This is a genomic window from Gammaproteobacteria bacterium (genome assembly GCA_021647245.1).
Classification (GTDB): Bacteria; Pseudomonadota; Gammaproteobacteria; order RBG-16-57-12; family RBG-16-57-12; genus JAFLJP01.
Genome location: JAKIVC010000008.1, coordinates 1 through 57,671, shown reverse-complemented (window position 1 = coordinate 57,671; position 57,671 = coordinate 1). Strand labels below are relative to the sequence as shown.

At 50.1% G+C, this 57,671-nt stretch carries 49 protein-coding genes, 1 tRNA gene and 1 pseudogene (1 of these 51 running past the window's edge); 15 read left to right on the top strand and 36 right to left on the bottom strand.

Features of this window, described 5'->3' with window-relative positions; translation table 11 throughout:
* The 13 genes from tsf to L3J94_03725 all read right to left on the bottom strand — a co-directional run.
* Positions 1–48: the start of a translation elongation factor Ts gene (tsf, locus tag L3J94_03785; GenBank protein ID MCF6217875.1), read on the bottom strand. It extends 825 nt beyond the left edge of the window; only the first 48 of its 873 coding nucleotides appear in the window; its start codon is at positions 46–48; the stop codon falls past the left edge of the window.
* A gap of 110 nt (positions 49–158) precedes the next feature.
* Positions 159–956, bottom strand: coding sequence for a 30S ribosomal protein S2 (gene rpsB / locus L3J94_03780; GenBank protein ID MCF6217874.1), 798 nt, complete (start codon positions 954–956; stop codon positions 159–161).
* Between the two features lie 435 nt (positions 957–1,391).
* Positions 1,392–2,174, bottom strand: coding sequence for a response regulator (locus L3J94_03775; GenBank protein ID MCF6217873.1), 783 nt, complete (start codon positions 2,172–2,174; stop codon positions 1,392–1,394).
* A 61-nt stretch (positions 2,175–2,235) separates the two neighbouring features.
* The gene (locus L3J94_03770) at positions 2,236–3,060 is read right to left on the bottom strand and encodes a hypothetical protein (protein ID MCF6217872.1); all 825 of its coding nucleotides are present in this window, start codon (positions 3,058–3,060) and stop codon (positions 2,236–2,238) included.
* Positions 3,061–3,154: 94 nt separating this feature from the next.
* Entirely contained in the window at positions 3,155–3,463 is a 309-nt protein-coding gene (locus tag L3J94_03765; protein ID MCF6217871.1) for a pyrimidine/purine nucleoside phosphorylase, read from the bottom strand.
* A 17-nt stretch (positions 3,464–3,480) separates the two neighbouring features.
* Complete coding sequence (locus L3J94_03760; GenBank protein ID MCF6217870.1) at positions 3,481–4,158, bottom strand: FKBP-type peptidyl-prolyl cis-trans isomerase; 678 nt, start codon at positions 4,156–4,158, stop codon at positions 3,481–3,483.
* A 112-nt stretch (positions 4,159–4,270) separates the two neighbouring features.
* Positions 4,271–8,431 carry a hypothetical protein gene (locus tag L3J94_03755; protein MCF6217869.1) on the bottom strand — a complete coding sequence of 1,387 codons (4,161 nt, stop codon included), beginning with the start codon at positions 8,429–8,431 and terminating at the stop codon, positions 4,271–4,273.
* Positions 8,428–13,467: a hypothetical protein gene (locus L3J94_03750; protein MCF6217868.1), complete on the bottom strand. Its 5,040-nt coding sequence runs from the start codon at positions 13,465–13,467 to the stop codon at positions 8,428–8,430. The genes L3J94_03755 and L3J94_03750 overlap by 4 nt, the downstream gene beginning before the upstream one ends.
* Positions 13,464–14,330, bottom strand: a complete 867-nt coding sequence (locus L3J94_03745; protein ID MCF6217867.1) for a hypothetical protein — start codon at positions 14,328–14,330, stop codon at positions 13,464–13,466. Before L3J94_03745 ends, L3J94_03750 begins: the two co-directional genes overlap by 4 nt.
* A complete protein-coding gene (locus L3J94_03740; protein ID MCF6217866.1) occupies positions 14,323–16,779 on the bottom strand; it encodes a hypothetical protein in 2,457 nt (818 codons plus the stop codon). Before L3J94_03740 ends, L3J94_03745 begins: the two co-directional genes overlap by 8 nt.
* Positions 16,776–20,015: a poly-gamma-glutamate biosynthesis protein PgsC/CapC gene (locus tag L3J94_03735; protein ID MCF6217865.1), complete on the bottom strand. Its 3,240-nt coding sequence runs from the start codon at positions 20,013–20,015 to the stop codon at positions 16,776–16,778. Before L3J94_03735 ends, L3J94_03740 begins: the two co-directional genes overlap by 4 nt.
* A gap of 54 nt (positions 20,016–20,069) precedes the next feature.
* Positions 20,070–22,109, bottom strand: coding sequence for a CHASE2 domain-containing protein (locus L3J94_03730; protein MCF6217864.1), 2,040 nt, complete (start codon positions 22,107–22,109; stop codon positions 20,070–20,072).
* Positions 22,110–22,287: 178 nt separating this feature from the next.
* A tRNA-Gly gene (locus L3J94_03725) sits at positions 22,288–22,362 on the bottom strand.
* Between the two features lie 145 nt (positions 22,363–22,507).
* On the opposite strand from L3J94_03725, the gene thiS reads away from it, so the two are divergent.
* From thiS to L3J94_03685, 8 genes are all read left to right on the top strand, one after another.
* Positions 22,508–22,708, top strand: coding sequence for a sulfur carrier protein ThiS (gene thiS / locus L3J94_03720; GenBank protein ID MCF6217863.1), 201 nt, complete (start codon positions 22,508–22,510; stop codon positions 22,706–22,708).
* Positions 22,689–23,300, top strand: coding sequence for a transglutaminase family protein (locus tag L3J94_03715; GenBank protein MCF6217862.1), 612 nt, complete (start codon positions 22,689–22,691; stop codon positions 23,298–23,300). The genes thiS and L3J94_03715 overlap by 20 nt, the downstream gene beginning before the upstream one ends.
* Before the next feature lie 30 nt (positions 23,301–23,330).
* On the top strand, positions 23,331–23,636 hold the full coding sequence (locus L3J94_03710) for an antibiotic biosynthesis monooxygenase (GenBank protein MCF6217861.1): 306 nt from the start codon (positions 23,331–23,333) through the stop codon (positions 23,634–23,636).
* Positions 23,637–23,713: 77 nt separating this feature from the next.
* Positions 23,714–24,106, top strand: a complete 393-nt coding sequence (locus tag L3J94_03705) for a VOC family protein (GenBank protein MCF6217860.1) — start codon at positions 23,714–23,716, stop codon at positions 24,104–24,106.
* Positions 24,107–24,111: 5 nt separating this feature from the next.
* Positions 24,112–24,798 carry a DUF2461 domain-containing protein gene (locus L3J94_03700; protein MCF6217859.1) on the top strand — a complete coding sequence of 229 codons (687 nt, stop codon included), beginning with the start codon at positions 24,112–24,114 and terminating at the stop codon, positions 24,796–24,798.
* A complete protein-coding gene (locus L3J94_03695) occupies positions 24,799–25,017 on the top strand; it encodes an HTH domain-containing protein (protein MCF6217858.1) in 219 nt (72 codons plus the stop codon).
* An 8-nt stretch (positions 25,018–25,025) separates the two neighbouring features.
* On the top strand, positions 25,026–25,478 hold the full coding sequence (locus tag L3J94_03690; protein ID MCF6217857.1) for a WYL domain-containing protein: 453 nt from the start codon (positions 25,026–25,028) through the stop codon (positions 25,476–25,478).
* A 927-nt stretch (positions 25,479–26,405) separates the two neighbouring features.
* The gene (locus L3J94_03685) at positions 26,406–26,708 is read left to right on the top strand and encodes a hypothetical protein (protein ID MCF6217856.1); all 303 of its coding nucleotides are present in this window, start codon (positions 26,406–26,408) and stop codon (positions 26,706–26,708) included.
* A 275-nt stretch (positions 26,709–26,983) separates the two neighbouring features.
* On the opposite strand, the gene L3J94_03680 is transcribed toward L3J94_03685, so the two are convergent.
* From L3J94_03680 to L3J94_03605, 16 genes are all read right to left on the bottom strand, one after another.
* Entirely contained in the window at positions 26,984–28,228 is a 1,245-nt protein-coding gene (locus tag L3J94_03680) for a ChaN family lipoprotein (protein ID MCF6217855.1), read from the bottom strand.
* A gap of 277 nt (positions 28,229–28,505) precedes the next feature.
* Entirely contained in the window at positions 28,506–29,303 is a 798-nt protein-coding gene (locus tag L3J94_03675; protein ID MCF6217854.1) for a TatD family hydrolase, read from the bottom strand.
* 104 nt (positions 29,304–29,407) lie between these two features.
* Complete coding sequence (locus L3J94_03670; protein MCF6217853.1) at positions 29,408–29,746, bottom strand: PilZ domain-containing protein; 339 nt, start codon at positions 29,744–29,746, stop codon at positions 29,408–29,410.
* A 28-nt stretch (positions 29,747–29,774) separates the two neighbouring features.
* The gene (locus L3J94_03665; GenBank protein MCF6217852.1) at positions 29,775–30,773 is read right to left on the bottom strand and encodes a DNA polymerase III subunit delta'; all 999 of its coding nucleotides are present in this window, start codon (positions 30,771–30,773) and stop codon (positions 29,775–29,777) included.
* Complete coding sequence (gene tmk / locus L3J94_03660) at positions 30,770–31,399, bottom strand: dTMP kinase (protein MCF6217851.1); 630 nt, start codon at positions 31,397–31,399, stop codon at positions 30,770–30,772. The genes L3J94_03665 and tmk overlap by 4 nt, the downstream gene beginning before the upstream one ends.
* A gap of 9 nt (positions 31,400–31,408) precedes the next feature.
* Entirely contained in the window at positions 31,409–32,440 is a 1,032-nt protein-coding gene (gene mltG / locus L3J94_03655; protein ID MCF6217850.1) for an endolytic transglycosylase MltG, read from the bottom strand.
* Positions 32,437–33,258, bottom strand: coding sequence for an aminodeoxychorismate lyase (pabC, locus tag L3J94_03650; protein ID MCF6217849.1), 822 nt, complete (start codon positions 33,256–33,258; stop codon positions 32,437–32,439). Before pabC ends, mltG begins: the two co-directional genes overlap by 4 nt.
* The gene (locus L3J94_03645; GenBank protein ID MCF6217848.1) at positions 33,255–34,622 is read right to left on the bottom strand and encodes an aminodeoxychorismate synthase component I; all 1,368 of its coding nucleotides are present in this window, start codon (positions 34,620–34,622) and stop codon (positions 33,255–33,257) included. Before L3J94_03645 ends, pabC begins: the two co-directional genes overlap by 4 nt.
* Before the next feature lie 49 nt (positions 34,623–34,671).
* A complete protein-coding gene (fabF, locus tag L3J94_03640) occupies positions 34,672–35,913 on the bottom strand; it encodes a beta-ketoacyl-ACP synthase II (protein ID MCF6217847.1) in 1,242 nt (413 codons plus the stop codon).
* Between the two features lie 88 nt (positions 35,914–36,001).
* Positions 36,002–36,235 carry an acyl carrier protein gene (gene acpP / locus L3J94_03635; protein ID MCF6217846.1) on the bottom strand — a complete coding sequence of 78 codons (234 nt, stop codon included), beginning with the start codon at positions 36,233–36,235 and terminating at the stop codon, positions 36,002–36,004.
* A gap of 105 nt (positions 36,236–36,340) precedes the next feature.
* Entirely contained in the window at positions 36,341–37,084 is a 744-nt protein-coding gene (gene fabG / locus L3J94_03630) for a 3-oxoacyl-ACP reductase FabG (GenBank protein MCF6217845.1), read from the bottom strand.
* 11 nt (positions 37,085–37,095) lie between these two features.
* Positions 37,096–38,025: an ACP S-malonyltransferase gene (gene fabD, locus L3J94_03625; GenBank protein MCF6217844.1), complete on the bottom strand. Its 930-nt coding sequence runs from the start codon at positions 38,023–38,025 to the stop codon at positions 37,096–37,098.
* 29 nt (positions 38,026–38,054) lie between these two features.
* Positions 38,055–39,023: a ketoacyl-ACP synthase III gene (locus L3J94_03620; protein ID MCF6217843.1), complete on the bottom strand. Its 969-nt coding sequence runs from the start codon at positions 39,021–39,023 to the stop codon at positions 38,055–38,057.
* A complete protein-coding gene (gene plsX / locus L3J94_03615; protein MCF6217842.1) occupies positions 39,020–40,051 on the bottom strand; it encodes a phosphate acyltransferase PlsX in 1,032 nt (343 codons plus the stop codon). Before plsX ends, L3J94_03620 begins: the two co-directional genes overlap by 4 nt.
* 115 nt (positions 40,052–40,166) lie before the next feature.
* Positions 40,167–40,346, bottom strand: a complete 180-nt coding sequence (gene rpmF / locus L3J94_03610) for a 50S ribosomal protein L32 (GenBank protein ID MCF6217841.1) — start codon at positions 40,344–40,346, stop codon at positions 40,167–40,169.
* Between the two features lie 18 nt (positions 40,347–40,364).
* Positions 40,365–40,826 carry a YceD family protein gene (locus tag L3J94_03605; GenBank protein ID MCF6217840.1) on the bottom strand — a complete coding sequence of 154 codons (462 nt, stop codon included), beginning with the start codon at positions 40,824–40,826 and terminating at the stop codon, positions 40,365–40,367.
* A gap of 242 nt (positions 40,827–41,068) precedes the next feature.
* Here L3J94_03605 and L3J94_03600 point away from each other — a divergent pair, with 242 nt between their 5' ends.
* From L3J94_03600 to L3J94_03575, 6 genes and pseudogenes are all read left to right on the top strand, one after another.
* Positions 41,069–42,487, top strand: coding sequence for an acetyl-CoA carboxylase biotin carboxylase subunit (locus L3J94_03600; protein ID MCF6217839.1), 1,419 nt, complete (start codon positions 41,069–41,071; stop codon positions 42,485–42,487).
* Between the two features lie 180 nt (positions 42,488–42,667).
* Complete coding sequence (gene oadA / locus L3J94_03595; GenBank protein MCF6217838.1) at positions 42,668–44,494, top strand: sodium-extruding oxaloacetate decarboxylase subunit alpha; 1,827 nt, start codon at positions 42,668–42,670, stop codon at positions 44,492–44,494.
* A gap of 1 nt (position 44,495) precedes the next feature.
* Positions 44,496–45,074, top strand: coding sequence for a Maf-like protein (locus L3J94_03590; protein ID MCF6217837.1), 579 nt, complete (start codon positions 44,496–44,498; stop codon positions 45,072–45,074).
* A 291-nt stretch (positions 45,075–45,365) separates the two neighbouring features.
* Positions 45,366–45,590: an Arm DNA-binding domain-containing protein gene (locus tag L3J94_03585; protein MCF6217836.1), complete on the top strand. Its 225-nt coding sequence runs from the start codon at positions 45,366–45,368 to the stop codon at positions 45,588–45,590.
* Positions 45,591–45,684: 94 nt separating this feature from the next.
* Positions 45,685–45,810, top strand: a complete 126-nt coding sequence (locus L3J94_03580) for a HigA protein (antitoxin to HigB) (GenBank protein MCF6217835.1) — start codon at positions 45,685–45,687, stop codon at positions 45,808–45,810.
* Between the two features lie 511 nt (positions 45,811–46,321).
* Positions 46,322–47,502, top strand: a pseudogene (locus tag L3J94_03575) (IS3 family transposase).
* Between the two features lie 158 nt (positions 47,503–47,660).
* On the opposite strand, the gene L3J94_03570 reads toward L3J94_03575, so the two are convergent.
* The 5 genes from L3J94_03570 to L3J94_03550 form a co-directional block, all read right to left on the bottom strand.
* On the bottom strand, positions 47,661–49,484 hold the full coding sequence (locus tag L3J94_03570; GenBank protein ID MCF6217834.1) for an asparagine synthetase B family protein: 1,824 nt from the start codon (positions 49,482–49,484) through the stop codon (positions 47,661–47,663).
* Positions 49,485–50,218: 734 nt separating this feature from the next.
* Entirely contained in the window at positions 50,219–51,340 is a 1,122-nt protein-coding gene (locus L3J94_03565; GenBank protein ID MCF6217833.1) for a glycosyltransferase, read from the bottom strand.
* 241 nt (positions 51,341–51,581) lie between these two features.
* Positions 51,582–51,803, bottom strand: a complete 222-nt coding sequence (locus L3J94_03560) for a hypothetical protein (GenBank protein MCF6217832.1) — start codon at positions 51,801–51,803, stop codon at positions 51,582–51,584.
* Positions 51,804–52,247: 444 nt separating this feature from the next.
* Positions 52,248–53,840 (bottom strand): polysaccharide deacetylase family protein, encoded by a 1,593-nt coding sequence (locus L3J94_03555; GenBank protein ID MCF6217831.1) that lies wholly within the window; start codon positions 53,838–53,840, stop codon positions 52,248–52,250.
* 172 nt (positions 53,841–54,012) lie between these two features.
* Positions 54,013–54,198 carry a hypothetical protein gene (locus tag L3J94_03550; GenBank protein MCF6217830.1) on the bottom strand — a complete coding sequence of 62 codons (186 nt, stop codon included), beginning with the start codon at positions 54,196–54,198 and terminating at the stop codon, positions 54,013–54,015.
* 170 nt (positions 54,199–54,368) lie between these two features.
* Between L3J94_03550 and L3J94_03545 the strand changes: the two genes are divergently transcribed.
* A complete protein-coding gene (locus L3J94_03545) occupies positions 54,369–55,694 on the top strand; it encodes an IS1380 family transposase (GenBank protein ID MCF6217829.1) in 1,326 nt (441 codons plus the stop codon).
* Positions 55,695–55,884: 190 nt separating this feature from the next.
* On the opposite strand, the gene L3J94_03540 is transcribed toward L3J94_03545, so the two are convergent.
* Entirely contained in the window at positions 55,885–57,189 is a 1,305-nt protein-coding gene (locus L3J94_03540) for a glycoside hydrolase family 76 protein (protein ID MCF6217828.1), read from the bottom strand.
* Between the two features lie 119 nt (positions 57,190–57,308).
* Positions 57,309–57,671, bottom strand: a 363-nt coding sequence (locus L3J94_03535; GenBank protein MCF6217827.1) for a transposase, incomplete at its 5' end; no start/stop codon positions are given.

The window sequence follows — 57,671 nt, the reverse complement described above, 5'->3', positions numbered from 1 at the left end:
GCCAGTGCGCTCACGCAGCTCTTTAACCATTGACGCAGTAATGCTCATTTGAAAACCCTCTATAATAGATATTACGCATACCCGCTGCTGCAGGTGTGGAAAAAATTTCAAAAAAAGGGGGCTACGCCCCCTTCTATCGACAAATAGTCGTCGTTCGCCTAAGCTGACTTGGCCTCTTCAGTCTTAGCTTCAGTCTTAACTTTGACTTCAACTTTCGCTTCAGTCTTCGCTTCAACCTCTATAAACTCATCCGATGCGACACCTGCAACGGTTGATGCAGTGCGCGCATTAGAGACGGCCTCAGCAACACCCTCAACATACAGCTTGATAGCACGCATCGCGTCATCATTACCCGGAATGATATAATCAATGCCTCTAGGGTCGGTATTGGTATCAACGATACTGACCACGGGAATGCCCAGCTTCTTAGCCTCACAGATAGCAATTTTCTCATGACCTGCATCAACCACAAAGATAGCTGCCGGCAAACCGCCCATATCCTTAATACCACCCAGGCTACGATCCAGCTTCTCAAGCTCACGGGTACGCATCAACGCCTCTTTTTTGGTCAAGCGTTCAAAGGTTCCATCCTGACGCTGCGCTTCCAGCTCTTTCAAGCGTTTGATTGACTGCTTAACCGTCTGGAAGTTAGTCAGCATACCGCCTAACCAGCGTTGGTTAACGTATGGCATACCACAAGCCTCAGCTTGCTCCTTGATCACATCACGGGCTGCACGCTTGGTGCCTACCAACAGAACCTTGCCACCTTTAGCCGCAATACCGCCAATGTAGCTCATTGCATCTTTATAGAGGGGCAGTGTTTTTTCCAGATTGATGATATGGATCTTGTTACGCGCACCAAAGATGAACTCATCCATCTTTGGATTCCAGTAACGGGTTTGATGACCGAAGTGAACACCGGCCTCCAGCATTTGACGCATTGTAGTATTGCTCACGAAAATCTCCTAAATTATGGGTTAGACCTCCATAAACCCCATCTCCCAACCTCAATATCAAAAGGCACCCAAGAAAATGTGACGGTTTATGTGAGTATTTTTAAGTAAATTTCTGGTGAATCATCCACCAAAAACATATTGCGCTATTAGCGGCGCTCTTTATACCACAAACAACCACGAACAACAACGAATGCAACCACCCTACCCCCCGGATCATCACTACACCACACGTAGCGTTTTTGTGCTTTGCTATACGGTGGGGTGACTTTAAGCGGCTTGCAACGGCCTCATAAAACCGTACATTGACTGAGGAGGTAATGAGTGAGAAGAGATGCAAAATACACCTTAGGTCTTTTGCAAGTGGTTAGCACCTTGCCCATTGGTTAGGCGCTAAAGCATTTGACGAGAGAGTGGCGGGATAGATATTTTTAAAAATTACTCAATAAGACTGCGCAGCAGTGCGGAGAATGAGGCGGGCTGGAAGGGTTTATCACAGACGGCGGAGATGCCTTCTTGGTGTACGGCGGCTAGGCGCTGTTCGTCATGTTCGCCGGTGACCATTAACACCGGGATGCTGCTCAGGGTATCGGATGAACGCACGTAACGTACCAGCGCCTGTCCATCCATCTCGGGCATGTTGAAGTCGGTAATCACCAAGTCAAAATAACCGCTTTCCAGTGCGGTGACGGCTTCTGAGCCATTGGTTGCTTCTACAATACTTTCAATACCCAAGCTATTCAGAATACGCCGCAGCATGCTGCGAGAGATATTGCTGTCATCCACCAGCAGTACGCGCAGGTCTTCAAAGAACTCATCATTGACTTGAGACGCTGGCTCTACAAAATCCATTGTGGCGGCCAGGGCGCGGTGCAGGTCTTTTGATTCGAATGGTTTGGGCAGAATGGCCACGACACCCGCCTGACGAATGGGATCGAGTGCCTGTTCATCTGTCTCGCTGGAGATCAGCATGAACATGATCTGTTCAAAGCGTTCGTTTTTGCGAATGGCATGGACCAGTTCAACTCCGGTCATGTCGGGGAGGTAGAGGGCACTTACGACCAGGTCGGGCAGTAACCGGGGCAGCGCGGATAATGCGGCTTCACCACTGGAGAACCATTTGTAATGGGCGACCCCTTCGTCTAAAAGGTTTTTTCCTATGATGCGCCCCTGGGTGCGTGAAGGCTCAACGACGACTATTGAAAGATCCGAAAAATCCACGACCACCTCCTGAGACGGTTAACAACTCAACGACTCGCCAAAACAGATTTTCATCCTGTTATTATGCGGCGGATGGTTTTTCCACCTTGCCGACTGCCTTTAGGAGTTGCTCTCTTTGCGCGGCAGCAACCGTTGTGAAGTGCTCAACCGCTGCGCCTAAAAACCACTGTACCACGGTGCTGCGGTAAACTCGAAGTGAGAGTTGCAGCTCTTCGGCACTCATATCGCCTAGTGCTGAGCGATAGATCATCTCTGTGGTGTATCGGCCACTTTCAAGGTAATCAGTATAGAGCTGTTGCAGTAGAAGCTCTTCTGAAAACTGTGCGGGCACGCCTTGCTGTACCTCTTGCAGTCGCAACATGGTTAATGTGGCCAGTGCCTGTACACCGGCATAGAGCTCATTTCCGGCACTGGCGCGGTCCAGCCCATCAATAATGTAGGTTTTTTGTCGGCTCAAGGGTGCTGATGGATACTCTTTAGCGTAGGCACGCAATGCCGCCATATTTTCGGCAGCAGCAACCTGTTCAACCTGCGTACGCACTCTCTGAATCTGCTCTGAGCGCAGGCTCGAAATCAGCAGTTCAAAACGGTTTGCATCGTAGCTATCAACCAGCTGTGTCGCGAGTTTTCGGGTCAGCAGCTGCGGGGCAAAGTAGCGATCAATAAAACCCTCCAACTCGTCATAGTCGTGTGCGCCGGAAGCGACCCCTTCAAGGCGGCGTTGATTCAAGCCGCGCACCATGGTGCTGTGCAGTTCACTGAAGTGGTTATCGATACCCAGTAATTGCAGCGCCTCAAGAATCTTTCTCTCTTTCATTTCACTGGCAATCACCTGCGTAAAACAGAGCGAGAGTAGCGCCACAGCAAACAATATTCGTACAGCCAAAACAGTTCTCCACTTAGCCGTTAACACGGCAGCCAGACTTCAATTCCAAACGATCCATCGGTAAAAAATATCGGTTTATTAGGGTGCCCAATGATCAAACGTAGTGACAGATGTAATCGAGCAACTCGGTTATTTCTATGTCAAATGATGAGTTAGCGGCCACATCAAAACGCTGACCGGCTTTATAGGTCACCCACTCCTCACTGTCCGCCAGCTTGACGCGGCAAGCGCCCTGCAACAGCTCCATCACCTCTGCCGCTTCAGTGGCAAAGTGATAGCCGCCAAGCTGCATAATGCCCAGTGTAACCACCTCACCATCTGATGTAACCACTCGGCGACTGGTCACTCTTCCGCCATCATAAATATTGGCTTTTTTAGTGATTTCTGAATTTTGGTAACTCATTTCATACTCCTGATATGCTATTTTTCAATATTCAGCAATTCTATATCAAAAACCAGCACCGCATTTGGTCCAATCATCGGTGGCGCGCCGCGTTCACCGTATGCCAATTCAGAAGGGATGGTGACCTGATAGTGCGAGCCCACTGGCATCATTTGCAGTATAGCGGTCCAACCTGGAATCACGCGATTAACCGGAAATGTGGCCGGCTCATTTCGGCTATATGAGCTATCGAACTCAAGCCCATTAATCAACACACCTCGATAGTGTACTTTCACGGTGTCCGTTGCACTGGGTTTTCCCCCCTCACCCTGGGTGATTATTTTATATTGCAGACCACTATCCAGCACGGTAACGTCTGGCTTTTTGCTGTTCTCTTCTAGGTAGGCCATCCCTTGGGCGAGATTGTTTTCACTCGAAGCTTTGCGTCGCTCTTCGCCACGCTGTTGAAAGCGCTCCATCACTTGCCGGTTCTCTTGGGGTGAGAGCCGGGATTCAGCACCTTGCAGCCCTTCTCGAAGTGCAGCGCTATAGAGGTCGGCATTGATTTCAACCCCTTCAGCGGCCAGCCTCTGCCCTAGCTGGTAACCCAGGGTATAGCTGAGTTGATCCTCTTCACTTTGCAGTGGTTGAGGGGTTTCTGCTACCGCAGTGCTGCTGATGAGTACCGCAACGGCACTGGCTATCGCTATTCGCATTTTATTCTCCTGAGTTTCATTTACCCATCATCTTTGGGCTTTATTGTACAGATGACCGCGCCATTTTGGAGTGAAAATTCAGTCAAAAAGTTCAACCCAACCCGCTTTCCGACTAAAAGCTACCGCCTCGTGCCAGCCAGCCTCCTTTTTGCCGGCTGTTCAACGCCTTTAGCAGGCGTGCTGCCTTGCCGCTGCTGATCTGCTCATTCACCAGGTCTTTGTATATTTGATTGGCGCGTTTGCGGCGGCGAACCGCATCTCCGGCATCGGCAAATGATTCGACCGCATCAACCACCTTCTCAAACAAGCTATTAATCGGCCCTTGCTGCAACTCTTTTTGTAGCGTTTTCATCGCTTCGTGGTGACGGCTGGCGATCACTTCCAACTCCGCATGTACCGATTCGGTCTGTGCCAGCGGCGAGCCACGCAGTACCTCTAATGTTTGGTTGAGGTGCTGTTCGCTCAGTTGTCCAAATTCGTGAAAGTCTGCCAAAGCGGCTAAGCCACTGCGAAGCTGCTCGACCTCAGTGGAACGAGCCTTTTCACAGCTGCGATAACACGCCTCCCACGCCTGTAATCGATAGACAAAATCGAGGCCGGTACCTTTGATATTCTGCAAGCCCATCACCCGGGCTAACAGGCCGGGCGGGGTGCTATCGATAATCCGCCTGATCACCTGTTCACCACTGGCACGGGCATCCTCAATCACTACAAATTTACCCTTAAACCACTCACCCAGCAGCTGTTTGGCTTGCTGATCAAGGTGGTGACGCTGACTGGCATCGGTAGCTTTCGGCAGCGCCGCAGAAAAGTCACAAAATGCTTGGTACTTCCTAAGCAGTTGCTCGGCACTCTCGACTAACGCCTGACGGCAGGGGAGCTCTGTGGGTAGTATCTCCAGCCATTTCGTGGGTTGCTCCCAGCAGGCTTTCAGACGCTCTGCATAGGGCAGCAGTTGCAGATCAGCTAACTGCGCCTGCAAGCGCCCATCCAGCTGACTGCGCGAGGTCGGAATACGCAGCCGTTCAGCCCACTGCTGCCAACTCACCATTGCTGCCTCGGGTGTATGAGTACCCCCCCAAAGCGTAAAGTCTCTGAGCAGCTTATGCCATGCCAGCTGAATATAGCTCTGTAAACCATCCAGATTGGTGCCGATCAGATAGCAACAATCCTGCTGTAAATCGTTAACGATTATTTCGGCAAAGACCTGAGAGCGAACCACTCGATCAGCGCGGTTATTAACCACCGTTGCAATCCAACCCTCATCACTCCACTCTCGCGATTGCGCCTGCAGGCCCACACGCTGCCAGTTATCCAGTGTGCCAAAGCGTTCATTGGCAGACATGCCGTTAATAAATTCCAAGCGTCGTCCGTCGACTTGAGCCGGGGGGTAACATTTCAAAACCCCTAAATCTTCCACTACCCGGTCGGCCATCTCTTTCAGCGCAAAGTCATGATCTACCCCCAACTCGTCGCATAACGCCAGAATCAGTGCAATGTTATAAGGGTGCTCCTGATACGGAAACCGCTGCATAACATCGGGGGTGAGTTGTGCAGCCTCCAGCCACCCGACATGACGTAGCCGGCTCTGCTGTGCGCTGGCCTCATCACGCAGCAGAGGCAACATACTCTCCTCACTGGTTACCAGGCAGCTGTTACGGGGAATAAAACGCTGCATCACTTGTGGAATGTTGATCCCTGCTGGCCCCTGCAAATTTTCGTGATCTGGATAGCAATTGGTAATCGTGGCAATATCATCATTCATCCACTGGCGCTGAAGAATAGTGACAAAATCGGGATTTAGCGCCATGCACTCCCATAAAAACACTTCGGCACCCAGCCCCGTTGATATTTGCAACAGCTGCTCCTGCTCCCAGATGGTGGCTTTATCGTAGGGGCGAAACAGAAACATTTCGCGCAATTCAGAGAAGCCTCTGGCGTAGACAAACATCGCCTCACAGCCAGTGGTTTTAGAGACCACGTTATAGCCCAGCGCATTAAATAGTGCAGCTTTAAGGCGCTCGGTACCGGACTTACCCCGGGTTCCCCAGCCACCGATCACCAAGGGGAGTTTTTTACGTGCTGTACGAATTCGCCTTGTCAGGTAGACATGACGGGCAAAAAAACCGGCACAGCCAACCGCCAGCACGATGGCGAGATGTTGTAGGCTGTTCTCATAAATAGAAAAGAAATAACCGCTGATACGATCACTCCAGTCGTAACCAGAAAAGGGGATTGCCACCGGGAAGAAGCGGCTCACCGCCGGATCGGCCCGCCACTGCTGATTATCGTATTGGTGCGGTATGAAACGGACCTTAAAGCCCAGTGCCCGGATAGCATTCACATACGCTTCACACGCCGCTCCATCACCCGGTTGCCAGTTACGCAGTGCCGCATATTGACTAAAACGCCGTGTTAACTGCTGCATCACCCAGAGGCGTTTAAGTAGGCTGCGCGGTGGGGTGATTTCGGTAATACCGGCACTGCTGACGCGACGGATTACCGTTACTTTATCCTGATCACAGGCGGAGAGAAGCTCATCCACCAGCGGCAGATAGTTGCGCCAGCCACCCTCCTCCGCCATGTGCAGCGGCTCCCCCGGCACGGTGGTTTGCGCTTGCTCTGCCAACACCCCGGAAGGGGCGTAAAGGGTGCCGTGGTAATGACGGCCAATGGTGTGGGGAAACCCTTGGCGCTTATCTGTGGATGGGTGGAAAAACTCGTGAAGAATACGCCACAATCGACGGGCAAAGTGTTCGCCCCGGGTGATTAACAGGTAACGGCGTGTAAAGCTGATATCAAAGCCGTGTTCATGCTGCGCGATCAACGCCAGAATACGCCCCAGTTCCAAGGCATCAAGTGCAGGCAACTTGCTGCGTTTAATCCGCACGCGTCGCCCCACAGGCAGGCTCGACAACTCTGTTTGCAGCAAGCTCAATGCAGCCATGCGCTCTACTGAAACTTGACACCACAAATGCTCTCGGCACTGCGCGGTATAGGTTCTAATCGCCAGTGAGGGGGCTGAAAAGTGAAGATTCTCCAGTGCCAGCAGTAACGGAGTGAGCCATGTTTTAGCCTGTTGCGGCCCGTGGTTAAGCAGCTGCTGGTGACACGCCGGCAACACCTTGAGTGCCGCACGCAGCACCTGCGGCTGTGGCTCATTTTGCAGCACAAAGCTCAGCCAGCACGCCGCCTGTTGCTGCCACATCGGCTCACTCAGTAACTCCGCCAGATGGCAGAGTGCCGCCACCCGCACCGATGGCTCGGGGTCATGTTGCAACAAGGCGGCATAATGTTCTGCGGAATCGATATGGCCATGTTGTACAATGCGCTGCAACAAGGCTTGGCGCACATAGGGGCTGCTATCTTGCACCGCCCACTGTTCGTGTGACCGGTAGTGCACTGCCACACCCGCTTCGCACGGCAGTAACTGGACGACACAGCGGCGCACAAACAAGTCATCATCCGGTGAGGGGTTCTCCAGCCGTTCAGCCGCCAGTTCAGAAAACAGCGTCTCAGAGAGTTGCTTAATCGAGCGCAGTGCCTCGCACTGCACCCACACGGTTGCTGAGCGATCTTCTGCAATCTGCACCAAGCGCTTGATGAAATTTTGTTCGATAACCTCATGACGATCAGCGGCGGGAATCGCCTCGATCACCTGCCAGATACTTTTTAGCAGCGACTGTTTAATCCGCGCATCCCGGCTATAACCCAACAGTGAGTCACATTGGGCTGGCAGTGCCAACACTTGCCAGCGCTGGCGGATAGCTGTCAGCTGATCCGTACTTCCCAGCCACGCCACCGCAATGCGCCCTCGCGCTTCAATCAACAGCAGCAAATAACGCTCTGCGGCAATCAGACGGTTAAAGTAACGCTCACGCACCGTATCTTCACCAAACCAGCGTTCGAAGGCTTTGCGGTCTTGCTCCAGTTTTTTTGCATCACGCCCCAAGGTGCTGGCAAATTCCAGAATGTGGTGGCGACGCTCTTCATCTGTGGCCGCATGGCGAAAGCGGCTTTGGAAAAGAGTGGCCTGTTGCTCACGCTGTTTCAGCTCGGCCTCAGTTTTTTTCAGTTCTGAAAGCAAAAAGTCACTAAAACGGCGCAGCAACCAATCCTGATAGGATTCATCATCATGACCTTTTTCCGACTGTTTTTTCAGCCAGCGAAAAAAAGCATCCAATAATTTCTGTAGCTTAGGCTCATCAATCTGCAACAACAGCACGTTTCTATCTGCCAACAAAATGGCTTTAATGTCGTCAGCTGAGTTCATTGCTCACCCTCGCTATAACCAACACTTGGCAAACGCCACTGACGCAGTGGCTTAAAGAAAACCTCACCCGGCAGGGCATCACGATAGCCTCGCCCTTGCAGACCCTGCCAGCTCAGCTGCAACATAAAACTGAAATCCCCTTTTTGCAGCTGGTAATTAATCCCCCCTTGCAACTGCCAGAGATTCCAGCCATCACTCCACTGCCCCCACTCACTCTGTAGCGAAAGCGTGGTACTGGAGAAGCGGGTTCTGCGCTCATCATCAGAGAAAAAATAGCGTTGAGATAGTGTCACTGCCAACTCACCCTCGCCGAGCATCTGTCGCCAGCGAGCAGAGATACCCACCACATCCAGCAGGCGATCCTGCAAGCTGTCATTACTTCTCAGCCAGCCGCGAAGTGTCCACGCCGTATCCAGCCAGGGTTGGTAGGTATAACTATCCGCAAACTGCCAGCCATAGCGGTGCTGCGCCTTGTATTCGGTAAAAATATCCTGATCCAAACGACCCCGTTGATAGGGGTTAGCACCCAGGCTCATATGGCGTGCAAACAGTGTGAATCGCGGTATATGGTAGCTTTTTGGCGTTAAACGGTACACACGATACACTGTCGCATCCAGATAGTTGGCCCACTCCAGTTGGCCATTTTGTGAGTCCGGTTTTTGCCAGTAACTTTTTAGCTGTGCACTCCCACGCCACTGGCTCTGTTGTGGCACCCACTCCACACGCCCCTCAAGTGCCAGACTGGGGTTACCAAGCTCCCTAAAGCGCAGCTCTGCAGAGAGACGATGATAGAGCTGCAAGGCCGAATGGTGCTGACGGTGCTGCCCGCCAATGGCAAGAAAACGCTCCTGCTCCGAAAACTCATCGCTGAATCGGCGCTGCCTGAACAGTGCATAATAGTGTTCACTACCCTCCTCATAACCACCCGGTTCAAACGGTGACAGGTATTCAAAAGGCTCCACCAATAGCTCATCTGGCAACGGCTCAAACCGTGCGGGTGCTTCAACCACCCGAGGTTGATAACGACGCTTAAGCGCTTGCCACTTATTATCAACTTGCAGCGAAAACACCCGTAACAGCGCACGCGGCGCACCCGACCGGGGAGGCAACTCAAGGGTGTGCCACCCCTCATTCAGCGGGTGATAGTAAACGTGATCACGGGCTGCCACCCGCTCAACCACCTTCAACATCTGCGGCCCCTTCAAACGCATTTGTAGCGGCTCTTGCGGGGTACTCACAAAATAGCTGCGCTCACTTGCCACTGGCCATGGCGAATGCAACTCCGTTGACTCACCCCGATGCAAGCCAACCCGCAACGACTGACCCGCGACACTCTCCGCAACCCAGAGCCGCCACTGATGCGTACCAGCAGGCAGAGAAAACGCCTCTAAATGGTGGGGATCATTGGGGGTCAGCTCCACCTCCACGGGCGCTTTTTCATCCAGTTGCAGCATGACTTTAAGTGGCTGCCGCTGGCTGTTAAGCCCCTCCAATGTTAACGCTACTTGCCAGTAGATCGGCGTAGCCGCCGCGCTGGAGAGACCCCAGACATTAGACCCAAACAGGCGAAACTCATGCCCATGAAGGGGAGGCAACAGTGCATTACGCACCCGCAGGCGAGGAGATTCCGGGTTCCAACGTGGCTGGGAAACCCTCTGCTTTCCAGCACTCTGCAAGATGTTTTTCTGCCGTTGCCACTTGCCTCGCTGTAATATTTTTCGTGCCAGCCTCCTCACTAAAGCGTGTTGTGGGTACTGCTGCTGTAGCTGGGCAGCGAGTACCACGCCATCACTATTATGCTCTGGCTTGCGTTCCGTCCACCACAACAGGCGAACCAACTGTTGTACAGCTGTATCGCTCTGCTCATGTTCACCCCAGCGCTGCGGCTGAGGAGTCAACAGCGATTCAGCCGTGGAGATCACTCGACCACGGGGCAGTGCCGGTAAATTATCGATCAACTGGAGAGCCCGCTGGGGATCGGGATAATTTGCCAGCGGCCGCTGCGGCGCATCCATCTCCAGATCCAATAACACCTGATAGCCTGGCACCTGAATTTCGAGATCATTTATCCCGGCACTCACCTCAAACTCAATGAGGTGAGCCTGACCAGGGTAGCCGAGTGACGTCTCTTCGATTGTCAGTGTGCTGGCTGGACGGCTATCGAGTAGCGGGTACTGCCACACTGAGTGATTGCTTTTCATTTTCAGCCAGCCATTCAGCAACTGATTCGGATCATCTGTTGGGTGCAGTAGACGGACTTTTAGTCGTAATTTACGAGGCCCTAGCACCCTCATTTTCAGCGACTCCTCTGATTCAATCAGGTAGGCGATACCTGAACGGTCATTTACCCGGTTATACACTTTCACTGCGCCGGAACTGGAGGTGATCGCCTGCGGGCCGGCGGAGATCCAGTGCCGTGGCCCAGGGGTTTTTTGGTAAAACTCAGGCCATCTCAATACACTTTCTGCCGAGACAGGAGCCCTCGCTGCAAATAAGCGACTCACCTCACCTTGACGCAGCTGTTTTAAGAGCCTCTCACCGGCCTCTCCCGCTGTTTTCCACTGCGCGGCAGCCTGTGAAATACGGCCCCACCACATCGATTTATAACCCTGCCAATAAGCGGCTAACATCGGGTCTGTTATGCGCTGTAATAGTACATCAAAGCAGTACCAGCATTGCAGCTGATAACTTGTTGCAATCAACAACGGGTTAAGAGCCTTTGCAGGAGAAAAAACCAAGCCCACCGTAAAGAGCGCCTCCATTCTGCCCTGCGATGCCCAGCGATCCAGCACCTTAAACAGCAGTTCATCAGACTGCTCGTGCAATGCAGCCGCCACCAGCAGCGCATCGTAATCAACCTCATCACCCCATAGTGCGTAGTACGCCAACAACTGCTCTCGGGCCATTTTTCGCAGCGACTGCTCGGGGTGTAAAAAGGCGTAACGCATCAATTCACGCTCAGCCAGCGGGTGTTCCGAGAGGGCAACCAGTGCTGTCGCCTTGCCGCGCAGTGCCGCCTGCTGTAAATCCAGATCACTACTGTGGCGCTGCAACGCCCCCCAAGCCTCCAGTGCTGCCAGCCAGTCACCCTTTTGTTCGGCAACAACGGCAGCTTGATGCAGCTCGGCCTGTGGCTCAGTTTCATCCGCCAAGGGTGGCAGTGGTGAGCGATCCAGTCGATAGAGATAACGCTGCTGGCTATCACGCAACTGTCGAATAACCGCCGACCACTGCTTAACAACCGATGGCTGCCCTGCATTCAGCGCGGGGGACTCACCTTGAAGGGCCTGCCAGAAAAGCGCCACTCTTGATGCACTATCCATTCTGCCAATCAATTCCATATAGTGAGCAGGGGTCACTCGCCCTGCTCGGCTATTCAACTGTTGCAGGTTGATAAACAGTTGTTGCGGCGCTACCGACTGTGGCAGCAGATGAAGTTGCACGTTGCGCTGTTGTGCCGGCAGCTCGAACTCGGCTGTAGCGACCGGTGTGTAAGGTGCTGCAGTTTGATAGAGTCCGTAACGCCCCCCCATGGTGGTGCTTTTTAACTGTTTCAGTGAAGCCAGCGCCGGTTGATGTCGCTGCCGCTTTTGCCAAGTGCGCCAGGCGGGGTCAATTTTAATCCGCTGTAACACCTCACTTTGATCTCGTAACTCCAGTACCAGTGGCTGCTGTATGCTTTGCGCATCGATAGCAACACGCAGACGATCCTGCGGGCGCTGCGCGGCCAATGAAAAGGCCAGTTGACTCCCCTCAGCCGAAGAGAGCTCAAAAAACCGTCCACGGTTGATTGCCGAGAGTTGTGCAATAGCCTGGTGCTGGGGATAACGCCACAGCGGCGATTCACCCGCCAGCGGAGCCAGCGCCACCGGCACAAAACTGCGCTGGTAGGTTTCACCACTATCGGTATCAAAGGGTGCCAGATCGGCGTATGAAAACTCATCCCGCAATAGCCTTGCAACCAGTGCCTGGTATATCGGCAAAGTGCTGCGCTCCAACCACGCCAGCAGCTCATCTGCCACCCGTACCCGCGTAGCCTCTGCCAGCTGTCGCGCTACCCACGCCTCCACCAGCGGATAGTTTTGTCGAGTCAGCGCCGGTAGCGATTCCGAGACCTCATCACTGACTAAAGTGGCTCCATTCAGTTTTGGCAATAACAGCGCTGATCCTGAGCTAGCGCGCAACCGCAATAACAGATCATGGCTACTCGATATTTCGATCAGGTGTTCACCCGACGGAATGTCCAGATAGTGTTGCTGTCGATAACCCAGTGTTTGCAGCTTGCCATTAACATAACTTGGCAGGCGACTGTTCATCCGCCCTCTGATAAAAAATTGTTGCGCGGCCAGTCCTGCTATATGCACATCGATCTGGTAGCTTGGTCGACGGGTGGTCTGCTCGTCAGCGTAGTAGAGATGCTCTTCTATCATCAAGCGCTGGGGGCCAACCAGCGGTAAGCGCAGCCGCTGTTGAGGCGGTAGGTGGTAAAAACCCTGTTCACTCTGCTTCACACCCTGGCGCAGGGCGGCCTGAGTCAGGCGGGGCAGACTCAAGGTGTGGCGATAATGCTGTGTGGCGCTCTGCTGTTCCGTGCGGGATAAAAACAGCGCCAGTGAGATGGCCTGCTGGTTGACTGATTCAATAATAATCAACCTTGGAGCTGATGCAGCGGCAAGGTAGGCGGTACGCTCTTGGGCGGCGGGCCGTAACCACAATTCACGCGCTGCCAGTGAGCCATTGGAGCCCCAAATCTGGATATTTTCCCGCTGTCCGGCTTTCGCCAAATCGATTCGCAGCTGCTTGTTTGCTGGCAGTTGCAGCACCAGCGCTTGCTTCTCCAGATAAACCCAGGCGATCCCCTGCGGATCATTTTTTCCCGGCAAAGGACCTGAAACATGATAGGGCGCGCCCTCAAAATTATCCCAATAAATCACCGGGTTAAACGATGCGGCATAGGGCAGTGTCGCCTCATCAAACTGAGCAGAAGCCGTATTAACCAAAAACCCGTAGAGCAGTAGTAGAGTGATCAACTTCATGTTGTGCCACCGACTAGACAGCGGTGCAGCGCCCGTTGCGCATCACCCGACAGCGCCAGACGCTGCCGTAGTGGGTAGGCCATCTCCAAGTGGATAAAGCCCTTAAAACCCGCCGACCGCAGTAGAATTCCCTGCTGATTGCGCCGCCCGCCCAGCTCTTTGACTTGCTGGGGATAGGCCAGCACGACCCCTAGATGATCTGCCAGACAACTCTGTAGCTCTCTAAGTGAAGGCGAACTGAGCCGGGTACCATTACTCAAAATAATATCTGCACTGGCTGCTACACGGCTCTGCCGCCGTTTTTGATTAAAGCCATGCAGCTGAACAACCCTCGTGAGCTGCTTTTGATGCGCCACAGCGGCACTGAATGCATTAAACAGGGTACCGTTAAGTTTTGCCAAATCACTCTTCACCATCCCGTCATCAAGGGTGCGCGGTGCGCTGTTAAGCGCTACGGCGGCCACACCACCCAACGCCAGAAGAGCCAGTGTGATTTTAGCGGTATTCAGATCACTATCACCGTGGGGTGCCTGCAAAACCAGGGCGCTATTGCACTGTTTGCAGATAACATAAAATCCATGCCCTGACGGACGCTCCGGATCATCCATCAGTAGCCAGTAGTCACCCCATGACTGTATTGAAATACCGATCGCTCTCCAGCGTTCACGCTGGGATTTGGTTGGCTCTACTCCTTGCAATAACTGATCAAACAGCTCAATTGCCAGCCGATAATCACTCTGTAACGGGATGCTGAAATTCGAATGGCGATTCTGCTGCCACTGTTGGTAGAGGGTCGCTGCCCCGTTACTTGCTGTAGCAAACAACAACAGTGGCAACAAGCTGTAATACCAGCGATTATTCATAGTCCGCCGCCTCATTAAATCGCCGCTCCAGTGCCACCGCGCCCGGCTTCAGTTGGCTCAAGCTGATATAGCCTTCTCTTTCCGGAGGTTGTTGCAAGGTGATCCGATACTCTCCCGCAGGCATATCATTTTCCATGGCGATGAAAAATCGCTGCCCACCATCCAGCCACTGCCGCTGAGTCCCCCAGAGTGCGGTACGCTGTTGATTGTTTGGCTGCAATTGGTAGATTCTTCGATGAATCGTCCAACCGGGTAGCGGTTGGTTTTTGGGGCGTTCGCCTACCTCAATAGTCACCTCAAGGCGCGTTGCAGCCTGACGATGTGCCGCCACATGCCAAAGCCCTGAGAGGATTGCCGCCTCCCCTGACGGCTTGGTGTAGTTAAAGCTCAAACGTGACCCCTCAAAGCGATTACTCAAGCGTTTAATCAGTGGCTCATCACCCTGAATATAGTTGAGAAACAGCTCAGTTTCGGCACCGGCCACAATCGCCAGCTGATGCTCGCCAGCGGGCAGCATCGGCAGTTGCAGCTCACCACGAAGTTGTGCGACCTCCACCTGATACCACACCACACCATTAAGTAAAATTTGCAGCGTCATCGGCTCTTCACGGTAACGCTGATAAAACAGCGTAGGGTAAAGCTGCGTCAGCCCCTCCGCACCCTTCAACGCTAAGCGATAGTTTTTATTGGCTTGCAAGCGATGAAAAACCGCCCCCAGCGAATGGGGTTGCAGTGGTAAGCCCGGCTCGCGGGGTAGTAACAGGTCACGGGCCAGCCACTCCCCATCAGGGCGGTACGCCAACCATTGATACTCTCCCCTCAACAACCGTGGGTCCTCCTGTGGCGGAGCGCTCTGTAGGCGCATCAGAAAATCCCGCGACTCTTTTACCAGCGTCTCACGGCTTGCAGGCAACATGACAAACCAGCTCGGTTGCTCATCTTTATGCTGGCCAAAATAGTCCATTGGTACACGGGTAAGCAGCGGTAAGTCGTAGGGACGACTATAACCACTCACCAGCAACGGATTTGAGCTGCGAAAACGCACCACAGAGGCCTGGGTATCAAAATTAAAATAGTAGCGCTGTGGCAGTGACAGGTAATGACCCCACTCACGCTCCATTGAGCGATCATAGTGGGAGAAGTGGAATTGATAATCCATAGAGCCACGCTGCAACACTTCGCCATGGTGATTCAGCACCTCATAATCAATAACCGCCGGGCGATTATCCACCACTGCGGGATCCATGACACTGCGGCGGAAATCAAAACGTGCGGGCATCGGTTGCACGTCATAATGTTCAATAGGAAACTCAACCCACTCGGTTGCTGAAATAGCATAACCACGCAAGTAACTGACCTCCGGGGTAATCTCCAGCCGCTGAGCAGCAGTGGTCAAGTAAGCCTGTACCTTTAATGGTAATTGACTACGGATCTCCACAATACCGTTTGGCAGTTCTGCCTGGAAGCGTCCCTCCCCTTGCGTAACGGGCACCACAAATTGCTGTTGATTATTGATACCGGGACCCGACCAGTGGAGGTGCACCTCTCCCGTCATCGGCTGGTTGGGGTCGAGTGCGGCAAACAGCAGTTCAACTTCACCACCACCGTAAGGGATGCTAACCATGCCATTTACCCAACGATCCACCCACAGGCCAGAGGGTTGAATATCCTCCCCCTGTAGCTCAAATAGCTCATCATAGTCTCTCAATGTATAGAGGGTTCGGTCATAATAATCCTTCCCGCGCACCCCCTTCGGACCCATCGGCTGCCATCTGTTTTTTAATAGATTGCGTCTCTCTAAATCCGTCAGCAGCCCATGATCATAGATACTACCCCTTGCCAGGTAGTCGCGCTTACGCTCACTCGTTCTCGTCCACTGATAAGCCAGTTTGTGATCGGCCACACCCTCACGGAGATAACACCTTACAATCACATCCACGATCCCGGGATCCTGGCTATAGAGGCGCAGCCGCAGTCGACTCGGCTGTTGCAGGTTGTGCAAATTTAACATCATCACCCGCCCATCAGCGGGTAGCAGATCACTCTCGGTATAAAACTGCCGTGGAATCACCCCCAGCAGCTCATCCTCTTTTGGCTGAGAAACATGGCTGCGTTGATAATAGAGCGACTCCGACAACACTTTGCCATCATCATCCAGAATCTGATACTCAATTTGATAGTGGTATTTTTCATCATCCATCACCCACTGGTCGTGGCGCAAACTGGCATTGCTTAAAACACGAATCACATACTGTTGATCAGGAATTTCAAACTCCAACCACGGCTGCTCTGTGAGTACATAACCGGTGCTGCTCACCCCTTGATCAATCCATGCCGAGCGGTATTTGGCCTGCTGATAGTCGTCATAAACCGCCAGTGCCTCAAGCAGCAACCAGCCACCAAAAACCAGCAGTAACAGCCACATTATGAGTCGTCTTAAGCGTCTCATCCGTCCTCCCGAAGCAATAGCCAGGTGCTACGAACTTCCAGATAGCGCTGAATGACACTGGCATCCACCGGGGACTTCAACGTCGTAATCACGCTACCAATACGACGCGGTGCCAAATTAACCAATGCCACAGCTCCCTTGTAAGCAATCATCAAAAATGACTGCCTTGAGTCACGATCCACAAGGTGCTGATAACTAAACTGAGGCCACTCACGCTGTAAGCGATGCAGTGAGACAATGTTTTGATAACGCAAATAGTCACTGACCACCCCGCGAAACGCCGCCGTAATAGAGTGATCAGAGAGCAGAGGATATAACGGCAGATGTGAGGCCACATCAACTTCAGTGGTCGAAATGCCCAACGCCAAAAACTGTTTTTGTTGCTGTCGGTTGGCACTCTGCTGGCGGTAACTGGCGCGGATTTTGGGGGATACCCAAATAATGCCAAAATCCTTATTCACGCTGGCATTAAGGTAGAGCGATTGCGGCACACTGCCCACTTCATAACCCGAGGTACTGATACTGCCATCAACAAACTGATAGTTAAAACCATCCTGTGCCAACACCTCCACCAGCGCCTCGGCATTGGGATGCAGCCCACCCTGAAGGTTGGCTCCCGAGTAAAAAGCTAATAGTAAATCAGCATCGGGCATGGGTAGATCACTGCGCACACCATAGGCACGACTGTGGAGCACCAGCAGCGGCTCTTGTCGTGATTCACGCAACACCACCTGGTTGACCAGTGTAAACAGGCTGCGGATATTGGAGAGACGGATCAGATCCGAGCTGCCATCCAGATTACTAATGGGGTGGGTACCCGCCAGCAGTAACACCCGCGCCTTCAGGCGCTCAAACATAGAGACCCCAAACTCAAAGCTGTTATGCTCATACAGCGGACGCGGCACCTGAATAAGATAATCATCACTCTCACCGAGGCGAAAGACATAACTCCCCCAGTGGCGCATTTTTTCAGCCGCCGGATCTTCTCGTAAAATAAGATAATCCTGACCACTCTGCTGGTGGCGATAACGCACAATCTGATAATCAAATACAGCCGCTGCCTGAGCGATCACCGCCAGCGCTTTCACCCCGCCATCGCGCCACTCGCCATCGACATACTCGCGCTCCATCACTCGCAACAGCGGGGTGATCACCTCTTCATCAAAAAAGAGCAGCTCTTCCAGTTTTGGAACCTGATAGCCACCACTCCCCCGGGGAGCAATCGCCCCCTTGCCGCTCACCAGCCACTCTTGCAGGTAACCATCAATTCGTTGCGTATTGATATTGATGGGCACGTGCTCGTCCAGGCGCATGCTGCGAGTAATCAGGCGACGCATGTCGGTACGATTAATAAAAAGCTCAGCAAAACCACGGCGACTTTCGGTGCGTTGCAGATTGTCAAATGGCGTGGTTTCCCAGTGAAGCTGGTAACTCCCCAACAAGTTTTTTAACTGCACCAGGTCAACCCCTTCCGGCAGTGTGCTTTTAACCCACAAGGTACTCTCTGGCTCTGCGAGAGTCAGCAGGTTGGCATCCTGTCGAATACCTGAGAGGGCTCGAATGGTTTCCGGCGTGTAACCACGCAGTTGCAATAGATTCAAACGATTGTTGTGACGATGAAAGGCGTGATAGAGCGTCTGCGCGTTGCGTAATACGTCAGAGCTGCCATCCGAATTTATTTTACGTCGGCTACCGGCAATCGCCAAAGCAGAAGCGTCCAGCAGATCAAACAGCCAGGCAGCGGTTTCAATGGTTCCCTTCTCGTCCAGGGGTGCCGGCACCTCAAGCAGCATCGAGCCGGTCGATTTCAAGTTATAGAGATAGATCCCCCAGCCCCGCACCGGCCCAGACTCAGAGAGGTAGAGGTAGTGCTGATCCACCCGTTCCAGTTGATAATTTAACGAGGCCAGCAACCCTCTGGCTGCTATCAAATACTGCTCATCTGGATTGATACGGTACTTATCCAGATAGCTGAGCGCCTCACTAAAGCGGTCAATTTCAGCAATCGACGGCACCTGCATGCCATCACCACTACTGCTTTGATAAAGCACCACCTTGTCTTGATTTAGGCGTGTCATCAAATCCACATCAGATGATGACTTCACCTCAGCCGACTGCACCGTGACATCGCTCGATTTAGACCAGTGGAACACCGGCAAAAATGTCAAAGCAAAGCCGATACTCCCGCCCACCAATACGCCCGCCACCGATGTTTGCAGGGTGGTACGGGTAAGACGTGCAGCAATATCTTTATCGTGCATTTTCAACGCCATCAGCGTCGCCAGGAGGTAACCGAATGCGTAACTATCGGTCACTTTAAACTCAGGGAACCAGGCAAGCACCACATAGCCCAGCACCAGCTTATAGACAAAGCCGATATTGAAAAACAGCAGTAACTTACGCCCCCCCTCAATATTGGCATTATTAAACAAGGGGGTTTTAAAGAGCGCCAACGCAATGAGGTAGATCACCCATGCTTCTGCAAATGAGGCGAGGATTTTCATCGGGTCATACCACTGAAGCGCCAGCAGTGCCGGAATCAGAATCCCGTTATAATCCCAGCCATAGTGAAGGTTCATCCGCGAAGCGATGAAAGCGGCAACCAGTAAAATGATATAGGACTTGGGTGATGCCAATATGTTGGAGGCGATCCCTTCATACATATAGCCGAGGTTGCTAATGCTGAAGTTAGTGAACTCCATCAGTCCATAGCGGACAATCAAGTAGGTTAAACCGATCGTCAGTAGCATCGGCATCAGGCCGCGCCGCACTCCGGGCTTCCAGAGCTGGTTGGCCATCAGCGCAACGACCACCAGACCAAAGCTGTGCAGGTTGCTTTGATAGGCAAAATTTATCTGAAACTGCTGTTCAAGGGTCGATCCGACCCAGGGGAAAAGAAGCCCGTCACAAACCAGCCGCACCACAATACTCGCCAGCACAAAAGCAAAAAAGCGGTCTCGACCAAACAGACTTCCCCACCATCCTGGGTGGTTGAGGTGCTCTGAATAGAGCCTGACGATGAGATAGGTGAGCAGCGCTTCAAATAGAATAGCCCCGGCAGCCCACGGTTTCACCAACAACAGCGGAACCAGGTAACCGGGAACGATCAACCCCGACAACACCCAGCCAAAGCGGAGGTTGAAAAAAACAACAACCGCCACCCCCACCCAAACAGTGGTAATAACCGAACTGGAGAGACCACCTTGCGGAAACAGCTGTAGTGGGAAAAAATCCACCTAAGCTACCCTCCACACACTGCGTTGAATAGTAAAATCATACCGCAGCCCCCATCAAGATGAGTGCTGTAAAGTCGGCGTACTGATCAGCTCAAACAGCACACCCACTGTTTCAAACGGCAACACTTCATCACTCACATAGTCCACCTTACTCTGGTGAAAGAGCGGACGCATACTCAGCATATAAGCTCGCTTGTCCACATCACCCAGCGTCACGGCCAGTGTCACCTTTTGTTGATCGACAATAACCGTGCGCAGGTAGCGCCGCCCTTCAACCAGATCAACACCCGTTAAGCTGACCATCATATCAAGTGCGGTCATGTCGTAAGCGGCCAACGCCATACCCTGCACCAGGCGGGACATTTCAGCATTAATCTGTAACACCGTGCCAAACAGATCGTAAAGCACTGCGGCGGTTCCCATACCGGCAAATACATCCTCAAAACTACGCAGGCGTTTATCCATCAGCGCCAGCATCTGTGAGAGTGCCCGGCTCACTTGGTCTCCCCCTTCAAGACGCAGATATTTTGATAATATCCGCTGTTCGTCTGCCATCTGCTGTTGCCACTGCTGGCGGTGATAAAGGAGTTCCGCTATCTGTAACGAAAACTCATCAATACGCCGCTCAAAATCGGCAATCAAGCCTACTTTTTGTTGGTTAATTGAGAAGGCCCAAAAACCCAACACCTCGCCAGCAAAAATCAAGGGGGAGAGATATTGCACCTCACCCTCCTGCTCATTAGCCAAAAAGTTGCGTTGCAACAGCAGCACCGAGCGCTGTTCAATTGCGGTGCTGTAGGGGGTACGCAGATAATCACGACGCATTTCATCAATATCATTCACGCTGCAATTCAGTGCCTTGACCTCACGCACGCGATGATCTCCCTGAACGCGCTCAAGAAAGATCACCCGATCAAGATCCAACAACTGATTAACCAGTGTAATAACCCGCGACCAGTGCTCCTCTATGGCATAAAAACTGGTTGCCACACCCGCCACCGCATTGGCTGAAGAGCGGTTGGCTATCATTTTGTAGATTTGTACCGTCTGATTAACCGCCTGTGAGCGCAGCAGCAGCACGTAAATGACTATTTGCAGAAATAGCAGCTCCGCCAAAGGTATCCAGAGCAGAAACACTCCGAGTGCAACCGTCGCAGAAATAAGGTGCAACACCAGCATCAACGCCATAATACGCGTTGCCACCATCACCCCAACCCACTGCAACAACACTAAACTTAACAGCGCGGCACCCCATAATAGCAGCAGCACCAGCCAGATGGGCGCAAGGTGAATCGGGCGCGCATTCAACAGCGTATCCACCGCAAAGCCCTGGTACTCCAGCAACGATAAGCTATCACGACCACTGCCAATAGGTGTGGGCAGGCCAACTTGCTGGTAGGCATCATGCAGGCCAATCAGCACAACCTTGCCAGAGACCAGTTCGGGTATAACGCCACGCTCAACAACCCGCTCTATCGTCACTCGGGGTAACGCATCCCGCCCCGCGAGAAAATTTATCAAATAATCCCCCGGCGGGTTTTGTGACGAATACCGTGTGCTGGCAAATGTTATGGCGGCAAGCTGTTCGAGTGTTGTATAGCGTGTCTGTGAGCTTTTGTGGCTACGGTAGATACCATCACTGTCGTCTGCAATATAGACCACGCCCCAGGTAATCTCCCCGTTATCAACGGATGAGGGCAAAGGCTCAAGGGTAGAAAGCTGATCACTGATCGGGTCACGGGCTAGCTGTCGGGCCAAGATAACCCCACCACTGGAGAACAGCTCAGAGAAATAGTCACCAGAAAGCCCCTTGGGCTGAAAACCAAACACAACCCCTTTGGCACCTGCGGAAAACAGCCTTTCAACGGCCACTTGCCACAGCGCATCATCCGCGTAGAGCTGCTCGGGTGAGGCTGTCACCAAAACAACCGATGAACCCTGCTCATTGGTCAGTGGAGAGAGGCGGTTAAAAAGATCATACAGCCAGCCACCAGATTGTGTAGTGAGGGCGCTCATCGTGGTAAGTAGCGTAATGGCCAAGACCAGCAATGTGCCCCTGATACCTGAATATTTTGATGTTAATGGCTTATTCACACATCAATCCAATAGGAATTTCTGAAGAGCTAGCCATTCCGATACACTCCACCTCATAAAAGCAGCCAGTATAAACCTTCCAGCCATAACAAAAACATCTTTAATATCACCGAATTAAGATATAGCCAGCCGCCATTTTCTACACAATATAGAGCGCCCGTCATGCAAAGCTAAAGAGTGGAGCGGGTGATGGGAATCGAACCCACGTCTCGAGCTTGGGAAGCTGGAGTAATAGCCATTATACGACACCCGCAATGACACCAACTTATCAAAAACCCCCGCCATATACAAAGCCTTAATCCCCAGATAGGCGCACTCTAAGTCGTCATCAAGTAAAACCTTTGGAGCTATCGCAACAAAAAACGTAAAATGGAGCGATCTAAACTTGGATATTTAATATGCAAATCTTTGTTAATGGTGAAAGCCGCACGGTTAAAGAAGGATTTACCGCCGCACAACTGGTAGAGGAGCTGGGCCTTACCGGCCAACGTGTGGCGATGGAGGTTAACCTCGACATTGTCACGCGCAGCCAATACCCGCAACACACGTTTAGTGAGGGTGACAAAATAGAGGTGGTTCATGCCATTGGCGGAGGTTAAACCCACCGTCGATAAATACTTAGTATCCAGTGCGTTTATCGATTGGAAGCACCCTGAAATACTCAAAATGGCGCAAACGTTGTCACAGGGAAGGACCTCCCCTGTGGCGGTTGCAAAAAGCTGCTTTGAGTATGTGCGAGATGAGATAAAGCACAGTAGTGATTATCGACTCAATCCGGTGACTTGCAAGGCATCCGATGTGCTTAAACATCAAACCGGTTACTGCTATGCAAAAAGCCATCTCTTAGCAGCATTACTCAGAGCAAACCGTATGCCTGCGGGGCTTTGCTACCAGCGGCTCACCCTTGAAAACAGCGTACCACCCTACTGTTTGCATGGTCTTAATGCGGTCTACTTGCCTGAGCAGGGGTGGTATCGTATGGATGCTAGGGGTAATAAAAAGGGTGTTATGGCAGAATTTACGCCCCCTATAGAGAGGTTAGCCTTTCCCATTACAGTGGCGGGGGAGGTCGATTTCCAAGGGATATGGCCAGAGCCATTAACTGAAGTGGTTCAGGTTCTCGCATCATCTACCCATTACCAACAAGTGCTGGAAAACTTGCCAGACAGTGAGAACCCCCCAACCCCATAAATACTTTTATTCATAAGAAGGAGTAATATCATGTACATCGCCATGAATCGTTTCAAAATAAAACCAGGCTGTGAACAGGCGTTCATCGACATCTGGAAAAACCGTGAAACCCACTTGGACTCCGTAGTTGGCTTCAAGGAGTTTCACCTGGCCCAAGGCCCCAGCCACGATGATCACACACTGTTTGCCTCTCACACCACTTGGAATTCAAAACAGGACTTCACCCACTGGACCGAGTCGGAGCAGTTTCGCAAGGCCCATGCCGGTGCCGGTGGCAAAAGCAGGGAGATCTACCTCGGGCCGCCACAATTCGAAGGATTTGAAACAGTTATTTAATTTTTTACTACTGACACCACGCTGTCAGTAGCCCTGCGCTATAGTCATGTCACCAATCACCCACAAGGAGATCAACAATGACGACGCAAGCCATGAAACAACACGGAGCATTCAGTTGGAATGAGTTAATGACCAATGACGTAGCGGGAGCGAAAAGCTTCTATAGCGAATTATTGGGATGGAAACTAACCGATATGGAGAGCAGCTGCGGCAGCTACACCATGGCCAAAGCAGATGATACAGAAGTCGCTGGCATCATGGCCACGCCCACAGAAGCTAAAGGAATGCCTCCCTGCTGGGGAGCCTATGTCACCGTGAATGATGTGGATGCCATACCCACACAGGTTGAAAAACTGGGCGGTAAAGTATTGGCACCACCGCAGGATATCCCCGATGTCGGGCGCTTTACCGTCATTCAGGATCCACAAGGTGCCGTGCTGATGCTGATCACCTATTTCGAAAAAAGCTAACCGAGGTGGCGAAGCGTTATTTCACTGCGCAAACATTTGATTTCCTCACCGCGTTGGCGGCCAATAACCAGCGTAACTGGTTTCAGGAGAACAGAGCGCGCTATGAAGAGACGGTTCGCCAGCCTGCTCTGGATTTTATCCGCGACATGAGCACCGACCTGGCCATGATCTCTCCCCATTTCGTTGCCCTACCCAAAAAAGTAGGTGGCTCATTAATGCGGGTGAATCGTGATATTCGGTTTGGTAAAAACAAGCGCCCCTATAAAACCAACATTGGTATTCAGTTTCGCCATGAACGGGGCAAAGATGTTCATGCCCCCGGCTTCTACCTTCACATCGAAAAAGGTGCCTGCTTTGTTGGCGTGGGTATTTGGCAGCCTGATGCCAGAGCACTGAGCAAGGTTCGCGATGCCATTATTGAAAACGGCGATGGCTGGCTGGCAGCACGCGATAACAAAGCTTTCGCAGACCATTTTGCACTCTCGGGCAGTGCGTTGAAAACCTATCCTCGTGGCTACGACAAACACCACCCGCTCATCTCAGACCTCAGGCGAAAAGAGTTTATCGCCATAGCCGACCTCCGCCATAGCAACATCACCTCCACCACACTGCTACCCCGAGTCGCCAATCACTTTTCACAGGCAACACCGCTCATGCACTTTCTGTGTAAAGCGCTGGATCTACGTTTCTAAATGCGCCGCGCTGATCGCCTCTTCCAAATTGTTGGCCTGTTAAAACAGAACCAGTTCACCACCGCCCGTGACTTGTCGGATGCCCTGGAAGTATCAGAACGCACCATCTACCGGTATATTCAGGATCTCTCCCTCTCAGGCATTCCTATCGAGGCAGAAACCGGCAGTGGTTATCGCCTCATGAAAGGCTTCCATCTACCATTAATGAAGAGCAGCTAGCCGCTCTGATGCTCGGCGCTCGCATGGTACAAGCTTGGACAGACAAAGGGCTGGCACAAGCTGCAAATCAGGCACTGAATAAAATTGAAAATAGCCTACCCGAACGACTCAAACCCGAACTCAAACGCCAAGAGTTACTGGTGCCCGACTTCAATACAGACACCAAAACCAAAACACACCTGGCGCTACTCCGCAGCAGCACCAGCCAACAGCAAAAAGTAACCTTCAACTACACCCGAGAAGATGGCCAACACTCATCACGCACCGTCCACCCATTGGGACTATTTTACTGGGGGCGCACCTGGACCCTGGTGGCGTGGTGCGAACTACGTAATCAGTTCCGCCACTTCCGGCTCGACCGAATGAGCGACATAGAACCCTTAAACACAATATTCAGCACCGTAGCCGGTCAAACATTAAGTGACTATCTGGACTCTGTAAGCTGCCAGCATGATGAATAAGCTACAAAGGAGAGGAGTAGATGAAAAAATTGTGACCTGCTCCCTACTTTCTTTCATCTCTTATCGTTTTTCATTGAAAGCTCGATATAATTTATTTCCTCAAGACTCAGGTGCTTGTCACTCATTTTTGTGGCCTCTGCTTTTGGTTTCGTAACCTTGCAGCGTAACCCTGAGTCCTACTCTTCTTACAGGCTACAGGGTTTGTGCTCAATCAACATCAAAGGTCATGCACTTATCATACGAATTCAGGCGGGACATTTCGAATGAATGAAAAATTATTGCAAATGTATGCGTTATCCGTGTGCTTCGTTTCTATGGGGTGCTTGAGCATATTTAGTGGCATATTTTTATACAATGCCGTTGAAGTCTCATTCCCATCAACCATGAATGCCCCAATAATGCATTACCCTCCTACTCAGTTTTATAACCATGGGGTTACGAGTATAAACCCAGCAACACCTCTAGGAGGCTGTCGGACTTAGGGTGAATCTACTGCGGAAAAGCCATTCAGGCCCATTTCTCCGATCATTTTCGTTGAATATGCTCAATATTCGCCTCAAACGATCAAAAAAATGGACTCAAAATGGCTTTCCCTCGCTACGATCACCTAAGCCCGACAGCCTCCTAGCAGGCCAGCCATTGCCACCTCCCCCAGTGCAAAAAACCATCACTAGTGATGATGAAAGAGATAAACTGATTCAAGAGAACAATAAACGGAATTTAGAGATGGCAGAACAACGAATGAGAACCGACTCAATTATGAGTATGGTTAGGTCTCTCATCATTGTTCTTATTGCATCAGTAGTATTCTTTTTTCATTGGCGGATAGCAAAGCGAGCACGCGCATGCCGTCACACATAAGGCCCATTAACCTAGGCAGTTCTCTGCGGCATTTAGGTTTGGAGCACGGGATAGAAACCAGTCATTATGCTTATTAAACAACAGGCCACTGCCATTATTTATCTATTGGCTCTGCTCTTTGCAGGAGGAGCGTTAGTTTACGCCAGTGACTCAACGACCGTTAGAGACGCTGAAAGTGTACTTATCATTGGGAGCACCGAACACCCTGACCCAATCTTAGAAAGGGTTCAAGACCTAGAAGAGAAGGGAGTTCTTAGGGACGTAATGGTTCTGGAGTCATTTCCTGTTCAAATATGGGTAACTGGGCCGAAAAATGTTATTGAAAAGCTCCAAAAAATGCCCAAAAGACCATCCTCAAGCTTTAAATGAAAAACACACATAAATTGGGCAACCGGGAGTCTTCTTCGATCCTTAATTCGGCCGGGCATGGAGGCGCAAGCTACATAAACCCCTGAGCCGGTGTAGCCGATAAGTATTCTCAGGCCGTGGTTGCAAGAAGGCAGCCACGGTGTTGTCTTTATTGGACGCCGAGGCACAGGGCTTCGATGTTAGCTCTGTAAACAGGTAGCGCAGGGCATTCCACTTAGCGGGGCGGAGCCTTCTGGGCCAAGCTTTCCTCAGCATCAGCAGTAGCCGATAGCTCCTTACTTCTCAAAGGGCAGGGTGATTTTAATCACTTCATCGCCGCGCTTGAGCTCTATTTCCGCAGTATCGCCGATACTCTTTTCCAGCAGCAGGTATTTGATGTCATACAGATCCTTCATCACCACGCCATCTAGGTGGGTGATGATGTCAGCCACTTGAAGCGCTGCCCGTTCGGCATTGCTCTCCGGTACTATTTGGTTGATTTGCAACCCGCCATCAACCATGCCAAACATAATGCCCAGCTTTACACCTTGTTGCGGCAGTGTTTCGTACACCACGTGTTTAACAAATTCGTATGCTGTCATCGGAAAGCGCGGCAGGGTAATGTCCATAATCTGGTGCTGTTTCTCTTCGGGAATCACTATTTCCCGTGTACCCACAAAGGTGTATGAGCTCGGCATTAGATTAAACACCCGGCGTGGAATGCCGTAGCCATAGCGAACGTGGTGGCCACCCGCCACCACCATCATCCGTTTGCCTGCCCCTTCGGGGCTTTTAAGGTAGTCGACAATATTCTCTGCCATGGTTTGGTCCCACAGCATCTGTACACGCTTAAAGCCTTCAGCATGTTTTCCACCTGGGCCATGGCCGCTAAAGACTGCATCCACCATCGCTTGTTGATACTCATCAACGAAGCTCATATCCGGCAGGCGCTGGCGCTGCTGTTCGTCCAATTGATCGAGGGGGTTGCTGCCGACTGCTCGCACCAGGTCTTTTTCTATATTAAGCGCCCGTACCGGGATCTTGTTATCTCGGGCAAAGGTCAACAGCTCCCGATAATAGGCAAAGTCGGCACGCCAAATTTTGAACCATTGCGATTGACGCAAGAAAGAGGGCTCATCCAATTCACCGGCAATCCATTTATCAATGACGGCTTGCTGGCCAGGCACAAAGACCTCCATCCCCAGCACCACTTCACCCGGGTGGCGAGCGAACATCGCCTTGAGTACCTCAAGCTGAAAGCGGTGTGCTGCCGGGCTGTCATGGGTCTCTCCAACATACACCATACGGTGATCGACGATGCTATCCAGCATCTGCTGCTGACTCACATAGAGGCCTGTTGGCATGTGTAAGATATCGCCCACTTCAGGCTCTTTTTCGGGTGGGTAAGGAAGCTCTGGGTCACCAATCAGTGGCCGTGGCTCTTTTTCATCGATGTTGTTTTCATTCACGCCACTACTGGCACAACCATTAAGGAACAGTGCGGTGATAATGAGCAGGCTGATAGTGAGTTGGCTTTGCATTGGCTAATTCCACTGTAATTAAGGGGACGTTCATTCAGTCGAGACTGGTTCAGACTGCTAGGAGGCTGTCGGACTTAGGTGATCGTAGCGAGGGAAAGCCATTTTGAGTCCATTTTTTTGATCGTTTGAGGCGAATATTGAGCATATTCAACGAAAATGATCGGAGAAATGGGCCTGAATGGCTTTTCCGCAGTAGATTCACCCTAAGTCCGACAGCCTCCTAGATAGACCTCTGAAACCTTAAAAAGATCCGGCGGTTTTTGGACTTTCACCTGTTTCAAGCCGATCCATTCACAGCCTTTTTAAAAAGTTTGAAGAAGTTGTGGGTGGTTGCCTCGCCCAGCGCCTCAAGCGACATTTCGCGCTGATCCGCCACAAATTGTGCGACATGTGGGAGATAGGCGGGTTCATTTGGTTTACCGCGAAACGGGGCGGGTGCGAGATAGGGGGAGTCGGTCTCTATCAGGATCGACTCCAGGGGTGCTTTGCGTGCCACCTCTTGTAGTTTTTTGGCACTTTTGAAGGTGACTATTCCTGAAAATGAGATATAAAAACCCATATCCAGCACTCGCTGGGCTATTTCCCAATCTTCCACAAAACAGTGCATTACGCCACCGGCATCACTGGCGCACTCTTGCTGCATCATCTGCAAGGTCGCTTCCGTCGCTTCACGCATATGAATTATCAGCGGCTTGCTGCTCTCTTTGGCGGCGGTGATGTGGTTGCAAAAGCGCTCACGCTGCCACGCTTGATCTCCTTGGGTTCGAAAAAAATCTAGGCCAGTTTCACCAATAGCCACCACTTTGGGGTGTTGTGCCTCGGCAACCAACTGTGCAGCGGTAGGGTTTTCACCCTCCATTTCGTTTGGGTGCACACCCACTGAGATTGAGATGTCGTCATGCCGCTCAGCCATGTAACGAATGGCCGGATAGCTCTCCATGTTAATCGAGACATTTAAAAAATGAGCAACCCCTTTTTCACGCGCTGCGGCGAGTGCGCCATCCAGCCCATCGGGGTATTTACTTAAGTCGAGACGATCAAGGTGGCAGTGTGAATCAATCAATAACGGTTTCATAATAGGGGTGCTTTTAGGTGAGGCCTGCTGCCAACCCGGGTGGTGACAGCCATAACAGGTTTTTGGGTTAAATAGAGACTTTTGCACAAGAGGGTGCAAAGGCCTCAAATAGTATAGGTGACTCGTTCTGAATCTTGTGTGCCCGCGAGGTAGGTCTCAATTTTATTACGCACCGCACCTCCATCCTGGTCACTGAATTGTATGCCGATTCCGGCCAGCCGGTTACCTTGGGCTCCCTTTGGAGTAATCCAGACAACACGTCCGGCAACCGGAATTTTCTCTTTTTCATCCATCAGGGTCATCAACATGAAGACCTCTTCACTCAGTTGATAATTTTTATTGGTCGGCACAAACACACCGCCATTTTTGATGAAGGACATGTAAGCCGAATAGAGCGCCCCTTTGTCGCGAATGGTCAGGGTTAGGATACCACCTTGCTTCATGGGTGCAGCGGGCTGATTTGACACCGTGTTAACTCCTGCGTTTTGCAAACAGCCTGACCCAGCCAATCAACATCTGCTCTAACAGCAGGGGTTGGTTGACTTGGGTTTGTAGTAGGCGATTTGCCTCGATTAATTTATCAAAGTATCTATACACTCTTTGCACGTCAACTTGCTGTGCCAGTGGGCGCAATGAGTCGAGTAGATCCGGGCTATTAATATGCGTGGGGTGTGAGCAGAAATGGAGTCGGATCATATCCATGCTCCAGCCACTTAACCACTGTAGTATATCGGCAACGGCGATCTTTTTTTCTTGCTCCGCAACCTGAACCGGTGTCATCTCACCACGCGCCAGTGCATGCAGCGTCTTTAATAGGTCGGCACGTTGCTCGATAACTCCACTCTCAGCCAGCTGTTGTGCCCGTAAAGGTGCGCCGCCCGCCAGAGCCAGCAATTGTAATGCGATATTCTGATCAACTTTGACTTGCTCTTCCAACCACGTCGCCGCCTGGGCTGCTGGCGGCGGCGCAAACAGTATTTTTTGGCAGCGGCTGCGTATAGTTGGCAGCAAGCGATCGATATGTGAACAGAGCAGGATCAGGATAGTATCCGGCGTTGGCTCTTCCAGGGTTTTTAGCAAGCTATTCGCCGATGCGATGTTGAGCTGCTCTGCCGGGGTGATCAAAACAACCTTATAGCCATCGTATTGGCTGGAAATAGAGAGTTTAGAGGAGAGCTTTCGCACCTTGTCGATAGCGATGTTTTTACCCTCTTCCTCCGGCGAGAGCTGGGTAAAATCGGGGTGATTGCCCACCTCGAGCAATTTACAACCTCGGCACACACCACACGCCGCGCCAGACTCCGTTCGATGTTCACACAACAGGCTATTCACCAGCGCCGAGGAGAAGTGGAGTTTGCCCATCCCCTGTGCACCGTAGAGCAAAAGCGCGTGTGGCAACGTGCCTTGAGCCAGTCGCTGCTGAAGTCGCTGCCACTGTGCAGTCTGCCACGAGTAGGGGTGCTGTATCACTTAGTTGTTTCCAAGTATTCGGCAAGTTGCTGGTCTATCTGCTGCTGCACGGCATCCAGAGCAAGCCCTGCGTTGATGATACGATAACGCTGGGGCTGCCGCTCTGCTCGCGCCAAATAGGTGGTGCGTACTTTTTCAAAAAATGCATGTTGCTCTTGTTCAAAGCGATCCGGCGTACTGCGCTCCCCTGCCCGTTGCATTCCTTGCGCCACTGGCAGATCCAGTATAATGGTCAGATCCGGCCTTAAATCGCCCTGTACAAACTGCTCCAGCTGAGCGATACGTGCCATCGAAACACCCCGTCCGCCCCCTTGATAGGCGTAGGTAGCATCAGTAAATCGATCACATAACACCCATTTACCAGCTGCCAGCGCCGGGGCAATCACATCACTCAGGTGTTGGGCGCGTGCGGCGAACATTAACAGCAATTCAGTATCGCTTGTCATACCCTTTTGAGTCGCATCCAGCAATAGACTGCGAATCGCTTCACCCAATGGCGTGCCACCCGGTTCCCGAGTCATTACTACCTCTTTTCCAGCCGCCTCCAGCAGCGTTTTGATAAACGCAAGGTTGGTACTCTTACCCGCTCCTTCGCCACCCTCTACTGTAATGAATTGACCGATCATAAGATCCTCTTATGGGTTGGATGAAAAGGGCCGATTTTTGCCCTTCAACTGATATTTTACAACGGCTCTGTTATGTTCAGCCAAGGTGACTGAGAAGGCGTGCGAACCATCTCCCCGCGCCACAAAGTAGAATGTTTCACCCGGCAAGGGGTGCAGTGCCGCTTTAATTGCCGCCGCGCTGGGCAGTGCAATCGGGGTGGGTGGCAGGCCGTGACGCGTGTATGTGTTATAGGGTGTATCACGCCGCAGATCACGGCGACGTATATTTCCTTGGTACAGATCACCCATTCCATAAATAACGGTCGGGTCTGTTTGCAGACGCATTTTTTTCTGTAGGCGGCGTACAAAGACACCGGCAATTTCTGCTCGCTCACGGGCTAATCCCGTCTCCTTTTCTATGATGGAAGCGAGTATCAGCGCTTGATAGGGGGTTTTAATCGGCAACCCTTCTGCTCGCGTCTCCCATAGCTGAGCCAGCGTCTCATCCATCATCTGGTGAGCACGCTTTAGAAATGCCAGGTCGGTTGTGCCACGCGGAAAGTGGTAGGTATCGGGCAAAAATCGCCCTTCAGGGTGCTCACCCGGGAAGCCTATTCTTGACATCACTTGCGCATCACTCAGGCCATCTAGCGTATGTTGCAGCGCTTCATGTTGCGCCAGAAAACCCCGCAACTGCTTGAAACTCCACCCTTCAATGATGGTCATCGGGTGTTGTACTACCTTACCCGTCACCATATCAGATAACAGCTGGCGCGGTGTCATGTTGCCATCAATAGCGTATTCACCACTTTGGATACGTTGCGCCAACCCTTCTGATCGTGCAAACCACTCAAAGAGGCGGGGTTGCTCTATTATGTTTTCCACTGCCAACGCTTTGGCGATACTTTTAACACTGCTGCCCGGCTTTACGGTGTAGTAAAAAATCTCATCACCTTCAAAGAGTGGCGTATCCTTATAGATGTCGAATTTAACCCATACCCCGCCAACAGCGAGTACCAGCACCAGCAACCCAAAACCGATCAGTTTACGCACCGTAGTCATGATTTTTTAAGAGACTCCTTAACCACTCGCTGCAACTGCTGCGTCACTGGGCCAACCGAATAGTCGCCGCACTCAATCACCCGTCGAATGGGCCAAATACTGATCACGCTGTTACAGATAAACAGCTCATCTGCGGTTGCAAGCTGCTGTTCATTAATCGGCTGTTGTGAGCAGCCAATACCCAGACTATCCGCCAGCAAGATAATCAGCTCACGCATAATACCGGCAACACCGCACTGCTGTAGAGGATCGGTAATCAACTGACCCGATCTGACTACGAATAGATTGCTCATGGTTCCTTCAATATAGTGCCCCAAGGTATCACGCATCAACCCTTCCACAATAGTGTTGTCATGCCACTCGGCTCGCGCCAGCACGCTCTCCAGACGATTCAGATGCTTCATACCCGCCAACAGCGGTTGAGCAGCCAAACGCAGATCACAAACCCGAACCACAACCCCTTTTTCGCTATTATCCGCTGGAAAATCTGGCCAGGGGAAGCACTGGGTAACCCAGCTCGAGGTGCTGGCAACAGGATGATAGCCACGCCCACCCTCACCTCGCGTCACAATAATTTTAGCCACGGCCTGCCTCTTGCCTGCACACAGCTCACGCAGCTCCGTAAGCAGCTGCTGATCATCCGGAGTGGTGATCTTCAAGCGCTGACAGCTCCGGTCAAGGCGCGCAAAATGGCGGGGCCACTGTAACGGCTCGCCGTTAACAATAGCGAGTGTTTCAAACAGGCCATCACCGTATAAAAAGCCCCGATCAAGTGCGGAAATACGATCGGTTGCCTCACCATTCACCCGCATCATCATGCCGAATTTTCCAGAGCCAACAGCAGCCCTCGCGCTTTGCTACGGCTCTCCTGTAACTCAGATACTGGCTCAGAATCATGCACAATACCACCCCCCGCTCGCAGGGTGATTTTGTCACCATCAAAGTGTAAGGTGCGTATCAAAATATTCAGCTCCATGCTGCCATCGCGATTAATATAACCCAATGAGCCGGTGTAGGGCCCTCGGGCTGTCTGCTCCAACTCGGCAATGATCTCCATACAGCGTATTTTTGGGCAGCCGGTGATGGTTCCACCCGGAAATACTGCCCGAATCACTTCACCGGGCGTCACGCCTTCGCGCAGTCTACCGCGTATATTGGAGACAATATGATGCACATGGGCGTAGCTCTCCAAGATCATCAGTTCATCCACCTCAACGCTACCCGGCTCGGCAATACGCCCCAGATCATTGCGCTCGAGGTCGATTAACATGATATGTTCGGCTCGCTCTTTGGGGTGGCTGATCAGCTCCTCTCTCTTCGCCTCATCGGAGCGTGCACCTTCGCCTCGGGGGCGCGTGCCGGCAATTGGCCGCACCTCCACCACCCCCTTTTTAACCTTTACCAGGCGTTCGGGAGAGGAGCTGATAATCGATTGATTTTCATAATGGACCAATGCGGCAAAGGGTGCCGGATTAGTTCGACGCAACCGCTGATATAACGCCATCGGCACCGCATGTTGATTTTCAGGCAGTTGAGCACGCCAGGCGCGGGAGAGGTTGACCTGAAAAACATCACCTTCGATGATGTACTGCTTGATCCGTGCAATACCCGCTGTGTAATTATGTGGTTCATCTTCACTGATATCGTTGATTTGCAGTGTTAGCTCCGGCAAGGACGGCGCTAACTGTAGCAAGTCATGTTCCATTACATCCAGCAGTTCGCAATACTTTTTTTCCGCTACCAGCAGTAGCTGCTGCTTTTGATGATCAAACACTATCGCAGCAGGGCAGCGCGTGGCAAAGGCAACCGGCAGCGCCCCCTCAAAGTCAGGCAACTTGAGCGTAGGTTCAATCTGTTGCGCAAGCTCGTACCCCAAATAGACAAACCACCCACCATAAAAAGGGAGCGCTGCTGTTACTGACTCATCAGCACACTGTTGCGCTGAAAATATCTCATCAAAATCTGCTAAAAAGTCAGCGTGCTGCGTCATTGTGGAGAGCTGCAACGTATCACCGGGAAAGGAGAAGAGAATATCGAAACGGGCAATCGCGGTGCCGTGGGCGACGCTCTGTAGAAGATAGGGGTAGCGCTTGCGGTTCTGATATGAGAAAGCAGCCAAATCTGGCTGCATATCAAAGGTGCGGATAACCGCGTTATCCAGCGTAATTTCAGGTCTGGCCATAACTGTACACGTTAGCAGGTTGTTGAAGAGATCACAGCCCGTTAACCACTCACTTCAACTTACTGAAAAGCAGCGTGCCATTGGTCCCACCGAAACCAAATGAGTTGGACATGACAACATCGATTTTCATCTCACGAGCCGTGTGTGGCACATAGTCCAGGTCACAGCCATCACTGGGGTCGTCGAGGTTAATGGTGGGCGGTGCCACTTGATCACGAATAGCCAGCACGCTGAAAACCCCCTCCATGCCACCCGCCGCACCCAGTGCGTGGCCAATCATCGATTTGGTCGAACTCACCGATAAGGTATGAGCATGATCGCCAAAGGCACCCTTAATCGCTTCTGTTTCTGCCGCATCACCTGCCGGTGTTGAGGTGCCATGTGCATTAATATAGTTCACTTGATCAGGGTTAATGCCGCCATTTCGCATTGCCGCCTGCATACAGCGTTTTGCCCCTTCGCCGCCTTTTGAGGGGAGTGTCATATGAAAGGCATCACCACTCATACCGTAACCTGTTAGCTCCGCATAGATGGTCGCACCGCGTGCTTTTGCATGCTCGTACTCTTCCAGCACTACCACGCCTGCGCCATCTGCCAGCACAAACCCATCACGCCCCTTATCCCACGGGCGGCTCGCCGCCTCCGGGTCATCATTGCGTGAGGAGAGTGCGCGTGCCGCTGCAAAACCTGCTAGGCCACAAGGTGAAGTGGCCATTTCTGCACCACCGGCAAGCATCACATCCGCATCACCGTATTCGATAATACGCCCCGCATCACCAATAGAGTGAGTACCGGTTGCACAAGCTGTCACCAACGCAATATTGGGGCCTTTCATGCCGTACATAATGGAGAGGTTACCCGAGATCATGTTGATAATATTACTGGGCACAAAGAAGGGGGATATTTTTCGCGGACCACCCTTTTCAAAGGCAATTCGCCCCTTCTCTATACCCGGCAGACCGCCAATACCCGAACCAATCGCCACACCAATTCGTTCCGCATTCTCTTCGGTCACTTCCAGTCCCGAGTCTGCAATGGCCTCTTTGGCGGCGGCAATCCCATAATGGATAAAGGGATCCATTTTGCGCGCCTCTTTTGCCGACATGTAGTTAGTCGCCTCAAAGCCCTTCACCGCGCCACCAAAACGAGTTGAAAACAGACTGACATCAAATTCGTTTAGCTCAGCAATGCCGCTTTTGCCCGCCAAAATATTACCCCAGGACTCTTTTACACTCAAACCAACCGGTGTAACCAAGCCTAAACCCGTTACTACAACACGACGTTTTGCCAATGGATTGCCCTCACACTTTAGCAGCGCAGATATAGAAGAGGCCGCAACCACAAAATGTGGGCGGCCTCCGGTAAGCGGTAAAAACTAATTAACCGTTAGAGTTAATGTAGTTCACAGCTTCTTTAACGGTGGTGATTTTTTCAGCACTTTCATCAGGAATTTCAGTTTCAAACTCCTCTTCCAGAGCCATTACCAGCTCCACAGTGTCCAGTGAATCAGCGCCAAGGTCATCTACGAAAGAAGCTTCCAGAGTCACTTCATCTTCTTTAACACCCAGTTGCTCAATAACGATCTTTTTGACGCGATCCTCAATAGTACTCATGATGAATGTTTCCTCTCGTATTTTTTATCATAGAATTCTTACGTGCGAGTATTTTAGTTTAAAGCACTGCGCGACGCCACAAAATTTGCAGCATCATAGCAGAAATTAACTCATGTACATACCACCATTAACATGAATCGTTTCACCTGTAATATAAGCAGCACCTTCTGAAGCAAGGAATACAACGGTCGCCGCAATCTCTTTTGTGGCACCAAGACGCGCCAGTGGAATCTGCGAAGTCAACGCGTTACGCTGCTCTTCCGGTAGCGCACGGGTCATGTCGGTATCAATAAAGCCGGGGGCAATCGCATTAACAGTAATGCCACGATTACCCACCTCGCGTGCCAAAGCTTTAGTAAAGCCAATCACCCCAGCCTTAGCCGCAGCATAATTAGTCTGTCCTGCATTACCCATCACACCCACTACCGAGGTAATATTGATGATTCGCCCTTGGCGCGCCTTCATCATCGGGCGCATACACGCCTTGCTCAAGCGGTAGATAGAGCTCAGGTTGGTATCGATAATCGAATTCCACTCATCATCTTTCATACGCATCAGCAGATTATCACGGGTAATTCCCGCATTATTAACCAGGATGGTCGGCATTCCAACTCCGCTTTTTAGCTGCGCGAAGAGTGCATCAATGGAGTCCTGATCAGTGACATTAAGCGCCAAACCAGAGCCTTTAATGCCCTTTTCCTGCAAATAATCAGTGATGCTTTGTGCGCCTGACTCCGAGGTTGCGGTGCCGATAACCGTTGCCCCTGCACTGCCCAGCTGCAGCGCAATCGCCTGACCAATACCACGACTTGCGCCAGTTACCAGCGCAATTTCATTTTCCAAGTTCATCAACTCTCTCCTTACTCTGCCAGTGCTTTCTGCAAAGACACCTGATCAAAAACAGCTTGCGCCGAAATTGTTTTATTAATGCGTTTGGTCAAACCAGCCAACACCTTACCAGGACCACACTCAACAAGGCGATCAACACCCTGATCTGCCATCACGTTAACCGACTCGACCCAGCGCACCGGCCTATAGAGCTGGCGTGCCAGCGCATCACGAATCGCCTGCGGATCATTCTCAGCTTTAACATCTACGTTATTAATAACCGGCAGGGTGGGCGCACTGAACACCATATCAGCCATTCGCAGGCGAAGTTGCTCCGCCGCCGGCTCCATCAAAGAGCAGTGCGAAGGTACGCTTACCGGCAGCAACAGAGCACGTTTTGCACCCGCCTGCTTGGCAAGCTCAATCGCACGCTCCACGGCGTTTTTTTGACCGGCAATCACCACCTGGCCCGGCGAGTTAAAGTTGACGGAGGAGACCACTTCATTATCTGCCGCCTGCTCACAAACCGCAATCACCGCCTCATCAGCCAAGCCAAGAATGGCTGCCATAGCACCCTCACCTGCCGGTACTGCCTGCTGCATTAATCGGCCACGCTCAGCCACCAATTGAATCGCCTCTTCAAAGTCGATAACCCCGGCACAAACCAGCGCGCTATATTCACCCAGGCTATGCCCTGCCATCACCACAGGTAGCTGCTCTGATTGTGATTGCCACACCCGCCAAGTTGCCACACCCGCTGCCAACATGGCGGGCTGCGTGGTTGCCGTTTGATTCAGCTTCTCAAGTGGCCCTTCTTGTACCACTTGCCACACGTCATAACCCAGCACCGCTGAGGCTTGGTTGAACGTTTCGTTAACAACAGGATGAAGTGCTGCCAGATCTGACAGCATACCGATAGATTGAGAGCCTTGCCCTGGAAAAACAAATGCTAGCGACATGATTTACCCTAAAATTTTATAAATTATTCGGATCAGTACTTAATGAGTGCCGAGCCCCAAGTAAAGCCACCACCAAAAGCCTCAAGCAGCAGTGTTTCACCGCGCTGAATACGCCCGTCACGCACGGCTACATTCAACGCCAGTGGTACCGATGCCGCTGAAGTGTTGCCGTGGGTCTGCACCGTGGTTACCACGCGATCCATCGACATGCGTAACTTTTTGGCTGTGGCTTTGATAATCCGTTCATTTGCCTGATGTGGCACTAGCCAATCAATATCGCCTTTATCCAGACCGTTCGCTGATAGTGTCTCATCAACAATCCGCCCCAAGGTATTCACTGCCATTTTGAACACTTCATTACCCTGCATCTGTATGCCGATTTTACCGGTTTTAAACTCAACATGCCGAAACGAAACACCGGCAGGAACCTGTAATAATTTACTGTATTGGCCATCGGCGTGAATATGTGTCGAGAGAATACCCTGCTCAGCACTGGCTTCAAGCACAACCGCACCGGCCCCATCACCAAATAGTACACAAGTAGTACGGTCACTCCAGTCAACAATTCTTGACATCGTTTCAGCGCCCACCACCAACACACGTTTACAGGCAGCTGTTTTAATAAATTTATCGGCCACGGAGAGACCATAAATAAAGCCCGTACAGACCGCCTGAACATCAAAAGCCGGACATCCATGAATACCGAGGCGTTGCTGAAGCAGGCAAGCGGTACTCGGGAAAACCTGATCTGGCGTGGTGGTTGCCACAATGATCATATCGATACTATCGACTGGGATACCCGCCGCATCAATCGCCTGGCGTGCCGCCTGCTCTGCCAAATCACAGGTACTCTGGTCATCCGCTGCAATGTGTCGCTGCTTGATTCCGGTGCGCTCTACAATCCAGTCATCAGTGGTATCAACTATCTTTTCCAGATCCTGATTGGTCATCACACGCTCAGGCAGATAGCCACCCGTGCCGATTATACGAGAATTAATCATTGCTTCTCCTGTCCCCGGGAATGAATCACTTCAAGCTGCTCACGGATGCGCACCGGCACATCCATCTCTACCTCTCTGGCCGCTTCGTGAATTGCATTATTATACGAAGGGAGATCCGCCCCACCGTGACTTTTCACCACGATACCGCGCAGCCCAACAAAACTGGCACCATTGTAGCGACCCGGATCTATTTTATTGCGAAAGGCTTTCATTACTGGCATCGCAACTAGCGCGGCCATTTTTGTGAAAATATTTTTATTAAAGGCACTTTTAAGGTAATGCCCCACCATTTTGGCCACACCTTCCGTGGTTTTTAACGAAACATTACCGACAAAGCCATCACAAACCACCACATCAGCCTCACCCTTGAATATTCCATCACCTTCAATATAGCCAATGTAGTTCAAATCGCTTTCTGCCAATAGCTGGGAGGCTTCTTTCACTTGCTCATTGCCTTTAATCTCCTCCTCACCAATATTAAGCAGAGCAACCGTTGGTTTCTCTACACCATCAACCGCGCTCACTAACGCCGAGCCCATCACTGCAAATTCAAATAGATTTTTTGCCGATGAGTCGACATTGGCACCCAGATCCAAAACATGGGTGTGGCCTTTGATGGTTGGCAATGATGAGATAATCGCTGGGCGGTCAATTCCGGGGAGCATTTTTAAAACAAAGCGAGCAGTCGCCATCAGCGCACCGGTATTGCCCGCGCTAACACACGCCTGCGCCTTACCCTCTTTTACTAGGTTGATTGCGACGCGCATTGAGGAGTCTTTTTTGCTGCGCATCGCCACCGACGGCAGCTCACACATAGCAACCTGCTGTGAAGCATGATGAATTGAGAGGCGCTCTGACTGCTCCATTCCATAGTTGGAAAGCTCGCCCTTGAGTTCATCTTCCAGCCCCACAAGAATCAGACGCAAACGAGTATTGTCTTTAATCGCCTGTATGGAGGCAGGGACCGTCACCGAGGGGCCATGATCCCCACCCATTGCATCAATCGCAATCGTTACAAAATCTCTCATCGAGTCTTATTCACCAAATTACCGGGGCGCATAAACAAAAGCGACCCCCACCAGCCAAATGGCCGGTGGAGGTCACTCCATCTTTACAGGTTGTGCCTCGCAGCACAAAAAGCAATTACTCGCCTTTACCTGAAACGATCTTACGGCCCTTGTAGAAGCCATCAGGTGTAACATGGTGACGCAGGTGGGTTTCACCCGTGCTCTGATCAATCGACAGCGTAGGGCCGGATAGAGCATCATGTGAACGACGCATTCCGCGCTTGGAAGGGGTCTTTTTATTCTGTTGTACGGCCATCAGGCGTCTCCTTAAAAATCAGTGTTTCTCTTTCAATGCAGCCAAAGCAGCAAAAGGACTTTTCTTCTCTTCCTGAAAATCATCCTTTGCAGTGTATTCATCCAGATCAATACACGTCTCTTTCAATTCATGCCGTGGCGCGATCGGCAAGGAAAGTATCAACTCATCTTCAACCAGCTCCGACAACGAAACGGGCTCATCACTTTCAAGTAGCAGTGGTTCATACTGCCCAGGCAAATTCTTGGCCTGTTTGCTGTTTTTCACCAACCCGACGCTAACAGTGGCAACCACTTCGACAGGCATCGGCTTCAGGCAGCGCTCGCACTTCATGGTGACGGGGGCAGTAATGGTACCCCGCATAACCCGAAAGCCCAGTGGATCTGAACCAAAATGCAGCGATACCGCCGCATCACCGGTCGATTTAATTACCAGCTCAGCCAGTCGCTGCATGCTACCCAACGACACCTTACGCTCAACCATGGACTCGTTATTTGCGAGTGCAAACGGGTCTATATATGTTAATGACGGCTCGGGCATGGCGCGCATAATAACGGCGCAACACCAATATGTCAAAGGGAATTAGACCCCCTACTCTTCGGATAGAAACAGGCATACCGCTTAAGCTCTCGATAGCGTGATCGCTGTTGACTTCTTTTACCATTTTACGTAGAACTCTAGGGAAGCTTTGAAACAACAACCAACGATGCCAGGTGGACCACATCTTGATTAAAAAGATCCTCATTGCAAACCGAGGGGAGATCGCTGTGCGTATCGCCCGCGCCTGCGCCGAAATGGGCATCACCTCTGTCGCCATCTATGCCGATGCTGATCGTAATGCACTCCACGTCAAAAAAGCCGACGAAGCCTACAGTCTGGGACCAGACACCGTGGCGGGCTACCTTAACGCACACCGCATCGTCAATCTAGCGGTTGCCACCAGCTGTGATGCGATCCACCCAGGGTACGGCTTCCTTTCGGAAAACCCACTACTCGCCGAAGCCTGCGCCAAACGCGGCATTAAATTCATCGGCCCCTGCGCCAAGGTTATCCGCAGCATGGGGGATAAAACCCAGGCGCGCAAATCAATGGTTGCCGCTGGCGTACCCGTCACTCCGGGATCTGAGGGCAACTTAGCTGATTTGGATGAAGCCATTGAACTGGCTAAAAAAATTGGTTACCCCATTATGCTGAAAGCCACCTCAGGCGGCGGTGGTCGCGGCATTCGTCGTTGTGATAATGAAGCTGAACTCAATCGCAACTATGACCGCGTCATATCCGAAGCGGTAAAAGCCTTTGGCAGTGCTGAAGTCTTCATGGAGAAGTGTGTCGTCAATCCGCGCCACATCGAAGTACAGATATTGGCAGACGGCCACGGCAATGCGATCCACCTGTATGAACGAGACTGCTCCATTCAGCGCCGCCATCAAAAACTAATCGAAATCGCCCCCTCACCTCAGCTCAACGACGAACAGCGCGACCACATCGGTAATTTAGCCGTTCTTGCTGCCAGGCAGGTGAACTATGAAAATGCGGGTACCGTCGAGTTCCTACTTGATGAAAATGACGATTTCTACTTCATGGAGATGAACACCCGCCTACAGGTAGAACACACTATATCTGAGCAGATTACCGGCGTTGATATCGTGCAGGAACAGATTCGCATCGCCTCCGGCCTCAAGTTGCGTTATACACAGGAGCAGATACAGCGCCGTGGCTTTGCCATGGAGTTCCGTATTAATGCGGAAGACCCGCAAAATGACTTCCTGCCCAGCTTTGGTCGCATCACACGTTATTTTGCTCCCGGTGGCCCGGGTGTCCGCACCGACAGCGCCATCTATACCGGCTATGACATACCGCCCTACTACGACTCGATGTGCGCCAAGCTGATTGTCTGGGCACTCGACTGGGACGACCTACTAAATAGAGCCGAACGCGCACTGAATGACATTGGGGTATATGGCATTAAAACCACCATCCCCTACCAGCTTGCCATCGTCCGCTCCGCTGAATTTCAAAATGCCAAATTTGATACCAGCTTTGTCGAATCCCACCCCGAATTAATTAACTATTCGGTGCGCCGCTCGCCACAACATGAAGCGGCCATTATTGCCGCTGCCGTTGCCGCGCACCTCGGCTTATAATAACAGTAGCCACTACTCAGCGTGTTTAGGTCTCCCCTCAAGTCGAGGCATTTTTGAACACAAAGAGGGAACATATAGGCCATATGTGACCCATTAAGTACAAAAATAACCAAGCATTAAGATAGAAGATGAGTAGTGACGAATAATATTGAATGCGCCCCAGAGAGAGAGGAACAGACTATGAGCCGTGTCAACATCACTGACACCATCCTGCGAGATGCCCATCAATCGCTGATCGCCACCCGTATGCGTACCGAAGATATGCTGCCGATTTGCGAAAAACTCGACCAAATTGGTTACTGGTCTCTGGAAGTTTGGGGCGGAGCCACCTTTGATGCCTGCATTCGATTCCTAAAGGAGGATCCGTGGGAACGCCTGCGCCAACTGAAAGAGGCGCTGCCCAACACCCGATTGCAAATGCTACTGCGTGGACAAAATCTGCTCGGTTATCGTCACTACGCTGACGATGTGGTGCAGGCTTTTGTTAAACAGGCCGCCAAGAGTGGCATTGATGTTTTCCGTATCTTTGATGCCATGAATGACTTGCGCAATCTACAAACCGCTGTCGATGCGGTTAAAAACAGTGGCAAGCATGCACAAGGCACCCTCGCCTACACCACGAGCCCGGTACACACCATCAAACAATTTGTTCGTGATGCCAAAAAACTGCAAACCATGGGCTGCGACAGCATCGCTATTAAAGATATGGCTGGACTGCTGACACCCTATATTACCGAACAACTCGTCACCGCACTGGTCAACGAACTCACCATCCCGGTACACCTGCATAGCCACTCAACCTCTGGCCTGGCCAGCATGTGCCACCTCAAAGCCATCGAGAGTGGCTGCCGGCATATCGACACCGCCATCTCCGCCTTTTCATCAGGCACCAGCCACCCACCTACAGAGAGCATGGTCGCCGCATTGCGTGGCTCCCCTTACGACAGCGAACTCAATCTGGAGGCACTACAGGAGATCGGCTGCTACTTTTACGAAGTACGCAAAAAATATCACCAGTTTGAGAGTGAGTTCACTAGCATGGATACCCGGGTTCAAGTGAACCAAGTACCTGGCGGCATGACCTCCAATCTATCCAATCAACTGAAAGAGCAAAATGCGCTCAACCGCATGAGTGAGGTTTTGAGCGAAATCCCCAAAGTGCGTGAAGACCTAGGCTTTCCACCGCTGGTCACCCCAACCTCACAGATTGTTGGCACCCAGGCAGTACTCAACGTACTCACCGGCAAGCGCTACAGCAGCATCACAAACGAAGTAAAACTCTACCTGCAAGGAAAATATGGCACACCGCCCGGCACCGTAAACAGCATGGTGCGCCAACAAGCAATCGGCAACGAAATTGTTATCGACTGCCGACCTGCCGACCTGTTAAAAGCAGAAATGAAAAACCTCAAACAGCAAGTGGGTGATCTGGCAGAATCAGCAGAAGATATACTCACCTTCGCCATGTTTCCTGAAGTGGGTAGAGAGTTCCTGGAACAACGCAAGGCAGGCACTCTGACACCAGAGCCACTTGAACCCCCCATCTCAGCCCAGGCATCTGGCATCAAAAGCGCGCCCACCGAGATGACCGTCACCCTGCATGGCGAGGATTACCACGTCAAAATCACCGGTAGCGGACACAAAAACCAGCAAGCGCGCCCCTTCTATATCACCGTAGACGGCATGCCTGAAGAGATCATTGTAGAGACACTGGAGGAGATTACCCTTTCAGATGATGGCTCCATGACCACACCACGCTCCAGCGGCAGCAAACGCCCCCGCGCCACTGAACCTGGCCACGTCACCACCTCCATGCCCGGCACCGTGGTCGAGGTTCTAGTGAAAGAGGGTGATGAAGTAAAAGCAGGTGACCCACTACTGGTCGCAGAAGCGATGAAAATGGAGACCGAGATACAAGCACCCATTGATGGCACCATTAAAGCCATCAACGTAGCCAAGGGTGAAACAGTCAACCCGGATGAAATATTAATCGAAATTGAAAAATAACGTGCAACCACTGATACTCGCCTCTACCTCACCGTTTCGGCGCGAACTGTTGGGCAAGCTCGGCTTGCCCTTCCAGTGCGCTTCACCCGATATTGACGAATCCCGCCACACAGATGAGCAGCCAGCGGCGTTAGTCGCCCGCCTCGCCGAGCAGAAAGCCAAAGCCGTTGCCAACAACCACCCCAATAGCCTAATCATCGGCTCAGACCAAGTCGCAATACTCAACAAACAGATCCTTGGCAAACCAGGCAACCACACCCGAGCAACTCAGCAACTACAACAAGCATCCGGAAAAATCATCACTTTTCTCACCGGCTTAAGCCTCTACAACACAACAAGTCACACCCTGCAAACAGATGTCGTGCCCTACACTGTCTATTTTCGTAAATTAACAAACGAGCAAATAGAGAGCTACCTACAAAAGGAGCAACCTTATAACTGTGCAGGCAGCTTCAAATCCGAAGGACTAGGCATCAGCCTATTTCAAAAGCTACAAGGTGATGATCCCAACACCCTTATCGGCCTACCCCTCATCAGGCTGATCCGCATGCTGAACAAAGAAGGGGTTGAGGTTATTTAAAGCACCTCTGAGCAAGTCTGGTTAAATTTTAGACTGGGGAAATAAGAGTTAGCAGACATAAAAAAACCAGCAATTTGCTGGTTTTTTTTATTTTATATAGTGCGCTCGGCAGAATTCGAACCTGCGACCCCCTGGTTCGTAGTTAAGGGAACAGGAATCCACGCACATCCAACAAAAGACAATCAACCCACCACATTCAACAACTTACAGAAAAAACCGCCCTTTAACCTTCCAACAACATCCTCTAGAATCCTAGTTAAGCCACCCCACCCATATCAATTGGAGCGTTTTATGGGCAAATTAACGGTAAAGGAATTAGAAGCACTCACCCCGGATGATATCGGCCGCAAGTTATTTGATGGTAATGGGCTGTATGGGCGGGTGCGAGTACAGAAAACCGGCCTTGTAGTAACTTTTGAATACTGTTTTAAGCTTAATGGCAAAGAGCGGACAACCTCTAGTGGCAAATGGCCTGCCAAAATGCTGAAGAAAATAAGGGATGGCGTTAAGTCTTAGCCTATTGGATCACCTATCATACCCATGTTGTGAATTATGAGGATTATCACTAATGACCATGCACAACCCACCCCCACCCCATCCCGGTTAATTCATCAAAGAAAAGTCACTCGGGCGAACACCAGAAAGCTGGCTAGCCATGAAAGATGCCTACAACCTATGGCATGCAAAAAAGCGTGTAGATTTGAACGGGGTCGAAAGGCTGAAAGTGGATACTTAGCAAGGGTGACCACCACACATGAAAGCATTAATCTATTGACGCGAGCGTCTATATTTACTACCTTTAGTAGCAACACACCCGCCAAGCCTAGGTTAACTTCGGTTTTCAAGCTCAAATCGTGCGGGGTTTTTTATGTCTGGAGAAAACAGGTTTGAAGCCATTCGATAAAACCCCGCTATCCATACCAGAACAACTCCAGCTACTAAAAGATCGCGGCCTTAGTATCAATGATCAAATGTGTCGCTACCTCGTGATTACTTTATGGCGTCCCTGCCATAAAGTGACTCGCCTACGCGACAACTGATTCCTTTTGCCCCGACCGTCCTGCGTCCATCACGGCTCCGTACAACATCGTTCCTCGTTGCACTACTCCATGACTCCCTCAATGACTCTACGCCCACTAAAGCCGCTGCTGCATCTTCTTCGCAACTCGTTCCTCGCACTACGAATATGCAGACGGCGTGGGCTATCGGCGACTAATCGCCCTCGCTTCGCTCTCCATGGCGATCAGCGGTCGAAGAAGGACAAGAAAGAGATCAAGGCCTTAAAGCAAGATCTTGTTCGCAAAGAGAAAGCACTGGCGGAGGCAGCGGCACTGCTGATATTGCGAAAAAAGTTCAATGCCCTCTGGGAGGAAAACGAGGCGAGTTAACGCCTCTTCCAGAGCGGCAAAAGATAGTGAAGTGGATTGCTGAGGCGGTTCAATCCGGTGCAAGAAAAGACCGGGCGTGTGACACCGTAGGGCTGTCCACACGCACGATCCAGCGCTGGCAAGGGGAAGGTGGCGAAGTTAAGGCCGACCAACGCCCTCAAGCCAAGCACCCTGTGCCCGCGAACAAACTCTCCGAGGCCGAGCGCAGTCAGGTTGTCGAAGTGTGTAATCGACCAGAATACGCCAGCTTGCCGCCAAGTCAGATCGTGCCCAAGCTGGCCGACCAAGGTGAATACATTGCTTCGGAATCGAGCTTTTACCGGATATTGAACGATGCTGAGCAATTGCACCACCGAGGACGAAGCAAAGCGGCGAGAGGTCGGAAGGCGCCCACCACACACACCGCTAATGAAGTCTGGACCTGGGATATCAGTTACCTGCCGACGCCTGTGCGAGGGCTGTTCTACTACCTCTATCTGATCGTCGACATCTACAGTCGCAAGATCGTTGGCTGGGAGGTTCATGAGAGCGAGACAGGTGAGCTGGCGGCCGAACTGATGCAACGGGCTGTCTTGGCGGAGCAGTGTTTTAGAGAGCCTCTGGTACTGCACTCGGATAACGGCGCACCGATGAAGAGCCACACCTTGCAGAATAAGCTGGCTGACCTGGGGATCACCGCCTCGCACAGTCGACCCCGGGTGAGCAACGACAACCCCTATTCGGAGTCGCTGTTTAGAACCCTGAAATACTGTCCTCAGTGGCCTAAAGATGGGTTTGCCACACTGGAGGAGGCCCGAGTATGGGTGGGTAGCTTTGTCAGTTGGTATAACGATGAACACTGTCACAGCAGCATCAAGTTTGTGACACCGGCGCAACGCCACCGGGGAGAAGACAAGGCGGTACTCAAAAAACGCGATAATGCCTACGAACTGGCCAAAGCCAAACATCCAGAACGGTGGTCTGGCAAGACGCGGAACTGGAACCCCGAAGGTGCGGTGACATTGAACCCAGAAAAAAAGAAACCAAAAGAAGCCGCGTAACTAAAAAAGGCGACAACTACCTTGAAAAACACCGAACGTTATCGGCCGCCGGTTATGTTAGCGGGAAATAGAGGTTAATTATTGAGTAACTGTCCATATGAGGTTGACACCTTCCGCCCCAGTATAGCTGGGGTTTGCCCGGTTGAATTAGGAAAGGTTCATTTTTTCAACTTATCAAACCATGTTTTTGTTAACAATAATCTCAAGATAAGTGTTTCATCCGTCACGTCATTTGAAGGCATATATTTGACTGCAGTGGACTTAATCAAACGATATATTAGTGGAAATCGTCTTAATAAAGCCTTCATCTTACTTGCGAATGACACGGAAGGAGTCTGCTCTATTCTATCGGAAAACATCATATCTAGCTTGCTATTTAAATTATTTATATTCAAAAAACCATAAAACTCATTGCTATCCTCAAGCAAATGATGTCTAAGGTACTTTTGCAGATTTACATCTCGTTGAAAGATATCAGACCAGCTTTCTAAGCTACTACTACTCGCGAACGGTATAGAGTATAAATCTGGAAACATCGTCTCCAATGTTTTCTTATACAACTGTTTATCAAGCCTGTACTTTCTCGGTACAGTGGCGATGAAGTCTAGTATTCTTTTATCCAACCATGGATTTTGTAATTCCAAAACGCCCATCTTATAATAGCTTGATCTATTTAGATAATTAAACAATCGCTGATTAAAGTAATAATAATCTTTACGGTCTAAAAAATCTGATTCTGGGCATTTACTCACAATATCATCCACAACGGCATCGTAGCTCATGATATACGAATCAAGTTCTTCTGGATTAAGGAGTCCCTTGAGCGATGATAATCTTCTAAGTTTATTAATGGCCACCCTCCCTAATGCCTCATCATCATTATTTGCCTCGCCACCGAAACCAAAGCACTCATCACCCCGCATCATAAATAAGCCACCCAATTCACTACGAATTCTCTTCATAATCATTAACTCTTGGCTGTGTATTGCTGGGTCATCTGTCAAGTTGTCGGTAACGTATTGCATTTCCTCAAAAGAAGAAATTAATTGCCCTGGTCTGCGCTCAAGAAAAAAGTGTTGGCAATTAAGCTTTTCAGCAATCATACGCCCTATATACGCATCTGAACCCACCGTTACCTCATCTGTCCCCCAGGAGACCGTTTTAATCTTCTCTTCCGTTAATTCCCTGATACACCCCAATATTCCTCGTGAATCATAACCACCACTAATAGGGATAATGGTATTATTTACATCTGTAAACCTGTCCGCCACCGCTTGTCTCAAAAGTGTAGACAATCTATCTATATAATAATCTTCACCTCGATCTTCCTCGACTTCAAATCGATGACTATGATAGCTTTCAATTGAGGTGGCGTTCTTTTCGATGCGAAAAATACTACCGGGTAAAAGTGCCTTTATATTGGAAAAATATGTTTGGTCATTGAGCACATGCCCATTTACAAGAAATGAAATAACTGCACTCTTATCAACTTCTGAGCTTATGAAAGGTAACCCATATATAGCCTTTACCTCTGGTGAAATAAAAATACGCTCCCCCTTTATTGAGAAAAACAAGGGGCGTGAGGCATAATGATCATTAAAAATCAATGAAATATTATCTTTTAAGTTTTCAATAAAAATCAAAAAAGACCCATTTAAACCATCAACAAAGCTCTCTCCTTGGCTAAAGTACATGTCTAGCAAGTGTTGCGCTATAGCCTCTCCATCACCTAGCTGTGAAAACCTTCCACCATAAAACTCACCGTAGTACGCCAAACTGATTTTTCTATCACTACAGTACGTAGTCGCACATAATGCACTACATATCCCCGGATTTATTACTGCGATACTTGTCCCAGGGGCAGTATGAACGTGCTGCTCGTGATGATATTCGTTATGCAGCAACTGACTAGACATAGAAGATATGTCAAAATCATTTTCAGCACATGAATCCTTGCTTATACATCCTACAATACCTGGCATAGCTGACCACCTTAGATTAAATACCTTAGAACCTTGCTTTGAGTGTTTTGCCACCTCGCGATTACATTCATGGCATCTCTGCCAAAAAGTAACTAGCCTGCGCGATAACCGACTCCTTTTGCACCCCTACCATCTTGCACCCATCATAACTCCTACAACATAATTCCGAAACGTGTCAACCTCATATGGACAGTTATTCAGTAATTAACCTCTGTTTCCCACTGACATAACCAGCAGCCGACAGGGTTGGGATATCCCACAATCGCTGATCACTGCATTGTCATGCTCTTCAATGGAGATAGGGTTGGTTGCAACGAATTCAGGGGGCATTTTCACCTTCGGCGGCCCTTGAACAAATCGCTCAGGATTACGTTTAAAACGCTCGTTTATCCCCCCGCTGCCACAAGCCGTAAGGGTCTGAAAAATAAACCGTTGCATCTAATGCTTTCGCGACTTCTTCATGGTAGGCAAACTCTTTTCTGCTGTCTGTTGTGATGACATGTATCGCGCCCTTAAACGGTTATAGTAACTCAATCGTTGCTGCTGTGACGGCAGTCGCTGACTTATCATCAATGCGCTTTGAAGCGGTAAACCTTGTCACTAACGCCCCATTGCGCCCCTCTCCAATCACAAGGTCTATTTTCCAGTCGCCCTCACGCTCTTTTTATCAACAATACCTAGGCGCTCTGTTCAAGTTATGAGCTTATTTGTTTGAATCAAATTTTTAATGGGCTCTATTTATCAAACAGCACTTTGTGATAGCTAGCCATCATTTTCTGTAGACTAAATTTTTCCACTACGCTCTGCCTAGCTAAACCAGACATTTTTTTTCGTAATTCTAATGATTCAACTAGCATGTATAGATTATCTGCAAACGCCTTGCTATCACCAGCAGCAGAAAGAAAGCCATTTCCATTATATATAACCTCTGAAATACCCCCTACGTTTGTTGCAACACAGGGCACCCCAGAGCTCATCGCCTCAAGTATAACCATAGGCAGGCCTTCTGTTTTTGAAGACAGCAAAAAAACATCCAAGTTATTTAAAATGTATGGGATATCCTCTCGCACGCCTAAAAAACGGATAAACTCTCGCACTCCCAATTCTCGAGAAAGACTTTCTATTTCATCACGCAAATCACCATCGCCCACCATGACAAGAGCAACTGGTCTTGTCAGCTCCATATCTATCAAAATCTTAAGAGCATGCACCATCATTCCAAGGTCTTTGGCTGGATGAAAGCGACCAACAAAACCTAGTAACACTGCATTATCATCAACATTTATCGACCGTTTAAATTCAAAATCTTTCTCCTTGATGGTAAACTTATCAACATCAACACCATTATGTATAATCTTTATTTTATCGCTACAAACACCCAAATCATTGGTGAAATAATCCATTAAACCGCTGTGAATAACTGTTAGCATGTCGGCCTTCATCGAATACTTATAGGCAAGCATTTCAAGTCTTTTATTATTTCCTGTGAGATAATTCGAGTGCTCAGTAACTATCATACGCTTTACACCAGCCAGCTTTGCAGGCCAATAACAAAGCCTAAACATGGACAGATGATGTACATGTAAAACATTAATTTTTTTACGTCTGAACAGCAAATAAAGGAAAAAAAGAACCTGATACTTCGATCGTTTTTCCATATTTGCAGCGTAACAGCTGATATCTCTTTCCTCGAGAAAATCACTTAGTGGCCCCTTGCCTGTATGCGTAGCACAGAGTGAGACATTGCAACCTGATGCCTTAAGTTGCTCCGAAATCAAAGCAGCAACGCGCTCTGAACCAGCTAATTCAAAGCCGTATATAACTTCCATTACATTAAGGTTTTTCGACACTTCCATCGTAAGAGATTACCTTTGCTAGTTCATGCTATGTACTGAGAGGCTTTTGTGCGAGGGGGTGGGCGGATAAAAAAGGCTAAGATACGGCTGATTTTCGTTGGAAATTTTGTGGATAGCTAGCTATTTCCTGCTTTTTCCACCTCAATCAGTCAACTTTTATCTCTTTTTTTCGCGTACCTCTCGTGCAAAGGCCTCATTGAATATTAACGAAATACGTATTACAGCATCCGTGAGAAATCAATTAACTAAACTTGACCTTAAATATGAGGCCGGCAGATTCGACCTCGAAGCGCATAACCGCCAAAGCTGCAATGGCAGTTACATGTGCCGCCATTAATTTTGCTGAATCCTTATACCCTAGCTTTTTTCTAGGCCGACCATTAAGCCATAATAACAGCAGATACTTTTTTTCGAATTTTTTTGCTTGGCCGATACTACTGCAGCAGGCAGTTGGTGCGGCCATTTACTCTTAGCGGTTTGAAGCTACAAGGGTCGGCAGAGTCAACAACTTGTGCGCGCAGTACAGCGATGTTTGTCAAGGTGGTTGTCCAGCGATCTGCTGATTTTCCTCTAATTCCAGGCTCTTTTTTACCCTAATTTTCTGGGTTCAACCACACTTCACTGACGGCGGCCCAATTTCGGGTTTCTCGACTCCAGTGTTCCGGGTTCCGTTGCTTTGCCGCTTCATAGACCGCTTTCCGCTTAGCCAATATCGTCAGCTCTTCGCCGTTGTGACGTTGGGCTGGAGTGATGAATTGGATTCCACTGTTTCATTGTACCAACCGACAAAATGATGGCCCCATGCTCTTGCAGACATCAGGCTTTCAAATGGCTTTGATGGATATGCGGGCGTGTATTTCAGTGCTCTAAACAGGCTCTCTGAGTAGGGCTTGTCTTGCGCACTTACTCACAAACCCTCTATTTTCGCTCTAAAGGCTTTATCAGTGAAGTTGTAGTCAATGCCGACCCTTAATACATTATATGGATCAACTTTCACCTGGTTGATACCCCCATATGCAGACAAACACCCCGTATATCCCTGTTTTTTAACCTCTTCAAGGATGTCTGGGGTAATGTCATTTTTCTTCCCAAAAGGGTACGCAAAAATCATTTCACTTAAGCTTAGTCTATCTTCTAGGTCTTCTTTAGATTTTATCAACTCAGCAATCACAAGGTCTTTGTCATCTTTAGCACAGTTGATATGACTCACTGTGTGAGAGCCAATAGTAAAATCAAGTTGGTGCATTTGTTCGACTTGCTCCCAGGTCATATTAGGAAGGGCGCGGTTAATCTTTTCAATGTCATGTGCAAAGCCATTGTCAGTGCCGACGATACCTGTGCTTACAAAAAAAGCAGCGGGTATTTGGTGCTTTAGCAGTATAGGCATGGCATTTTTATAATTATCTAAATAGCCATCATCAAATGTTACTGCAACCAATGGCTGGGAGGTGTAACCAGGAAGGTTATCATTAATGATGTCTTCTATAGAGATAACAGGGTAGCATCGCTTAATAATTTCCATTTGCCTGTCAAATTGACCTACTCCTACCGTTACAGAATCACGAAAATTATCATCTACACGGTGATAAAGCAGGACAACCACTTTTTGTTTTTGGTTCATTAGAGTTAGTTTTTTTCGTAATAGGCTGAATACATGAATGTGTAATGTAAAAAGCCCCTGTTTCGCAAAATACCGAAAAAATGGAGAATTATTTTTTGTGGGTAGCTTCTTTTCTAGGGTATTTTTTTGTTTCAGCGTAGGTTTGAAGTATGTTTGCCCACCCTTTTGTTGGGGGGGCCAAACATCCCTTCCTGCTGAAATCAGCCCGACAGCCTCCTCCAGCATAGAGACACCAAGTTCATCAAGCTGTATTTGCAAGCCTTTTACAGTTGAGTATTTGGATATAGGCATTACACTTTCGAGTAGAATGTCACCTGTATCTAACCCTTTTTCAATTTTATGAATGGTGCAGCCAACCTCCTTTTCATTATTCCATAATTCCCAAAAAGCTGGAGGCATTCCTCTGTAATACGGAACCTTGCCTTTATGCAAGTTTATGGTTCCTAGCGTTGGAATAGCAAATATTGATACTTTTAAAATTGGCGAAGACAAAGAGATACCCAAGGTAGGCTTGAATGATTGAACCTTTCTCAGAACCTCCTTCGAGTGTATGTCCCTACAGGAAATATACTGAATGTTAGGTGTTGATTTTATCCTTTCCCATGAATACTGAAGGCCAGGTGTTTTAGGTGAAGTGGTGAATTTACTTGGGTATTTTTGGAGTAGTTTTGTTGATATATTTTCAACCTGGTATGGAATCCATCTCCAACCATTTTTAAGCATGTTTCGCCACTGGCTTTTTAAAAGTTGGGGTACACTTTTTTTTGATGATTGGTGGACAATAAGGATCTGAGCATTTGGATAGGCTACGTGGATAGCGTGTATTCCCCTTCTGACTGAATAAGAAAGGCTTCCCACAAAAAAACTAATCTTTTTCATTACTAGCATACACCTCTTTACAGTCTCTTACGTCTTATTCTTCAAGATAAAGGCATCCAGTAATTACCAGGAACCCATTGGGTAACGCTCTCTAAGGGTTTAAGTAAGTGCCCCAAGGTATCCACTTAGTCGCAACTGCACTTTTTCCTTCAGGTAATCAGTACACTCGATGCTAAACATTGCCAGTCAAGTCACGAAGAGAAATGGAGGTGCTTGCTAGTCCACCGCTTGATCCAATGGCTAAACTACCAGCATTTGGCAATAACCCAGCCATTTCTCTCCTGTTGCGCAACAAGCCTTTGTAGGTCTCTTCTTTTTCAATATCAACGCTATGACGCTGAGTTTTCCACAGTAACATATTTTTTATTATCATTTCAGGCTATGTAGTTCATAGCCTGCGTAATTGCAAGAAAAGCATAGTCCCCCAATCCCCAGATAGAAACCTCTAAACTGCAGAAAGCCTTGGCTGTATAATGGTTAGCAACGAAACACACCATCACCCAATGGGTGTACAGCTCAAGGCTTATGATGATTCTACCCTGCAAACTTGATATCACAAACGACTTACTCACATCCCGTGCCGGCTTATTAGCCACGGTCCAGTTAATGGGCTCTCTCAATCTCGCCGAGCGTATTGACCATCACTTTCCGCTGCCCAAAAGTAATCGTGGGTATAAGCCTTCTGAATTCATCAAAACCTTCATCTTGATGCAGCACGAAGGTAGCTTTCATCTGGATGGCATTCGCCACCTTCAGGAGGATGAAGCATTACGCACCGTACTGGGCCTCAAAACACTCCCCCAAGCGACCACTCTTGGTGATTGGCTAAGGCGAATGAGCAGCCAGCCGAAAACCCAGGATGCTTGGGTAAAGGTCAACAAAGCCCTGCTACAATCCGCCTTACACCGCCGCAAAAAAGTGACACTGGATATTGATGCCACAGAACTGATTGCCAATAAAGCGGGCGCGCAGTGGACCTACAACAAAAACAAAGGCTTTATGCCCATGGTCGGGCATATTGCACAAACCGGACAGATTGTGGCGATCGACTTTCGCCAAGGCAATGTCGCACCGGCGAAGGACAATCTTGCATTTATCCAGCAATGCCAACAGTCGTTACCCGAGGGGTGCGTCCTGGATGCACTGCGTATTGATGCGGCGGGCTATCAAACGAAAATCATCGAGTACTGTGATGAGCACGGCATCGACTATGCGATTTGCGCCAAAACCAGCGCGGCCATACGCGCACAGATTGAAGCTGCAAGTGATTCAGACTGGCAGCTGTTGAGCGATAAGAATGGTGCAGCGATAAGCGGCCAAGAGAGCTACCGCACACGCTTCTATATCGGAGATTATGAGAAAGCCTTCACCCTTGTTATTCAGCGAAAAGCCCTTAAAGGGCAAGCGGATCTGGATCTGGATTCGCAAGAGAGCTCAGAAGGCATCAGCCTGGGCGGTTATCTTTACCGTGCGATTGCCACCAACCGAGATGAACTGAGCGATAGCCAAGTTATCCATTGGTACAACCAACGCGCAGAGGAGAGCGAGAATCGCATCAAGGAACTAAAACTGGATTTTGGCGGTGATACGCTCCCTTGCTCGGACTTCAAAGCCGATGCACTGTACTTTTTAATCACCGCACTCTCCTATAACTTGTTTGCCCTGATGCGCCAGTTGTTGCCAGCAGCGCTGGCTAGCCATCGTGCAATCACTCTGCGCTGGCGCTTGTATGCCATGGCGGCCAAAGTGGTTAAGAGCGGACGGCAATTATTTGTAAAACTAAAGGAAAAACATCGAACACTACTGGAGCAAGTGCTGGTCGCCCTGAAGGCGTTTGAGCCGCCACCCATTTAAAGAAACTTGCGACACAAATGACGGTTTAGACAGGAGAGTTTTGTCCAAAATGCCCCATGGCGTGCTAAACAGGCACCGAAGAACTGCTTTTGACTAAACTCCTCAGTCATATACACGGTGATGAGCAAGAAATGGCCAGCAATAAGCGTTGAAAGAGGGAGATAGTGGTTCTTAGAGGTCGGAGGGAGTCCTATCTGGGGATTTGGGCTACACTCTTGTCTTGACTATGGGGCCACTTCAAAGTCCCTTCACTCCGCCATTTAACATACTCAAAACTCCAACGATAATTTTGGTTAAATTGTTTGCCAGCAAACCTGATGTCAGCTTGAGACAAGCTAACTCCACCTTCCCAAATCAAGTCGCCTCTCTCCAGGTATTTAGGATCACCAAAGTGTTTGAACAGCCAAGCATAGGCTGGAACAATCAGTAGGTTCAACCCTGGCGCAGGCCGAGACCCTGCAGGCGAACAATCACAATCTTCATACCTGAAGGCGCCATAGCCAGTACCACCTAAGTCGCCCCAAGTAGAGTAGCTCCGGCCGCTTAGATCAGGTATCCACATTGTCTTGCCCGTATTAGGCCCTTTTGTAACACGAGCAGACCACAAGAAATCAGCAGCAGTCCTAAGGGCGTTAGGAATAGTGTTATCAGGATTTGCACCGCGCTCAACTTCCCACTCATAGTAACTGATCAGTGCTTCTGCTGTTAAAGCAAACATAAAAGGTGAAAAACGATGTTTGCTTGTATCTGGATTGCCACGTTCACCTGTTGTCCATTCGTTGATATGGCTCAATGCCATAGCAATAAAAAGCGGTACGCGATCTTGATTTCTCGCATGACCCGCACGCTCGGCAAGAACATGCGCGCCAATAGCATAGGCTATTTCACGCGAAAGATCCTGCCAGTGCCACATGTAGGCCGCGTCGAATTGCTCAGGATTGGAGTACGCTGGTGCATCACGGATTAGCGGGATGCCTGCTGCGGATATGGGGTCGCCAGTTCTGACAAAGTCCATATATATTCCATGTGGAAATCGGCGATAACCAGGCATGGTATAATCTGGGCGAGCGTAGAAATCTCGATAGATCTCTTCTGCGCGCTGTGCGTAAGTATTCCATGGCTCATCTTGTCCAGTATAATCTGCAATTTGAAAGAAAATACGCTGGGAATCGTAATAGGTGGTGTTGCTGATTGCCCACTTCATGTTGATGTCGGGGTTCATCAGATATTGGCCCCATTTATTCCCGGCTACGGTCATGCTTTCTTCCCATTTCGCCAACATGAAAAGTTGTGGCCACCCAGGGTTTGTATTGTTGGATTTTATCATTTTTTTGTCACCATGATTTTTATGGTGCTGAGCTACAGGGTGATGGCTATTAGATTGCTTAGCACCCTGATACTCACCAAAAGTGATGCCATACGCAGAAGCATTTAAAAAAAAGCACCATAACACTACGCGGGATTTCAATGAAAATAGTTTTATGTATGGATACATTGGACATCCTCCTCCATCACAAGTTGCGCACTAGGTGAAATACAAGCTCCACTTACGGGGTTTTCAAGACCTATCTTCGTCTTAAACGCTGCCGTGTGTACCTTGCGATTTTTCTGGCTCTATGTGAAATAGAATGGGTAATTGAACTTTAGTTTTCCACAAAGAAAATAAACCATATTGATAAAGTTATCAATATTGCGATAGCCTCTTGCTCGACGTTTGGCGAGCTGAACCTTGCTGTTGATGCCTTCAAGAATTCCGTTGGTAATACGGCTTTCAACAAAATGAATAATCCCGCTCCAATGTGCTTTGACCGTCCTGGAGAACTTCTTAAAAGCAGGTATTTTTGCAGCCTCTACTTCGCCGCACCACTGCGCCAGAAAAGCCTCTGCTGTTTGTTTGTCTGGCATGCCCCAAAGATCGTTAAAAAGCTCTTTTAAACGATAGGCTTTTCCTAACGTAGGATAGAGGGTGATCATTTC

Excerpts from the sequence above, each read along its gene's own strand:
- L3J94_03765 (MCF6217871.1), bottom strand. The coding sequence starts at position 3,463 with ATGAGTTACCAAAATTCAGAAATCACTAAAAAAGCCAATATTTATGAT.
- L3J94_03760 (MCF6217870.1), bottom strand. The coding sequence starts at position 4,158 with ATGCGAATAGCGATAGCCAGTGCCGTTGCGGTACTCATCAGCAGCACT.
- L3J94_03755 (MCF6217869.1), bottom strand. The coding sequence starts at position 8,431 with ATGAACTCAGCTGACGACATTAAAGCCATTTTGTTGGCAGATAGAAAC.
- L3J94_03750 (MCF6217868.1), bottom strand. The coding sequence starts at position 13,467 with ATGAAGTTGATCACTCTACTACTGCTCTACGGGTTTTTGGTTAATACG.
- L3J94_03745 (MCF6217867.1), bottom strand. The coding sequence starts at position 14,330 with ATGAATAATCGCTGGTATTACAGCTTGTTGCCACTGTTGTTGTTTGCT.
- L3J94_03740 (MCF6217866.1), bottom strand. The coding sequence starts at position 16,779 with ATGAGACGCTTAAGACGACTCATAATGTGGCTGTTACTGCTGGTTTTT.
- thiS (MCF6217863.1), top strand. The coding sequence starts at position 22,508 with ATGCAAATCTTTGTTAATGGTGAAAGCCGCACGGTTAAAGAAGGATTT.
- L3J94_03715 (MCF6217862.1), top strand. The coding sequence starts at position 22,689 with ATGCCATTGGCGGAGGTTAAACCCACCGTCGATAAATACTTAGTATCC.
- L3J94_03710 (MCF6217861.1), top strand. The coding sequence starts at position 23,331 with ATGTACATCGCCATGAATCGTTTCAAAATAAAACCAGGCTGTGAACAG.
- L3J94_03705 (MCF6217860.1), top strand. The coding sequence starts at position 23,714 with ATGACGACGCAAGCCATGAAACAACACGGAGCATTCAGTTGGAATGAG.
- L3J94_03695 (MCF6217858.1), top strand. The coding sequence starts at position 24,799 with ATGCGCCGCGCTGATCGCCTCTTCCAAATTGTTGGCCTGTTAAAACAG.
- L3J94_03690 (MCF6217857.1), top strand. The coding sequence starts at position 25,026 with ATGCTCGGCGCTCGCATGGTACAAGCTTGGACAGACAAAGGGCTGGCA.
- L3J94_03685 (MCF6217856.1), top strand. The coding sequence starts at position 26,406 with ATGCTTATTAAACAACAGGCCACTGCCATTATTTATCTATTGGCTCTG.
- L3J94_03680 (MCF6217855.1), bottom strand. The coding sequence starts at position 28,228 with ATGCAAAGCCAACTCACTATCAGCCTGCTCATTATCACCGCACTGTTC.
- L3J94_03675 (MCF6217854.1), bottom strand. The coding sequence starts at position 29,303 with ATGAAACCGTTATTGATTGATTCACACTGCCACCTTGATCGTCTCGAC.
- L3J94_03670 (MCF6217853.1), bottom strand. The coding sequence starts at position 29,746 with ATGAAGCAAGGTGGTATCCTAACCCTGACCATTCGCGACAAAGGGGCG.
- tmk (MCF6217851.1), bottom strand. The coding sequence starts at position 31,399 with ATGATCGGTCAATTCATTACAGTAGAGGGTGGCGAAGGAGCGGGTAAG.
- mltG (MCF6217850.1), bottom strand. The coding sequence starts at position 32,440 with ATGACTACGGTGCGTAAACTGATCGGTTTTGGGTTGCTGGTGCTGGTA.
- pabC (MCF6217849.1), bottom strand. The coding sequence starts at position 33,258 with ATGATGATGCGGGTGAATGGTGAGGCAACCGATCGTATTTCCGCACTT.
- L3J94_03645 (MCF6217848.1), bottom strand. The coding sequence starts at position 34,622 with ATGGCCAGACCTGAAATTACGCTGGATAACGCGGTTATCCGCACCTTT.
- acpP (MCF6217846.1), bottom strand. The coding sequence starts at position 36,235 with ATGAGTACTATTGAGGATCGCGTCAAAAAGATCGTTATTGAGCAACTG.
- fabG (MCF6217845.1), bottom strand. The coding sequence starts at position 37,084 with ATGAACTTGGAAAATGAAATTGCGCTGGTAACTGGCGCAAGTCGTGGT.
- L3J94_03620 (MCF6217843.1), bottom strand. The coding sequence starts at position 39,023 with ATGATTAATTCTCGTATAATCGGCACGGGTGGCTATCTGCCTGAGCGT.
- plsX (MCF6217842.1), bottom strand. The coding sequence starts at position 40,051 with ATGAGAGATTTTGTAACGATTGCGATTGATGCAATGGGTGGGGATCAT.
- rpmF (MCF6217841.1), bottom strand. The coding sequence starts at position 40,346 with ATGGCCGTACAACAGAATAAAAAGACCCCTTCCAAGCGCGGAATGCGT.
- L3J94_03605 (MCF6217840.1), bottom strand. The coding sequence starts at position 40,826 with ATGGTTGAGCGTAAGGTGTCGTTGGGTAGCATGCAGCGACTGGCTGAG.
- oadA (MCF6217838.1), top strand. The coding sequence starts at position 42,668 with ATGAGCCGTGTCAACATCACTGACACCATCCTGCGAGATGCCCATCAA.
- L3J94_03585 (MCF6217836.1), top strand. The coding sequence starts at position 45,366 with ATGGGCAAATTAACGGTAAAGGAATTAGAAGCACTCACCCCGGATGAT.
- L3J94_03570 (MCF6217834.1), bottom strand. The coding sequence starts at position 49,484 with ATGCCAGGTATTGTAGGATGTATAAGCAAGGATTCATGTGCTGAAAAT.
- L3J94_03565 (MCF6217833.1), bottom strand. The coding sequence starts at position 51,340 with ATGGAAGTGTCGAAAAACCTTAATGTAATGGAAGTTATATACGGCTTT.
- L3J94_03560 (MCF6217832.1), bottom strand. The coding sequence starts at position 51,803 with ATGGCCGCACCAACTGCCTGCTGCAGTAGTATCGGCCAAGCAAAAAAA.
- L3J94_03555 (MCF6217831.1), bottom strand. The coding sequence starts at position 53,840 with ATGAAAAAGATTAGTTTTTTTGTGGGAAGCCTTTCTTATTCAGTCAGA.
- L3J94_03550 (MCF6217830.1), bottom strand. The coding sequence starts at position 54,198 with ATGTTACTGTGGAAAACTCAGCGTCATAGCGTTGATATTGAAAAAGAA.
- L3J94_03545 (MCF6217829.1), top strand. The coding sequence starts at position 54,369 with ATGATTCTACCCTGCAAACTTGATATCACAAACGACTTACTCACATCC.
- L3J94_03540 (MCF6217828.1), bottom strand. The coding sequence starts at position 57,189 with ATGTATCCATACATAAAACTATTTTCATTGAAATCCCGCGTAGTGTTA.